The organism is Streptomyces sp. NPDC033177, from assembly GCF_055577715.1.
The window spans coordinates 226,153-282,661 of sequence record NZ_JBVIPS010000002.1; the positions used below are offsets into that span (position 1 = coordinate 226,153).

Here is a 56,509-nt window from a genome sequence, read left to right on the forward strand (position 1 = left end):
GCGCCGAACCGTCGACGTCCGTGAAGCCGTACTCCTTGGCGAGACCGCCGCTGGAGAGCGACTCGCCGTTCCAGCGGGCCACTTCGGGGTCGGCGGCCAGCGCGACCAGGGCCCGGCCCACGAAAGTCGGGGTCTCGGAGATCGCGAAGTGCGGGTTCTGCGCGCGGCCGTCGAGCCAGTTCTCCTCGGTCACCTTGAAGTGCGTGTCGAGCATCGCCTCGGAGCGCAGCCAGCCGGGGGTCAGACAAAGCGCCGTGCACCCGTACTCCTTGAGCTCCTCGGCCAGACCCTTCGTCATCCGCAGCGGGGCCGACTTGGCGAGGTCGTAGTAGAAGGGCTTGCGGTAGTTGGGGCCGTTGTACTCCTCGGTCCCGTCGGTGACCTCGACGATCAGGCCGCCGGGGTTCTTGATGAGCAGCGGCAGCGCGTACCGGCTGGTGACGATGTGGGTCTCGATGCCGAGGCGCATCAGGCGCAGCCCCTTGTCGAGGTCGTGCTCCCACATCTTCTTGTCCCACTCGACGTGGACGTCACCGCCCCAGATGTCGTTGACCAGGATGTCCAGGCGGCCCTGCTCACGGTCGATCCGGTCGACGAGCGCCTCGACCTGCTCGGGCTCCAGGTGATCGGTGGGTACGGCGATGCCGGTGCCCGGTCCGCCCGCCTCCCGGCCCGCCGCGGTGATCAGCTCCGCGGTCTCCTCGATGGTCTCCTTGGTGCGCCCGACCTCGCTGGTGTGCGCCCGGGTCGTACGGCCCGTCGCGTACACGGTGGCTCCGGCGCGGCCGAGCTCCACGGCCATGGCCCGGCCCGCGCCGCGGGTGGCACCGGCGACGAGGGCGATCTTTCCGGTCAGGGGGTGCGCGGGTGCGTGCGTGGTGTTCATCTCTTCGCTCTCCATGACGTCGAGGCTGCCATCCAATGCCGACACCTGCTGTCGGGTTTTCCATGGGCATGTGCACGCATAACGAGACAGTCGCATCCGCCGCACTCCGCGTGCGTACCCACCCCTCAGGACCGATGCTTGTCCCGTGATGGACGAGACGGAGTTCTGGGAGATCGTGGACCGTACCCGCGTGGCCGCCGAGGGCGACCCCGAGGACCACGCCGACCTGCTCACCGAGAAGCTCCTCGAACTCGAGCCGGACATGGTGCTCGACTTCGCCCGTCACTTCGAGGCGCGCTACAACCGTGCCTACCGCTGGGATCTGCGGGGCGCTTCCTGGGTCCTCCTCGGTGGTGCGAGCGATGACGCCTTCGACTACTTCCGCTGCTGGCTGATCGGTCAGGGGCGCGAGGTCTTCGAGGGAGCCCTGCACGACCCGGACTCGCTCGCGGATCTCCTCGACGACTTCGACGAGGACATCGACGGCGACGGCGAGGAGCTCGGCTACGCGGCGGACGAGGCCTACGAGCAGCTCACCGGCGTGGTCACCCCCGATCTCGGCATCGCCCCCGCCCCCACGGAGCCGCAGGGAACACCGCTCGACTTCGAGAACGAGGCGGCGATGGCCCAGCGCTACCCGAGGCTGTGGGAACGCTTCGCCGAGGTCGACTGAGCCGGAACCCCGCACCTGCCCCGCCCTGACTGGCCCGTACCGCCTCTCACCGGCCCTGAAGCTCACCGGCCCTGAAGCTGTGCGGCCTTCTCCCTGATCGCGGGGAGCGCGGCCGTCAGCGCCGCACCCGGGCAGGAGGTGGTGTAGCCATCGCGGTGCCCGGACACCGCGCCGAACGCCTCGACCGCCCCCGCCGGATACCTGCTGAGGCTGTTCGTGGAGACCAGCCGCACCGTGGCGCGCGGGTCCACGTCCGAGAGACCGAGCTTCCAGGCGATCAGCCCCGCCATGGCGTCGGTCATGGCCTTGGGAACAGGCGTCCCCTCCGTGAACGTCCCGATCGCCGCGATCCCCACCGACCCCTTGTTGTAACCCTGCGTGTGCGCCCCTACGACGGCCCTCTCGATGCCGCCCGCACGCCCTTCGTAGACGGTCCCGCACCGGTCGACGAGGAAGTTGTAGCCGATGTCGTCCCACTGTCTCCCCTCGGTCTGACCGGTGTGCAGATAGCGGATGGTGCGCGCGGCGTCGCCGCAGTCGTAGCTGTTCGGGGTGTCCGTGTGGTGGATGAACACCGCCTGGACCCGGCCTGCGTACCGGGCGGGCGGCGTCTCACCCGTCGGATCGGCCAGCCAGTCGGCGCGCGGCACCACGCGTGGCCGCGCCGCGGGATGGCCCCCCTCCCGCCGCACCGGAGCCGCGGCCGCCGGCATCACCGAGTGCCGCCCGGTCACGCCCGCCCGCTCCCCGAGCCCGGCGAACGCCACCGCACCGTCACCCGCCCGCACCGACGCCCCTGACACCCCCGGCCCCACGAACCACGCACACAACAGCAGGAGTGCAACGGCCGCGGCTCCGGGCACACAGCCCAGCACCACACGCACCACCTTCGGCACGCGCGCCGCGGACGACCCACGGAAGACACGCATGCTCCGACTGTCCGGCCCACCCCCTCCACCCGCGATCCGCGCTCGGCCAATCGGGTGAACCGGGAAGGGGGCTCAGAAGTGGGTGCCGCCGTCCACCCGGACCTCGGTGCCGGTGATGAACTTGCCGTCCCGCGAGCCGAGCAGCGCGACGACCGATGCCACCGACTCCGGCCCCGCGAAGCCCTGACCGATGGCCGGCGCGAGCTTCACGAACAGGCTCATGTCGGCGTCCTCGGGCAGACCGGGGCCCACGCTCTGCCTGCTGGCACCGCTGCCGTCGGTCATGCCGCTGGATATGGAGCCGGGCTGGACGGAGTTGAAGCGAATTCCCCGCTTGCCGTACTCACTGGCCAGCGCGTGTGTCATGGACTGGATGCCGCCCTTGCTCGCCGCATACGCCGCCATGTACGGGTGGGCGAACACCGCCGAGGTGGAGCTGAAGTTGATGACGGCGGCGTCCTCGCCCGACAGGAGCGCCGGGATCGCCTCGCGGATCACCAGGAACGTGCCCACCAGGTTGATCCGGATGACCTGGTCGAAGGAATCAAGGCTGGTCTCGTGCGTGTGCGAGGAGCGGAGCACGCCCGCCGCGTTCACCAGCACGTCCAGGCCGCCGAGCGCGGCGACCGCGGCGGCGACGCCTTCGCGCACCGAGGTCTCGTCCGCGATGTCGACCACGAGGGTGGTGAGGCGGTCAGCCGCTGCGCCCGCCTTCTCGGCGGTGTCCTTCAGGCCCGCCTCGCTGACATCGGCGGCCACGACCCTGCCGCCTTCCTCCAGGATCCGCAGGACGGAGGCCTGCCCGATCCCCGAGCCACCGCCGGTGATGAGTGCACGACGGCCTGCGTAACGGTTCATGAGATGCCTCCGATCAACTACGGGCTCCCGGGTCCTTCCATGGATCCGGCTTTCCCGATCTGATTTCAATGTACGCCTAGCTGGCACGTTTTGCCATGCCGACAATTCATGTATCAGGGTGAGGTTCGCGCGTAGGCTGCGGGGGTGAGCATCCACCCGTCGCAGTCACCGCAGCCCCCGCCGTCGGCCCAGCCGTCGCTGACCGAGCGCCGCAAGGCCGCCACGCAGCTCGACATCGCCCGCGCGGCGGCCGAGCTCTTCGCCGAGCGCGGCCCGGACGGCACCACGGCCGAGGAGATCGCGGGCCGGGCAGGAGTGGCGCTGCGCACCTTCTACCGGTACTTCCGCAACAAACAGGACGCGGTCGGCCCGCTCCTCGCGGGCGGCGCCGATGAGTGGCGGGCCCATCTGGCGGCCCTCGACCCGGCCGCCGGCGTGCCGACGGCCCTGGAGCAATCGATCGCGGACGCGCTGACCGCGGCGGACGACCACGCGGCCGAGGCCCTGGAGTGGACCCGCGGCCTGCTGCGCGCCGCGCAGGACGACCCGGCGCTGCGCGCCGTCTGGTACCGCGTGAACCAGGAGTCCGAGGAGCAGCTCGTGCCCGTACTGGCGCGGCTGGCCGGGGACGACGCCGACGAGCTGGACGTACGCCTGGCCGCCGCGGCCGCCACCGACGCCATCCGCCTGGCCCTGGAGACCTGGGCCGCGGGGGACGCACCGGCCGAGGGGCCCGGCTCCCCCGCCGTCCTCGCGGTGCGCTGCCTGCGCGAACTGACCGGCGGGCTGCGGCTCCTGGCCGCACGGCAGGCGGACGCCTAGACCCGGGCCCTGAAGCGGCTTCCCGGTCGGAAGGGCCCTAGGGCTTACGGCTCCGGGACCACCCGCGGGCTCGGCCGCCCGTCCGGCCCGAGGTCCATGGAGAACGCCAGCAGGGCCACGTCGTCCCCGACCCCGCCGGAGAACCGCACCAGGTCCTTCCAGACCGCGGACGTCATCGCCGCCGGGTCGTCCCGCAGGTCGGCGCAGAGCACCGGAAGGCGTTCGGTCAGCGGATAGAAGGCGCCGGACCCGTCGCGCGCCTCGGTCACCCCGTCGGTCACCACGAGCAGCCGGTCGCCGGGCCGCAGGCCCACGGTCACCTCTTCGGGCGGGGCGACTCCCGCGATCCCCAGGCCCAGCGGAGCGCCCGGCGCCACGGCGAGCTCCTCGACGGACCCGCCCCGCAGCAGCAGCGGGGGCGGGTGGCCGCAGGAGACGACCCGCAGCTCGGCCGCGTCGCCCCGGAACTCCAGGAGCACGGCGGTGGCGAAGAGTTCGGCGTGCTCGGCCTCCTCGGAGTCGACCACGAGCCGCCGGTCGAGCCGGCCGGCGACCCCCTCCAGGTCGGGCTGGTCGAGCACCGCCTCCCGGAAGGCGCCGAGCAGCGCGGCGACCGTGCCGACGGCCGCGAGGCCGTGCCCCTGCACATCCCCCACCAGCGCCCGTACGCCGCTGGGCCCCTTGCGCACGTCGAAGAGGTCACCGCCGACCAGCGTGCCGCCCTGGGCCGCGCGGTAGAGGCCCGCGCAGCGCACCGGGCCCACGCGCTCCGGCAGCGGCGGCAGGACGGCGAACTGGGCGGCTTCGGCGACGGTGCGCACGGTGACGAGCTGGGTGTCGCGGCGGCTGCGTACCCAGGCGAACACGATGCTCAGCAGCGCCACGAAGGCCACCGTCAGCACATCGCTGTCCCCGGGGCGGCCGAGCCCGAAGCCCGGCAGGTAGAGCAGCAGCACCACGGTGCCGCCGAAGAGGGCCGTGACAAAGGCGCCGTACGACAGCGCGGCCAGCGGCGGCACGGCGGCGAGCAGGAAGCTGAGGTCGACCGTCTCCGGGGTGGAGAGCTGGATGACGCAGGTCACGACCAGGAGCACGGGCGGAGGCCAGCGCACCCAGGTGGGCGGTGGCGCGCCGCGCAGCCAGCCGGGCTCGTCCCGGTCCCGCCGGCTGGCAGCAGCGACCCTGAACATCGGTTCGCTCCTTCCGGTCGGCCATTCCACGCTCCTACGCGCGCGTGCCCGCCGCACGCCGGGCCGGTCCGTCGGGTGGCAGCCCCCGGGGGAGTCTCAGAGCACGCGCCCCATCAGCACGTCGTCCACGTACACGCCGTCGAGGAAGAACTCACCCGGAAGCACCCCCTCGATCACGAAGCCCTCGGAGGCGTAGAGCGTCCGGGCCGGGATGTTGTGGCCGAGCACTCGCAGCGTGATGCGCCGCGCGCCCTGGCGCCGGGCCTCCTCCACCGCGGCCCTGACCAGACGGCGGCCCACTCCCTTGCCGCGCACCTCGTCCGCGACGGCGAAGCCCAGGATCTGGCGCACGTGGGCGTTGGCCAGGACGGAGGTGGGATATCCGAGCCGTATGTAGCCGACGACCACGCCGTCCAGCTCGGCGACCAAGTGGTCGTGCGGCCCGAAGCGTTCACTGAAGAACGGCGGGTACGGAAGCTGCGGAGCAGGCTGTACCGCGTGCAGGGTGGACCAGGTGACGCGGTCGATGCGGCCGAGGGCTTCTTCGTCGTCCGGCAGAGCGGTACGTATGAGCGTGTCCTGCATGAGCGTCACTGTACGACGACTGCCTGACGCCTCTTGGGGTGTTTCCGGGGCAGGATGAGTTCATGGCACCCACCGATCCCGAGCAGTCGTCCCCTTCGTCGCGGCGGTCCCGTATCGCCGTGGCCGGTGCGTCCGGCCTCATCGGAACGGCGCTGACACGCGCCCTCGCCGACGACGGCCACGAGGTGGTGCGGCTGGTGCGCCGGGAGCCTCGCACGAAGCAGGAGGTGCGCTGGGACCCCAAGAAGGGATACGTGGACACGGCGGGGCTCGCGGGCTGCGACGCGCTGGTCAACCTGGCGGGAGCCGGGATCGGTGACCGCCGCTGGACGGACGCCTACAAGCAGGAGCTGCGCGACAGCAGGGTGCTCGGCACCGCGGCACTCGCCGAGGCGGCAGCCGCCCTCGACGAGCCGCCCCGGGTGTTCCTGTGCGCGAGTGCGATCGGCTACTACGGAGACACCGGTCAGCGGGCGGTGGACGAAAGTGCCCCCTCCGGAGAGGGCTTCCTGCCGTCCCTGTGCGTGGAGTGGGAGGGCGCGGCCGCCGCGGCGCACACGGCGGGCATCCGCACGGTCTTCGCGCGCAACGGCCTGGTGGTGGCGCGCGAGGGCGGGGCCTGGCAGCGAATGTTCCCGCTCTTCAAGGCGGGGCTCGGCGGGCGGCTCGGCGACGGCAGGCAGTACTGGAGCTACATCTCGCTGCACGACGCGGTGGCCGCGCTGCGGCACCTGATCGACACGGAGACCCTGGCGGGTCCGGTCAATCTGACCGCGCCCGACCCGCTGACCAACCGCGAGGTGACGGCCGCGATGGGACGGGTGCTGCACCGGCCCACGCTCTTCGCGGCGCCCGCGCCCGCGCTGCGCGTCGTGCTCGGCGAGATGGCCGGTGACGTCCTCGGCAGCCAGCGGGTGCTGCCGACCCGGCTCCTGGAGTCGGGCTTCTCGTTCGCGTTCCCGGGCATCGAGGAGACGCTCCGCGCGGCGCTGCGGTAAAGGGCCTGCCCCACCACAGGCTTCACCCGGCCATCGCGCTACCGCCGCGCGCCCGGCGTGCGACCGTGCCCGGTCGATGCGCGACTGCCCTCGACCGTGCGTACTCCTACCCTCGTGCGGAACTCGGTGATTCCGAAGCCCTGTTGAGGGCATGACGTCCCCAGCAGCCGCGCAACCTCGGGGAGGGGCACGTGCTAGAGCCTGCGGACCATGCGGATGTCGTCATCGTGGGAGCTGGGGTCGCGGGGCTGTCGGCCGCCCGCCAGCTGACCAGTGCTGGTGTAACGACCGTCGTCCTGGAAGCCGCCCCTTACGTCGGCGGGCGCATGTCGACGGAGAAGGTCGACGGGTTCCGGCTCGACAGGATCGGGCAGTTGCTCACCACGTCCTACCCCGAGTTGCGACACACGCCGGGGCTCGACGCCCTCGTACTGCGGCCCTTCGTGCCCGGCGTCCTCGTGCACAGCGACGGCCGGCACCACCGCGCCGTCGAGCCCACGAGCCCCCGGCGCGCAAGGGGCGCACTCACCGCCGCACGCGCCCTCGCAAGCGCCCCCAGGGGTCCGCGCATCGCACGGACCACGCCCCGCGCCGCCCCCCTCGGCGGTGCGCTCGACCAGGCCCGGCTCGGCGCCGCACTCGCCAGGCTCGCGGCGACCGACCCGAAGCGTCTGCTCACCCGCCCCGAACTCCCCGCCTCGCAGGCTCTCTTCGCCCGGGGCCTGCCCGCGCGCACCGTCACCGGCTTCCTGCGCCCGCTGCTCTCCGCGCTCCTCTGCGACCCGGACCTGACGACATCGAGCCGCTGCGCCGACCTCGCCCTGCACTCCTTCGCACGCGGCCGCCTGTGCCTGCCCGAGGGCGGCGCAGAGGTGCTGCCCGAGCTCCTGGCGGCCGCGCTGCCACCGGGGACGGTCCGCACCGGCGTACGTGTCACGGGCGTCTCCACGACCTCCGTCACCACCGCCGAACACGGTGAGGTGCGCTGCCGCGCGGTCCTGTTGGCCACCGACGCCCGGGCCGCCGCCGCCCTGCTGCCCGGCCTGCGCGTGCCGTCCTTCCACCAGGTGACGGTGCTGCACCACGCGGCGCCCGAGCCGCCGCTCGCCGAGCCCGCGCTGCTGCTCGACGCCGACCGTTCGGGCCCGGTCGCGCACACGGCCGTCGTCAGCCACGTCGACCCCTCGCGCGCGCCCGCCGGCAGGTCGCTCGTCTCCTCGACGGTCCTCGGCCCGCCGCCGGACGAGCGCGCCGTCCTCGCCCATCTCGCCGAGCTGTACGGCACGTCGACCGCCCGCTGGGAAACCCTCGCCGTCCACCACACCCGCGAGGCGGTGCCCGCGATGCCGCCGCCACACGATCTGCGCCGCCCGGTGCGGCTGCTCTCGGGGCTCTACGTGTGCGGCGACCACCGGGACACCAGCACGGTGCAGGGCGCCCTGCACTCGGGCCGCCGCGCGGCGCGGGCCGCACTCGTGGACCTCGGCGTGGACCCCGCCCAAGACACGGGACACCTACCCATGGCGGCCTGACAGCCATCCGACCTCTGCGTCATCCCTGGAAGCCCTCGCGTTCCCACGCGGGGGCTTCCCCCTTTCCCGGACGCCCTCCCCCCGTACACCCCACCGAACCTCACCCACCCCTGCAACTTCCCTTGCCACACCGGAACCCCACGGCTACGGTCCCACCGGATCGCCAAGCCGCGGGAGGACCCACGTGCGTCGCACCATCCCGGTGATATCACTCATCCTCGGCCTATTCATGGGAGGTCTATCGTTGCCGACCGCCACAGCAGCCACCGCAGGGATCGCAGAGACCGCAGAAACCGACGTGCCCTCCGTGGTCCCCCGCCCCACCGACTGGACCGCGCTCGACGGCCGTACGAAGCTCACCGAACGCACCCGCATCCTGATCGACCCGCGCGCCGGATCCACCACCGCGCTCCCCTCGGGCCGCGCCGAATTCCCGGGCCCCGCACACCAGTCCGTACGCAAGCTCGCCGACCAGCTCCGTACGGAGATCAAGCAGGTCACCGGCATCACGCCCCGGATCGCTTACACAGGCCGACCGGCCGCCGGTGACATCACGCTCGGCCTCACCGCCAAGGGGAACCTCGGAGCCGAGGGCTACGGCTTCGACAGCGCGGGCCCGATCCGCATCAAGGCCGCGTCCACCCACGGCCTCTACTACGGCACCCGCACGCTCCTCCAGCTCCTGCGCTCCACGGCCGACGACCACCGCGCCGTCCCCCGCGCCCGCTCCACCGACCGCCCCGCGCAGGCCATCCGCATGGTCCACCTCGACGCGGGACGCAAGTACTGGAAGATCTCCTACCTGGAGAACCTGATCCGCAGGATGGGCGACCAGAAGCTCAACACCCTCTTCCTGCACCTCTCCGAGTCCGAGGGGTTCCGCCTCCACAGCCCGAAGTTCCCGGGTCTCGCCGACCCCGACCACAGCTACAGCCGCGCCGACATCGAACACCTGAAGGCCTTCGCGGCCCGCCACCACGTCCAGTTGATGCCCGGCCTCGAACTCCCCGGCCACGCCACCGTGATCAGTGAGGCCTTCGGCATCGGCTTCGGGTCCGGCGCCGGCGCGTGCACCGGCGCCCACACGCACTCACACCTCACGCCCGACTGGATCATCGACATGACCAGCGACAAGGCGGTCGCGAAGTCCAAGGAGATCGTGGACGAGTTCGCGGGCTGGTTCGACGCCCCGCTGTTCTCGATCGGCGCCGAGGAGGTCCCCGGACAGCTCGCCCAGTGCCCGCGCGTGAAGAATCACCTGGCCCAGAGCCCGGACGTGGACACGCTCGGCGACCTTCTGAACCGCTACATCAACACCCTTGACGACGTCGTCACTTCGCACGGCAAGCGCACGGCCGTGTACAACGGCTCCGAGCATCTCGACGCGCCCCGGCAGCAGGTGCACGCCCCGGTCGTCTTCCTCACCTGGGAGGGCACGGACGCCGAGCCCGCGATCCCAGGCCACGACGAGATCGCCATCGGCCCGTTCTACGACACCCCGAACAACTACCACCACCTGTATCCGGACGAGCCCTGGATGTACGACAGCTGGGCGCCGAACACCGACCCCGACATGCTCGGCTCCGGCGTCACCAACTGGGCCGACTACAACTTCTGGGCCGACGACGGCTACTTCGAGCAGAGCATGGCGGGCGCCCGCGCGATCCTCGCCGACCGCGCCTGGAACAAGTCCGCGACGCCGGACACACTCGCCGGCTTCCGGGCCCGCGCCGCCCGCATAGGCGACCCCCCGGGCACCACGCCCGCGCCGGTACCGCCGAGGGTGGAGGGCCGGCCGAGCCACCACTGGACGTTCGACGACGCCACCTACCCCAGCGGCTGGACCTACGCGGGCAGCCCCGGCAACACGATCCTCGCCGAGGACGCGGCGGGCTCCCTCCCCGGCACCTCGTACATCATCAACAACCCCACCCCCGTGCAGGGCGTGCGCGGCCAGGCCTGGCGCTTCGACTCCGACCGCGACGGCGTCGGCTTCGGCGGTCTCGACGTAGCCGAGCCGTGGACCGTGTCCGTGCAGGTCCGCCCGACGGCCCGGACCGGGGACCAGGTCCTTCTCAGCTCGAAGGCGGGCGCACTGAAGCTGATGCAGCACGGCACCGGAAAGGTCGGCTTCACGCGGTACGGCGCGGCCGACTTCAGCTTCGACCACACGCTGCCGCTCGACCGCTGGACGCGGCTGACGTGGGTGACGACTCCGGGACACACCACCCTGTACGCCGACGGGCAGCGGGTCGGGTCCGTCGACGCGTCGATCCCGCTGCCGCTGCGCTCCATCGGGACGGAGAAGGCGAGCCTGCGGGGCGACCTCGACCAACTCACCACGTGGGATGAGGCGTTGTCCGCCAAGGATGTCGCGCGCCTGCGCTGAGCCCCGGTCCCGCACATGTGTAAGGGGCGGGCCCTCGCAGGCCCGCCCCTTACACATCGCCCCCGGAGGTCAGCCCAGCGCCGACACCCGGTCGCGATACCCGCGTACCGCCGCAGCGTCGCGGTACGGCTCCAGCCGCCGCTCGAAGTCGCGTACGTACTCGACGGCCCGCACCGAGCGCATCTCGCCCGCCGCCTGCGCCGCCTCCGCTCCCAGCTGGCAGGCCTGCTCCAGCTCGCCCAGGGCAAGGCGCGAGGAAGCGAGCACGACCCGGCAGAACAGGCGGCTGCGGGCGTACCCAGGAGCGCGCAGTTGGAGCGAGCGCTCCGCGTGCTGGGCTGCCACGCGGTACTGCTGGAGGTCCCGGTGGCAGTGCCCGAACTCATCCGCGAGCTGCGCCTCGTCGAAGAACCGCGCCCAGTAGGGGACCTCGTCGCCCGGCCGCGACGTCTCCAGGGCGCGCTCGGCCCGCACCATCGACGCCGTGCACGCCCGCACCTCGCCGAGCACCCCGTGGCCACGCGCCTCGACCGAGTGCAGCAGGGCCTGCACGACGGGCGGCGCCGATGACCCGACGCCCTGCTGGGCCACCCGCGCCAGTTGTACGGCCTCTCTGCCGTGCCCGAGGTAGACGGCCTGGCGGCTCATGGTGACCAGGACGTACGAGCCGTACGCGCGGTCGCCCGCCGCCTGTGAGAGGCGCAGCGCCTGGACGTAGTAGCGCTGGGCGAGGCCGTGCGCCGCGATGTCGTACGAGGTCCAGCCCGCGAGGCGGGTGAGGTCGGCGGCGGCCGCGAAGAGCCGCCGCCCGGCCTGTTCGCCGTACGTGCCGCGCAGCATCGGCTCGGCCTCGTGCTCCAGGTAGCGCACGAGCGCCTGCCGGGCGTGCCCGCCGCCGTACGCGTGGTCGAGCGCCCTGAAGAGTTCGCCGACGGAGCGCAGGGCCGAGATGTCGCCGCTGGTCACCTTGGCCCCGGCGCCACGCTCGGGCTCCTTGCGCTGGCGCGGTATGGCGGGCCGGCCCTGGGTGGGGACGCGGGTGGCGCTCGGCGCGTAGTCGCCTCGGCTCACCCGGTCGTCGGCGCGGCCGATCAGCCAGTCCCGGCTGGGGACGACGAGGCCCGCCGGGGTGAACGCGATCTTCCGCAGTTCGGCATGGCTTCCGGAGTCCTTGCGCCAGAGTCCGCCGACGATGTCGATCGCTTCTTCAGGGCTCGCCGCGAACTCAAGACCGGCGTACACCGGCGCACAGGCGTCGAGCCCGAGATCCTGCGCTGAGAGCCGGCGTCCTAACCGCCGGGTGAAGACCTCGGCGATCAGGGCGGGGGTGGTGCCGCGCGGCTGCTGCCCGCGCAGCCAGCGGGTCACCGAGGTCTTGTCGTACCGCAGGTCGAGACCGTGCTCGAGGCCCAGCTGATCGACGCGGCGCGCGAGCCCCGCATTGGAGAACCCGGCTTCTGAGATGAGCGCGGCTAGCTGGCGGTTTGGGGTGCGCTGCGGAGGTCGTTCCGTCATCAGCTGTGCGGTCTCCTGCCTTTCGGGCGTGGCCGTGAGCAGCCCTTATGGCTCTGTGAACGGCGTGAATGTAGCGGCCCCCACTGCCCTCATCGCGACCTTCGACCCGCATTCATCCGATCGTGTGAGGATTGACCGGACGACTGACGAGAATCCGCTGCCCGTACAGTGGCTGGGGGCGCGATATGTGCACGGTGCAGGTTCTAGGGAGGCACTTGCCGTGAGTGAGTTTCGGTTCGTCCGTCTTGGCTTCGGCCCGGATTCGGTCGAGTACCAAGAGGCCTGGGACGAGCAGCGCCGCGTGCACGCCGCCCGCTTCGCCGACGAACTGCCCGACACGTGTCTGCTGCTCGAGCACCTGCCGGTCTACACCGCGGGCCGCCGCACGCAGGACAGCGAGCGCCCGCTGGACGGCACCCCCGTCATCGACGTGGACCGCGGCGGCAAGATCACCTGGCACGGCCCCGGACAGCTCGTGGGCTACCCGATCCAGAAGCTGCCGCGCCCGGTGGACGTCGTAGCACACGTGCGCCGTCTGGAAGAGGCGCTTATCCGTACGTGTGCGGAGTTCGGCCTGGAGACGTCCCGCGTGGAGGGGCGCAGTGGCGTATGGGTCCTCGGTGACCCCGTGGACGAGCGTCCGGCGCTGGGCGGCCTGACGCTGGACCTCGACCCCCGGACGCAGGACGACGAGTTCGACGCCCGGTTCAACGGCCCGGAGTACGCCCCCTCCAACGCGGGCCAGCGCCGCGAGGACCGCAAGATCGCGGCCATCGGCATCCGGGTCGCCAAGGGCGTGACGATGCACGGCTTCGCGCTGAACGTGAACCCGGACAACACCTGGTTCGACAAGATCATCCCGTGTGGCATCCGCGATGCGGGCGTGACGTCCCTCTCGTACGAGCTGGGCCGCGAGGTCACGATCGCCGAGATCCTGCCCGTCGCCGAGAAGCACCTGCGGGACGTCCTGGAGAACGCGGAGCTCAAGCCGCGGACCGTGGAGAAGACCGCCGGGCAGACCGCCGGAGAGACCGCCGGGCAGACGGTTGAGAGCCCGGAAACCGAGAAGGCGACCGCCTAGAAAGCCGGTACGGCCAGGCCTGCCGGGAGCCTCGGGGAATGCACCCCGTCGGCCGGAGGTTGGCCGGACGTCAGCCCAATGACATCACGGGCGTACCCTGGTGTGCGCCGAAGAATCGAAGCTACAGGGAGCCGATGTGTCCGCAGTCGCACCGGACGGACGCAAGATGCTGCGCCTCGAGGTCCGGAACGCCCAGACCCCGATCGAGCGCAAGCCCGAGTGGATCAAGACCCGGGCGAAAATGGGCCCCGAGTACACGAAGATGCAGAACCTCGTGAAGAGCGAGGGCTTGCACACGGTCTGCCAGGAGGCGGGCTGTCCCAACATCTACGAGTGCTGGGAAGACCGTGAGGCCACCTTCCTCATCGGCGGCGACCAGTGCACCCGGCGCTGCGACTTCTGCCAGATCGACACGGGCAAGCCGCAGGCCCTCGACCGCGACGAGCCGCGCCGCGTCGGTGAGTCCGTCGTCACGATGGACCTGAACTACGCCACGATCACCGGCGTCGCCCGCGACGACCTGGACGACGGCGGCGCCTGGCTGTACGCGGAGACCGTGCGGCAGATCCACGCGATGACGGCGGAGCGCGCCGAGGGCAAGACCAAGGTCGAGCTGCTCATCCCCGACTTCAACGCCGACCCCGACCAGCTGGCCGAGGTGTTCTCCTCGCGCCCCGAGGTCCTCGGGCACAACGTGGAGACGGTGCCGCGCATCTTCAAGCGGATCCGCCCCGGCTTCCGCTTCGAGCGCTCGCTCGAGGTCATCACCCGCGCCCGTGAGGCCGGCCTGGTCACCAAGTCGAACCTCATCCTGGGCATGGGCGAGGAGCGCGAGGAGATCAGCGAGGCGCTGCACGCGCTGCACGACGCGGGCTGCGAGCTCATCACGATCACGCAGTACCTCCGTCCGACGCCGCGTCACCACCCCGTGGAGCGCTGGGCCAAGCCGCAGGAGTTCGTGGAGCTGAAGGAGGAGGCCGAGGAGATCGGCTTCTCCGGTGTCATGTCAGGACCGCTGGTCCGCTCCTCGTACCGCGCGGGGCGCCTCTACCAGATGGCGATCGAGAAGCGCGGGGCGTACGTGGCCTCGCAGGCGGTGTGAGCCCCGCACCCCCTCAGGCGGCAGCCGACTGTGTGAATCGGCGCACAAGCGACTACTGACGAGTAGTGGCCGAGATGACGCGGCTGTCACGGTCCCCGCAGGTGAGGGGACCGTAGCGGCCGCGTCAGTGTTTTGCGGCCCGGCGTCAAGGCTTCATCCGTGTTTGACCGGTCGGTCACGCCCTGGTAACACCAATCAGTGACCCTGGAATCACCCCACGTACAGCCCTACCCATAGCCGCCCAGGAGGGCCCCACCATGCAGGCCGCGCCCGTACGCGCCACCGCCATCCCGTCCGTCACCGACGCACTGCGTGCCGTCGAGTCGATTCTCATGAGCAGCGGTCAGCGCACCGCTCGCCGCAACGCCTGGACGTCCGTGCTCGACGACCGGCGCCGCGCCAAGGACCGGGCCGAGGCGCTGCGTGTGCTCGAAGAGGCGATGACAACCCGCACGTCGTAGTCACCTCCAGGGACACGTAGACTTCACGGCATGGCGAGGAAGGAAACCGCGGCGGACGCCGCGAACCCCGGGCGACTCAAGCAGATCGCTCAGACCTACAAGATGACCCGCAGGGCCGATCCGCGGATCGGTCTCATCATCGCGGCTGTGGGAATCGTCACCTTTGGTGTCTTCCTCGGAATCGGCTTCTTGATCGGTCACCCGATCTATCTCGGCATTCTCGGCTTCGTGCTCGCCTTCCTCGCGATGGCGATCGTCTTCGGGCGCAGGGCCGAGCGTGCGGCCTTCGGGCAGATGGAGGGCCAGCCCGGTGCGGCGGCCGCGGTGCTCGACAAGATCGGCCGCGGCTGGACGACGACTCCGGCGGTGGCGATGAACCGCAGCCAGGACGTCGTGCACCGCACGGTCGGCAAGGCGGGCATCGTGCTCGTCGCCGAGGGCAACCCGAACCGCGTGAAGAGCCTGCTGGCCGCCGAGAAGAGGCGGATGGCGCGGGTCGTCTCGGACGTCCCGGTCCACGACGTCATCGTCGGCACCGGCGAGGGCCAGGTCCCGCTGAAGAAGCTGCGTACGACGCTTCTGAAGCTGCCCCGCGTTCTCCAGGGCCCGCAGGTCACGGCGACGAACGACCGGCTGCGCGCGATGGGCGACCTGATGAGCAACATGCCGTTGCCGAAGGGGCCGATGCCGAAGGGTGCGGGACGCGGTCGCCCGCCGAAAATGCCGCGAGGCTGAGCGAACCTTCCAGCGCCGGCGAACTCCTACATGGACGAAGGCCCCGGAACCGATCGGTTCCGGGGCCTTCGTCGTACGTGCGTCGGAGATCTCAGATACGCACCTGGACGGCGCGGCCGAGGCGGTCGTGGAGGCCGCGGCCGTCGCGGTCCCAGATCAGGGCCGGGACGGCGACGCAGAGCAGCAGGCTGCGGATGAGGACGCGGGTGACGCCGAGCCGGCCGCCGCCCTCGGCGATGACGCGCAGCCTGAAGAGGGCCTTGCCGGGGGTGCAGCCGACCGTGCCGACCGTCAGGACGGTCATGACGAAGAAGATGCCGAGGGCCCAGTTGCCCATCGCCTGCTGGTCACCGCGAGCGAACAGGCCGTATGCGATGAGCATGCACAGCGCCCAGTCGACGACGACGGCGCCCATGCGCCGTCCGGGCCGCGCGATCGATCCCGGCCCCTCCTCCGGCAGGCCGAGCTGCTCGCCGCGGTACCCGAAGTCGACGCCCGCTTCCTCTGCCGCCGCACGAGGGCCGGAGAGCCACGATCCGATTGCTTGCCTGTTGTCCACCCGTCCACGGTACTGCGCCCGATTTCGTACGAGGACGGGCGGGGTAGGGCGAATGACACCTGACGCGAACCCGCCTCGGTTAACTTCCGCGAAACAAATGGGTCATGCTTGAGAAATCCCCCGTCCCTATGGTCGGGTCCCAGCGTGTGCCACCGCACTGGCCGCACAACGAGCTGCAACCCCGTCCCCGCCTGGGGGTCGGGAGTAGGAGGAGTTGGATGTTCCAGAACGCCGACGACGCAAAGAAGTTCATCGCGGACGAGGACGTGAAGTTCGTAGATGTCCGGTTCTGCGACCTGCCCGGAGTGATGCAGCACTTCACGATCCCGGCAGCGGCGTTCGACCCGAACGAGGAGCTGGCGTTCGACGGATCGTCGATCCGCGGCTTCCAGGCCATCCACGAGTCCGACATGGCGCTGCGCGCGGACCTGTCGACCGCCCGGGTCGACCCCTTCCGCCGCGACAAGACCATCAACATCAACTTCTTCATCCACGACCCGATCACGGGCGAGCAGTACAGCCGTGACCCGCGGAACATCGCCAAGAAGGCCGAGGCCTACCTCGCGTCGACCGGCATCGCGGACACCGCGTACTTCGGTCCCGAGGCCGAGTTCTACGTCTTCGACAACGTCCGCTTCCAGACGTCGGCGAACGAGAGCTTCTACCACATCGACTCCGAGGCCGGCGCCTGGAACACCGGTGCGGTCGAGAACAACCGTGGCTACAAGGTCCGCTACAAGGGCGGCTACTTCCCGGCCCCGCCGGTGGACCACTTCGCCGACCTGCGTGCCGAGATCTCCCTGGAGCTGGACAAGAACGGCCTCCAGGTCGAGCGCCAGCACCACGAGGTCGGCACCGCAGGACAGGCGGAGATCAACTACAAGTTCAACACGCTGCTCGCCGCGGCCGACGACCTGATGCTCTTCAAGTACATCGTGAAGAACGTCGCCTGGCGCAACCAGAAGACCGCGACCTTCATGCCGAAGCCGATCTTCGGTGACAACGGCTCGGGCATGCACGTCCACCAGTCGCTGTGGGCCAACGGCGACCCGCTGTTCTACGACGAGCAGGGTTACGCGGGCCTGTCGGACACCGCCCGTTACTACATCGGCGGCATCCTCAAGCACGCCCCGTCGCTGCTCGCCTTCACGAACCCGACGGTGAACTCGTACCACCGCCTGGTCCCGGGCTTCGAGGCGCCGGTCAACATGGTGTACTCGCAGCGCAACCGCTCGGCTGCCATGCGTATCCCGATCACGGGCTCGAACCCGAAGGCCAAGCGTGTCGAGTTCCGCGCGCCTGACCCGTCCTCGAACCCGTACCTGGCGTTCTCGGCGCTCCTGATGGCCGGCCTGGACGGCGTCAAGAACAAGATCGAGCCGCCGGAGCCGATCGACAAGGACCTGTACGAGCTGGCTCCCGAGGAGCACGCGAACGTCGCCCAGGTCCCGACCTCCCTCCCGGCGGTCCTCGACGCCCTCGAGGCGGACCACGAGTACCTCCTGGCCGGCGGTGTCTTCACCCCCGACCTGATCGAGACGTGGATCGACTACAAGCGGACGAACGAGATCGCCCCGATCCAGCTGCGCCCGCACCCGCACGAGTTCGAGCTGTATTTCGACATCTAGAACGGCCGGGGCCGCGTGAGCCCCACGCCGCGTCAGCATGGACGGTGGGCCGTCTCCCGGAACGGGGAGGCGGCCCGCTGTGCTGTCCGTTCGGTCGTTCTCGCGCTGACACGGGCTAGTGTCACTCCCGTCCCCCTCCTCCCCTGCCTAGGTGAACACCCCACATGAACGAAAAAGTGACCTTCCCGAGCGTCGTCGGCCCCGCGCTGGCCGGGGTGATCGACCTGCCGGAGGGCGAGGTCCGGGGCTGGGGGCTCTTCGCGCATGGATTCACCCTGGGCAAGGAGTCGCCGGCCGCCGCGCGCGTCAGCAAGCAGCTGGCGCGCGAGGGGATCGGCACGCTGCGCTTCGACAATCTCGGGATCGGGGACTCCGAGGGCGACTGGGGGGACGGTTCCTTCACGGTCAAGGTGCAGGACACCGTCCGTGCCGCGGCTTTCATGGCGGAGCGAGGGACTCCGGTGGATCTGCTGGTGGGGCACTCGTGGGGAGGCGCCGCCGCCATCGCGGCCGCGAGCGAGATCGCAGGCCTCCGCGCGCTTGCCACGATCGCGGCGCCCGTCGACCCCAGTCATGTCGAGCGGCAGTACGACTCCGTCCTGGATCGCGTCCTCAGTGACGGCGCGCACGAGTGGTTCGTCGGCGGGAGGACTCTGGTCCTCAAGCGCGCCTTCGTCGAGGACGTGCGCCGGGCTCACCTGCGCGACCGGATCAGCGAGGTGGACGTTCCGCTCCTCGTGGCGCACTCACCCACCGACTCCACCGTCGACATCTCCAATGCCGCGGAGATCTTCCAGGAGGCACGGCACCCGCGCAGCTTCATCTCGCTCGAAGGCGCGGACCATCTGCTGACCGCGCGAGGGCAGGCGCAACGGGCCGCTCACATCATCAGCGCCTGGGCCGACCAGTACCTCGACGAGCCGCGGCCCTAGGGCAGCCAGGGTCCGTGTAATTCGGGCGACCGGGGCGGGTGCCGCACTCTACGATCGCCGTCTCGGTGGGCGGGGCGAGTGGAGGCGGGGGCACGATGAGCTGGTTCGACGGGGGCAGGGAGGCCGAGCTTCGGCGGGTTGTCCGCGGGGCTCCCTTGCGGGAAGTGCTGGATGTTTCGGAGCCCTCCGCCTGGATCGCGTTCGATGTCGACGTGCGCGGAACGTATACGCGGTGGGACGGGTTGGAACCCGGTGAGACTCGGACCGCCCTCGATCTGTGCGCCGGCGACGGCCGGGTGCGCGAGGCCGCGTTGCGGCGGGTCGCGGCGTATCCGGTGCTCCTGCCGCTGGTCGTCATTCGCTGTGCCGACTGGGCCGCTCCCGTACGGGAGAAGGCGCGCGGCTTGGTGCGTGAGGCGCTGCCCCGGCTCGGTGCCGGGGAGCTGGCCGCGCTCGCGCCCGTGTTGCTGCGGGTGGGGCGCCGGGACCGAGTGGCCCTGCTGGAGGATGCCGACCTCAAGCTCCGGCTCCTCAAGCTCCGGCTCCGGGCCGAGCAGATCGTCCGGGGGTGCTGACACCAGCGGCTGAGGGCTCAGGGCCGCAGGAAGCGGATCGTCGGGTGGGTTTCCGTCGGGTGGTGGGTGACCTCCGCCCGGACCCCGTACACCTTCGCGATCAGTTCCTCCGTGATCACCTCGGACGGTGTGCCCGACGCGTGGGCCACTCCCTCGCACAGGACCAGTACGTGGTCGCAGAACATGGCCGCCAGGTTGAGGTCGTGGAGGGCGATCACGCTGGTCAGGGGGAGGTCCGAGACCAGGGCCAGGAGGTCGAGTTGGTGGTGGATGTCCAGGTGGTTGGTCGGTTCGTCCAGGAGGAGTTCCCTGGGGGTCTGGGCCAACGCCCGTGCTATCTGGACGCGTTGGCGTTCGCCGCCGGAGAGTGTGTGCCAAGACTGGGTTGCCCGGTCGGACAGAGCCGTGCGGGCCAGGGCCTCCCGTACCGCCTCGTCGTCCTGGGCTGTTGGGGCGGACCAGGCCCTGCGGTGCGGGATGCGGCCCAGGCGTACGACCTCCTCCACCGACAGCTCGACCTGCGTCGTGGCGTCCTGGTCCACCACCGCCACCCTGCGTGCCACCGTGCGGCGGCCCACGTCCCGCAGCGGATCGCCGTCCAGCGTGGCCACTCCTGCCGTCGGGGCGAGGACGCCCGCCAGGATGCGCAGGAGGGTGGACTTGCCCGAGCCGTTCGGGCCGAGGAGTCCGACCGTGGCTCCGGGGGGCGGGGCCAGGGTCACTCCGTCGACGATGAGCCGGCCGCCTGCCTCCCGGGTCACTCGGTCAGCCCGCAGGCCTGAGTCGGTGTGCGGGCTCATGTCGTCTTCCTCGTGCGGTAGAGGACCAGGACGAACGCCGGGACGCCGATCAGGGACGTCACCACCCCCACGGGGACCTCCTGGGGGTCGAGGACCGTGCGCGCCAGCGTGTCCACCCACACCAGGAACACCGCGCCCGCGAGCGCCGTGACCGGGAGCAGGCGTGCGTGCCCGGAGCCGACCAGGGCGCGGGCCGCGTGCGGCAGGACCAGGCCCACGAACCCGATGGCTCCCGCGCTGCTGACCAGGGCCGCCGTCAGCAGGGCCGTCACGGAGAGCAGCAGCAGGCGGACCCGGGTCACGTGGACGCCGAGTGCCGCCGCCGCGTCCTGGCCGAACGCGAACGCGTCCAGGGTGCGGGCCTGCGTCAGGCAGACGGCGAGGGCCACGAGGAGCACCGCCGCGCACAGCGAGACGTCCGTCCAGCCCACCCCGCTCAACGAGCCGAGCAGCCAGAACAGGACACTCCGCGTCGTCTCCGCGTCGCCCGACGTCAGGATCACGAACGAGGTGAGCGAGGAGAAGAGCTGCATCGCCGCGACCCCGGAGAGCACCACCCGGTCGGCGCTCCCGCCCAGGCTGTGGCTGAGCAGCAGTACGAGCGCGAAGGAGACGACGGCTCCGACGAAGGCGCCCGCCGACACCGACACCGCTCCCCCGCCGACCCCCAGGACGACGATCGCGACCGCGCCCGTGGAGGCCCCCGAGGAGACGCCGAGCACGAAGGGGTCGGCGAGCGGGTTGCGCAGGAGGGACTGGAGGACGGTTCCGCAGACCGCGAGGCCAGCGCCGCAGACCGCCGCGAGGAGCGTGCGCGGCATGCGCAGGTTCCAGACGATGCCGTCCCGGATGGGCGTCAGCCTCGCCTCCCCCCAGCCGAGGTGCGCCGCGACCGCCGACCACACGTCGGGTACGGAGATGTCCGCGGGGCCGATGGTGACGGCCACCGCGACGGAGAAGGCGAGGGCGGCGAGGCCCGCCGTCCAGAGCAGGGCGGAACGTATGCCGCCCGTGGCGGCCTTCCTCACTTGTCGAGCCTCACTTGTCGAGGCCGAACTCGCGCAATGCGGCGGCGACTTGTTCGATGCCGTCCACCGTGCGGATCGTCGGGTTCATGGCCTGGCCGCTCAGCAGCACGTACCGCTTCTTCTTCACGGCGGTCAGGTTCTTGGTGACCGGGTTGGACTCCAGGAACTCGATCTTCTTCTTCGCGCTCTCGGCCGTCTGCGACTTGCGGGTGAGGTCGCCGATGACCAGGACGTCCGGGTCGCGGTCGGCCACCGTCTCCCAGTTGATCTGGGGCCACTCGTCGCGGGTGTCGTCGAAGACGTTCTGCACGCCGAGTTCGCGGGTGATGATGCCCGGCGCCCCGCAGCAGCCGGCGATGTAGGGCGCGTCGGAGTTGGCGAACCAGTAGAGGAGCGACGTGCCGGACGCCTTGGTGTCCTTGATGGTCTCCGTGGCTTTCGCCACCCGGCCCTTGAGGTCCGCGATCAGGCGTTCGCCGCGCTTCTCGACCCCGAACGCCTTGGCCAGGTCCCGCACTTCGCCGTAGACGGTGTCCATGGTGAGGGTCTTTACGCGGCTGCCGTCGCCGTCGCCGCTGTTGTCCTTGCCCGCGCAGTCGGAGGGCGAGACGTACGCGGGTACGCCGAGTTCGGCGAACTTGGCGCGGTCGGCGACGCCGCCCTTGCTGACCGTCGCCACGAAGGAGGCGGTGACGAAGTCCGGTTCCTTGGCGAGGACCTTCTCGAAGGAGGGGTAGCTGTCGGCGAGCCGGTCGACCTTGGCGTTGTCCTTCTCCAGGCCGTTGAGCACCGGGTCCGTCCAGGTTCCGGTGCCGGCCATGCGGTCCGCGAGGCCGAGGGAGAGCAGGATCTCCGTGGAGCCCTGGTCGAGGGAGACCGCTCGCTGCGGTGGCGCCTTGATCTCCGCCTTCTTGCCGCAGGAGGTGAGGGTCAGCGGGTAGCCGGCGGCCTTGTCGTCCGTGGTGGAGGTGGCCGTGGAGCCGCCTCCGCAGGAGGTCAGGGTGACGGCCAGGGCCGTGGCGAGAAGAACAGACGTACGTACACGACGGGCAATGGAGGACACGAGATCCCTTGAGTCTCACGGCTCATACGCGGAGCCTGGCCTGCTTCGTCACCTCCGCCGCCCGGTGTGCGGACGAAGGTGCCAGCAGGTCTTCGGACTCGGGGATCGGCCGGGCGGGGCGCCTTCCCAGGCGTCCGTGGACGCCCAGTGGCCGTGGCCCCGCCCGTTCCCCCTCACCGCTGCGCGTCAGTTCCGGATTCGCACCGGATTCCCTGGCCCTGGTGTGGGTTGACTGGCGTGCGCAAGCTATCACGCGAGGTCAGGACGGCTGCTGGGGCCTCGGTGCGCCGCGGTAGGTGCCGAAGGACCACTTGTTGCCCTCGGGGTCGGCGATCGCGAACTCCCGGCTGCCGTACGGCTGGTCCTCGATCTCGCGGATGATCTCGACGCCCGCGGCGCTGAGCCGCTGGTAAAGGTCGTCCACGCGGTCTGTGACTACGTACGCGCCGAAGGTGCCGGGCTTCAGGCACCAGTCCTGGGACTTCTCGTCGTACGAGCCGAGCATGATGGCGCCGCCCTCGGGCCAGTCGAGCTCGGCGTGCGCCACGCTGTCGCCGTCCTGGTAGACGGCGGTGCGCAGGAAGCCGACCGTGCCGACCAGGAAGTCGATCAGGGCGGGGGCGTCGTGCGCCTGGAGGGTCGGCCAGACGCTGGGAGCGCGGCCGCCGGATGCGGGAGCAGTAGCGGACTGTGGCTGCTGGTTCTGCTTCTCGGTCGTGTTCATGAGTCCTACTCTTCGCCCCCGCCATAGCTCCCGGCTTGGATATTCCGGCACTCTTCGGCCAGCCAGGCGGTGGGGCTCGCGCCGGTGTACTGCCGGAAGTCCCGCACCAGGTGGGAATGGTCGTAGTAACCGCAGTCTGCGGCGACACGGGCCAGGTCGGGGGCCGCGCCCGCCGCGACGGGGCGTACGACGGCGTTCCGTGCGCGCTGGAAGCGCATCAGGCGCCCTGCCTGCTTGGGGCTCAGGCCCGTCTCGGCGCGGAAGAGGGTGGTGAGGCGGCGTTCGCTGAGCGCGACGTGCCGGGAGAGCCCGCGCAGGGTGCCCACGCCCTGGTGCCGGGCCAGCCAGGCCCACGCCTCGCCGACCTCGGGCCGTACGGAGCCACCGGAGGTGTCCGTGGCCGCGCGTTGCCTCAAGTAGGCGGACAGGGAGGCGAACCGCTCCTCCCAGCTGCCCTGCTCGCACAGCAGCTCCCGCAGCTCGGCGGCGCGGCGCCCCATCACCTCCGCGCCGGGCGTCACCAGCTCACCGGCGAGTTCCGCCGCCGGTACGCCGAACAGGGCGCGGGCGGCCAGCGGGTGCACGGCGAGCTGGATGCCCGCCTCGTGCTCGGGCCGTACGACGTATGCCGGGGACTGGTGGAGGCCGCCGAGGACGATGTCCGTGCGGAGGGCGTCGCGGGTGCCGGCCTGCTCGGGGGTGGCGCCGGTGACGACGGGACCGTCCAGCGAGAAGATCAGCGTCAGGTACGGGGACGGCAGGCCGCGGTGCAGGCCGGGGTGCTCGCCCTCCGTGCGGTAGCCGACGGCGGACACCACCATGCCGTCGAGGCGCGGGGCGGCCCGCACAAACTCCCGGGAGACGGTCTCCATGTCTTCCAGTATGCGATGGGGGCCGCTCCGGAGCAGGCCCGAAAGCGCGCCGGGCGTCCGTCTCCCCTACCCCCGTACGGAGGTCCCATGCCCGTTCCGTCCGGTGATGTCGATCATGGGAATCCGTGGTGTGACCTCATACGATGACCCGCCGCTCCGGACGGGGCGCAGACCGCTCTCAGGGGGCACCGAACCATGGCATCAAAGGCAAAGGGCAAGCTGGCCGTCATCGGCACGGCGGGCGCGCTCACCGCGGCCGTTCTCGCGGGGACGGCGCTCTGGCCGAGCAAGGACGCGACGGCCGCGGACGCCTCCGCGAAGACGGCGAGGACGGCGAAGGCCGCCACGTCCGAGCTGAAGCACTGGCCGAAGCCGGTCGCGAAGAAGCTGGGCAAGCTCATCGCGAAGAACGAGGACAAGGGCGCGTACGCCGTCTTCGACGCGGACAACACGACGTACCGCAACGACCTGGAGGAGTCCCTCCTGCCCTTCCTGGAGATGAAGGGGGTGCTGACCCGCAAGTCGATGGACCCGTCGCTGAAGCTCATCCCGTTCAAGGACACGGCGAAGCACAAGGAGAGCCTCTACAGCTACTACAACCGGCTCTGCGAGGTCGACGACCAGGTCTGCTACCCGTGGGTCGCGCAGATCTTCTCCGGCTTCACGCTGAAGGAGCTCAAGGGGTACGTCGACGAACTCCTCGCCCGTGACGAGCCGATCCCCGCCGAGTACTACGAGGACGGGAAGCTGACGAAGACCGAGGTGAAGCCGCCCGAGTTCTTCACCGGCATGCAGGAGCTGCACAAGTCGCTGCGCAGGCACGGCATCGAGGTCTACGTCGTCAGCGCGGCCAGCGAGGATCTGGTGCGCATGGTCCTCTCCGACCCCCGCTACGGCTACGACGTGAAGCCCGAGAACGTCATCGGCGTCGGCCTGCAGCTCAAGAACCGCAAGACCGGCGAGATCACCAGCTCCCGCAAGGAGATCGCGGAGGGCCGCTTCGACCAGAAGAAGCTCGCGGGGCATGAGCTGACGCCGAACTTGTGGGCGCCCCTGACCTGGTACCAGGGCAAGCCCGCGGCCATCAACACGTACATCGACGAGTGGAAGAAGCCCGTCCTGGTGGCGGGCGACACCCCCAAGAGCGACGGTCCGATGCTGTTTCACTCGGCGGACGTGACGCACGGCGGTGCACGGGTCTGGGTCAACCGCAAGGACTCGTACATGAAGGAACTCGACGGGATGAAGCGCGAGAACGCCGACCGGCAGCGGGAGCTCGGCCAGAAGGTCACCGCGGACAAGCGGTGGCTGACGGTGGTCCCGGACGAGATCCGCTAGTCGGCCCCGCTGTCGGCCCCACTGTCGGCCTTCACCAGGCCCGAGGAGATCGCCTCGGTCAGCGCCGCGTGGTCGCGGGCGTTCTGCGCGGTGTAGAGCAGCGCGAAGTCCGCTATCGCGCGGTCGAAGGTGTCGGCGCCGCCAAGGTAGGCGGCGATGGCGATGCGGTCGCCGGAGCGGGCGTGGGCGCGGGCCAGGGCCGTGCCGCAGAGGCGGGCGTAGGAGCTCAGTTCCGCGGGGGACATGGACTCGACGTCCGCGGAGCCCTTCATGTCGCGCAGCTGGCGCCAGTAGAAGGCACGGCCCTGGGGGCCCGTCATCCAGCCGAGGAAGATGTCGCCGGCCGCCTGGAGGAGGCGCTGGCCCGCGACCACCCGGTGGCCTGGGTGGATGTACGGGCCCGCCGGGAGGTGTTCCTCGACGACCGAGCGGACCGCTTCCTTGATCTGGAGGAAGAGCGGGTCACCGGCGTCGCGCCCGGCGAGGAGCACGATGTAGCAGCGGGTGCCGACGCTGCCCACTCCGACGACTTTCCGCGCGGCGTCCACGAAGTGGTAGCGGTCCAGGAGGAGTCGGCGTTCCTCGGAGAGCGTGGAGCGGTAGTCGCCGAAGATCTTGCGGAGCGCGGCGAGGTCCGGGGCGCTCGCGGGTTCGATGAGCGGTGGGTCGTGGATGATGCGGCGGACGCCGGGAGCTCCGTCGACCTTCTCGGTCAGCTTGCCGAGCGCCTGCAGGTTCGTGCGGCGGCGGGCGCGGTCCATGGCGGTCGCGGCGCGCTTGCGGTGCCCTGCGGAGCGGATGAGCGGCAACAGGTCGTGTGCGTCGGTCCGTTCGTACCAGACCGCGAGTTCGCCGAGCCCGGCCAGACGCCTCATGGCGGTGCGGTACGCCGCCACCGCCGCGAGGCAGGCCGCGCGTGCCGCGCCCCGCGGGTGGCCGTTGTCGCGGGAGGCCACGGCGATGCTCGCGGCCAGGCGTTTGACGTCCCACTCGAAGGGGCCGGGGCAGGTCTCGTCGAAGTCGTTCAGGTCGAAGAGCAGGGCGCGCTCCGGCGAGGCGAACAGGCCGAAGTTCAACAGGTGTGCGTCGCCGCAGAGTTGGACCTTGAGCCCGGTGTCCCACTGGACGGCGAGGTCTCCCGCCATGACGGCGGCGGCGCCCCGCAGGAAGGAGAACGGGGAGGCCGCCATGCGGGCGTACCGGATGGGCAGCAGGTCCTGGACGCGGTCCGCGCCCTGCCGCTCCAGGACGGCCACCGGGTCGGCGCGGTCGGCGGAGGGTATCCACGCCCCGTGCGAGGAGCGCGAGGCACGCTTGCGGGCTGCCTTGCCCTGGCGCGCACGCTCTTGCGGAGTGGTCATCGCCCCTCGCCCCTCTCCGTCGGCGGCACCCGGCAACAGCCTCCCCTCAGGAGCAGCCAATGCCGCCTCCGGCGGGTACGCATGCCGGGTACGCCGAACGGGTGACCGCGCCCGTGGTGTGCCGGTGGTGCCGGGACCTCAGCTTCCGCCCGCCACCGCCCATGCCGCCACCCTCTTGGCCAGCGCTTCTCCGGCCCGCGTCCACACGAAGTGGTCGAGGCGGGCGCCCGCCTCGGCCACGGAGTACCGCAGGCGGGTGACGCGGGCCGCGGGCACCTTGCCGACGAGGTGGTCGAGGGCGGCCACGGGTGCCCAGGTGTCGCCCTCGACGGAGACCGCGAGGACGGGCAGCGTGAGGGTGCGCAGGGCCGCCTCGTAGTCGTGCGGGGAGCCGGGGGACGAGTAGCGGCCCGTACGCCCCTGACGTGCCCAGTCACGCATGACGCCCTTGGGCTGGTTGCCGCCGAAGCCGAGCCGGGCTCCCGGCCACCGGCCGAGCAGCGTCGACGTGGCCGCGGTGAGCAGTTCACCGATGAGCAGCAGGGGTCCGCGCAGGGGGCCGTACGCCCGGAACCAGACGGAGCCCGAGGCGACGAGGGCGACTCCGTCGACGCCGGGCCCGATCCCCAACGCGGCGTGCACCAGTCCCAGTTGCCCGCCCATGCTGTGGCCGAGGAGGTACAGCGGTGACTCCGGGCCCAGTTCGGCGCGTATCGCTTCGAGGACCGCGACGAGGTCCTGCTCCACGATCGTGCCGTATCCGTGGTCGAGGGCGCCGGAGTCCGTCACGCGCGGGGTGCTCTCCCCCTGCCCCCGCATGTCGACGGTCAGGGCGGTGAGGCCCTCGGCGTTCAACTGGCGTGCGAACGCGCGGTAGTAGCGGGCGGGGGTGCCCATGGCGGGCAGGATCAGGACGGCCGGCGCGGGGCGGGTCGATGCCTCGCTCCCGCGCAGGCCGCGGACGGGAAACCGTGCCCCGTCCGGGAGTTGGGCGGTGACGAGCAGCGGCAGCTCGTCCGCGGGCTCCTGCTGGGCGGGGGCGGATTCCGGCTGAGTCATGCGGACAGCATGAACCACGCCCACGGGCGGCGGCCCTTGGGCCCCCGCCCGTACGCCCGCGCGCGCGTCCGTTCAGCGGCTGTACCGCATCAGGGCGCGCACCATGTGGCAGGTGATGTCCGACGGCGGGTGGATTCCCACGTCCTCCGCCATGCTCCGGATCCTGGTGTTGTTCGCTTGGTTCGCCAGATAGACGCCGGAGTCGAGCAGGGCTATCGCCAGGCGCATGGCCTTCAGGCGCCGGTTGTGCGTGATGTACCACTCGCGCGGCCGTCCGGCCGGGAGCGGTCGCTTCTCCAGTGGTGCGTACGTCGGGTCGATGAACACGGGCCGGGAAGCGTTGCGCTTCGACTTAGATGTGAGTGCGGCAGCGGGCACAGGCATCCTCCTGTCGCGATCAGGAACCCCCGTCGGGAACCCTCGAACATTGCTTCAATTCTACTGCCCGGCACTGACAATCGCCGCTGGCCAGACGGCCTTTGGGACCGTGTGACGGGTGGGTCGTGGGTGGGGCGCGGGTAGCGTGTGGGGCATGGAGATCTGGATCAATCCCGCCTGCTCGAAGTGCCGTGGCGCGCTGGCGCTGCTCGATGCGGAGGGCGCCGACTACACCGTTCGCCGCTACCTGGACGACGTCCCCACCGAGGACGAGATCCGCGCCGTCCTGGAGCGGCTCGGACTTGAGCCGTGGGACATCACGCGCACCCAGGAGGACGCCGCCAAGGAGCTGAACCTGAAGGACCGCGAGGCCTGGCCGCGTGACGCTTCGGGCCGCGACCGCTGGATCACGGCGCTCGCCGAACACCCCAAGCTCATCCAGCGGCCCATCATCACCGCCGACGACGGCACCGCGGTGGTGGGACGGACGGAGGAGGCGGTACGGGACGCGCTGTCCCGGTAGCCGCGACGGCCTGCCGCGGGGCGGCAGATGACGGCCGACCGATGCGCCACCTTCGGCATTTCGTTACATACACCCCCATACGGTTGGACACTCCCTGAAAGGAGTGCAACCGTGCGAAAGCTGACGTCCGGAGGTGTGTACGGGACCATCCTGGCGAGCGCTCTCGTCGCGGCCCTGCACTCGGAGAAGCAGGCCTACACCCCCTTCTACGACGCGGCCTGGATCATGGTCACCGCGGGCACGGCCGCCCTCGCGCACGGCTACGCGCATCACATGTCCACGCACCGGCCCGGGTCGGGTATACACCGGTGGCGGCAGCTGGTGCGGGAGCTCCTGGACGAGTGGCCGGTGATCGTCGCCTGCTGGCCCACCGTGTCGCTGCTCGTCCTCGCCGGAACCTTCGGCTGGCCAGAGGCGCCCGTCACGTACTCCGCACTTCTCCTGAACGCGGCGCTCCTGCTCGGCTGGGGCACCTTCGCAGCGCGTCGGGCGGGCTACCGGCGCCGCTCGGCCGTGCTGCTCGGCATGGCGGACGCGACGATCGGACTGTTGATCGCGGCGGCCAACGCCGTCATCAAGTGAGAGCCCTGGATCAATGAGTGCCCTGGCGTGAAGTGGGCCACATCCACCGCAGGTAACACGGGGTTCACATTCGAGCAATGGACGGGAAATCGCGCGTTGGCAGGCTGCGCGACATCACCACGGCACCGCAGCACCCGCACGTTCTGCGCCGTACCGAGCATTTAAAGGATGGCCCCGTGACCTTCAAGGCTGAGTACATCTGGATCGACGGCACCGAGCCGACCGCCAAGCTCCGTTCGAAGACGAAGATCATGACGGACGGCGCCGAGCTCCCGAACTGGGGCTTCGACGGATCCAGCACGAACCAGGCCAAGGGTCACGCATCCGACCGCGTGCTCAAGCCCGTCTTCACCTGCCCGGACCCGATCCGCGGCGGCGACGACGTACTCGTGCTGTGCGAGGTCCTCAACACGGACATGACGCCGCACGAGTCCAACACCCGTGCCGCGCTCGTCGAGATCGAGGAGCGGTTCGGCTCGCAGGCGCCCATCTTCGGCATCGAGCAGGAGTACACCTTCTTCGAGGGCGACCGCCCGCTCGGCTTCCCCGTCGGCGGCTTCCCCGCCGCGCAGGGCGGCTACTACTGCGGTGTCGGCGCCGACGAGATCTTCGGCCGTGACATCGTCGAGGCTCACCTGGAGAACTGCCTCAAGGCGGGCCTCGGGATCTCCGGCATCAACGCCGAGGTCATGCCCGGCCAGTGGGAGTTCCAGGTCGGCCCGCTCGCGCCGCTCGAGGTCTCCGACCAGCTGTGGATCGCCCGTTGGCTGCTCTACCGCACCGCCGAGGACTTCAAGGTGTCGGCCACGCTCGACCCGAAGCCGGTGAAGGGCGACTGGAACGGCGCGGGCGCGCACACCAACTTCTCGACGAAGGCGATGCGCGAGGGCTACGACGCGATCATCACCGCCGCCGAGTCCCTCGGTGAGGGCTCCAAGCCGATGGACCACGTCAAGAACTACGGCGCGGGCATCGACGACCGCCTCACCGGCCTGCACGAGACCGCACCATGGAACGAGTACAGCTACGGCGTCTCGGACCGTGGCGCCTCGGTCCGCATCCCGTGGCAGGTCGAGGTGGAGCAGAAGGGCTACATCGAGGACCGCCGCCCGAACGCGAACGTCGACCCGTACGTCGTCACGCGTCTGATCGTCGACACGTGCTGCACCGCCCTGGAGAAGGCCGGCCAGGTCTGATCGCGGTGTCCGCACGTGCCTCGCACGTTCCCGAAGGGGGCGTCCGCCGTACCGGTGGGCGCCCCCTTCGGCATGGCAGCGTGCGAGAGGGAGCGACCCCGGCCCCCCTCATCTGCTTCAATGGACTCATGGGCAGCCACGGGAACAACGCGACGGGTCGTGATCACGACCTGGAGCCGTTCTGGCCTTCCCGTCAGCATCACGACTTCGACCGGGTGTGTTGCCGCGCGATGAACGCGCAGGCCCTCTAACGCCGTTCACCCGGCCTTCGCCTGACGCGCACGACGTACGTACGTCCTCGACGACTGACGACTCCTTCGCGCGAAAGAGCTGACTTCCATGGCGAACTCCCGTTCCTTCCCGGCCTCCACCGCTTCGACCGCCACCCTCACGCCTACGGCCCCGCCGCAGGCCGGCCCCGGCCGCGGGCGGCTGCGCGCCGTCGCCCCGGACGAGGTGGCGCAGATCACCGAGTTCCTGCCGCCGGGCGCGACCTGGCTGCCCGCGCCCCAGCACACGTTGCCCACGCTGCCGGGACAGCCGCCGATGATCGGCTACCTGGTCCTCGTACCGGCGGGGCAGGAGCCGGTGGCCGCTGCCACCGCCACTACCACCGTCGCGCCCGAGCCCCCGCAGACGTCCGGCGGGCCCGTGTGGATCGACGCCGTGCAGCGTGCGGCGCGGGTCGACGACCGTCCGCTCGACCTCACGTACCTGGAGTTCGAGCTGCTCGCGCATCTCGTCGCCCATCCCCACCGGGTGCACACGCGCGACCAGTTGGTCACCACGGTGTGGGGCTACGGGCACGTGGGCGACGGGCGGACCGTGGACGTCCACATCGCGCGGCTACGGCGCAAGCTGGGTGCCGAGCACCGCAGGACGATCCAGACCGTGCGCCGGGTCGGCTACAAGTACGCACCTCCGGCATCCCGCTGACCTCCTGTTTCTCGGGGTGGGCCGGTCTCTGCCGCCAGCAGAAACCGGTTCCCCCGACGGCTGGGAGCGGGCAGAGTCTGCGGCATGAGACTTCTGATGCTGGGCGGTACGCAGTTCGTGGGACGGGGTGTCGTCGAGGCGGCGCTCGCGCGCGGCTGGGAGGTGACGGTCTTCCACCGCGGGCGGCACGAGGCGCCCGCCGGCGCGGTGTCGCTGCTCGGTGACCGTACGGCGGAGGGCGGCCTCGACGCGCTCGCCGCCTCCGACGGGGAGTGGGACGTCGTCGTCGACACCTGGTCGGGGGCGCCGCGTGCCGTGCGGGAGACGGCGCGGTTGCTCGCGGGGCGGGCCGGGCGCTATGTGTATGTGTCGAGCGCGTCCGTGTACCGGTATCCGGGAGTGGCGGGTTCGGACGAGAGCTACCCACTGGTCGAGGGGGACCCCGACGCGGACTCGGTGGCGTACGCGGAGGACAAGCGGGGCGCCGAGCTCGCTGTCGTCGCGGAGTTCGGGGCGGAGCGCACGGTGCTCGCCCGCGCCGGGCTGATCCTCGGTCCGTACGAGAACGTCGGGCGGCTGCCGTGGTGGCTGAACCGGGTCGCGCGGGGCGGGCCCGTACTGGCGCCGGGGCCACGGGAGTTGGACCTTCAGTACATCGACGTGCGGGACCTCGCGGAGTGGGTTCTGGACGCCGCCTCCGCGGGTCTCCACGGCCCGTACAACATCATCTCCCCCATCGCGCACACCACGACGGAGGAGTTCCTGGAGGCGTGCGTGGCCGTGGCGGGCGCGCCTGACGTGGAGCTGCGCTGGACCGACCCCGCGGTGATCGCCGAGCACGGCATCGAGCCGTGGTCGCAGCTTCCGGTGTGGCTCCCGCCGGGCGAGCTGCACGACACCATGCACCGCACGTCGACCGAGAAGGCGGTGGCCGCGGGGCTGCGGGCGCGGCCCGTGGCCCAGACGGTCGCGGACACCTGGGCCTGGATCCAGTCCCTGGGCGGGGTGGCCCCGCAGCTCCCCGAACGCGGGGCGAAGGGCGTCGACCCCGAGGTGGAGGCGAAGGCGCTGGGGCTGTAGCAAGAAAACGGGGCGGTGGCCTGACCGGTGGATCCGGCCAGGCCACCGCCCCTTCAGGGGTGCGGGGAACCGCGCGACAAGCCCCCACCGGCCCGCAGCTGCATCACGGCACTTCCCGGCGGAGCAGCTACACCGTGGCCGACGGAACCGGCCGGGCGGCAGGCTTCTCAGGTGCCACAGGCTCCTCCCCGTGCGAGATCCTCGGCAGCCACGACAGGTACCGCGGCGTGTGCCAGTTCCGCTCGCCGAGGAGCGTCATCAGGGACGGCAGGAGCACCATCCGCACGACCGTCGCGTCCAGCAGGACCGCCACGCCGAGGCCCACGCCCATCTGCTGCATGTCCTGCATGGACAGGGTGCCGAAGACCGCGAAGACCGCCACCATGATCACGGCCGCGCCGGTCACCGCGCCCGCGGTCCGCGTGATGCCCTCACGGATGGCCGCGCGGTTGTCCAGGCCCCGTTCCCGCGCCTCGCTGATCCGCGAGACCACGAACACGTGGTAGTCCATCGACAGGCCGAAGAGGACCACGAGGACGAACAGCGGCATCCAGTTCTCGATCGCCCCCACCTGCTCCGAGCCGATCAGCTCCGCACCCCAGCCGTGCTGGAAGACCGCGGTCATCACGCCGTAGGCGGCACCCACCGAGATCAGGTTGAGGCCGATGGACGTCACCGCGATGACCACCGAGCGGAAGCTGAAGAGCATCAGCAGGAACGTCACCGCCGCGATGAAGGCGAACACCGGCACGATGCCCTTGCTCAGCTGATCGCTGAAGTCCTCGGAGTCGGCGAGGTCACCGCCGACGTACGCCTCCGCGTCCAGGCCGTCGAAGGCGGCGGGGACCACGTCGTCCCGCAGCTCGCCCAGCGCCTCCTTGGACTTCGCGTCACTGCCGTCACCGGGCAGCGGTACGTCGATCTCGGCCACGCCCGCGTTCTTGTGGACGGTGAGTTCGGCGCCCTTGCCCGCGTCCCGCACCACCGCGGCCAGCGCGTCCCGCATCTCCTTCGACCCGATGTCGTCCGCCTTGACGACGATCTGGGCCGGCGCGGGGCCGCCCGGGAACTCCTGGGTGATCTCCCGGAAGGAGACCGAGAGCGGCGCGTCCGAACCGAACTGCTTCTCCAGGCCCAGCTGTTCGGTCTTCATGCCGAGCGCGGGAGCGGCCAGGGCGAGCAGCAGGACCGCCGAACCGACGGCGAAGAACTTCGGCTTGGCCAGGACCGGCCGAAGGAGCTTGCCCGCGATGCCGCCGCTGGCGTGCGCGCCCTTCTTGTTCCTGCGGTTCAGGAACGGGATGCGCCCCGCGTTGATCCGGTCGCCGAGCGCGGAGAGCAGCGCGGGAAGCACCGTCACCGAGCCCAGCATCGCCACGCACACCACCAGGATCGTGGCGACCGCGAAGCCCTTGAAGAGCAGCAGTCCGGACAGGAACATGCCGGCCATCGCGACCATCACCGTCAGGCCCGAGACGAGCACGGCCCGCCCGCTGGTGGCCGCCGCGATCCGCAGCGCGGTCTCGGCGTCATGTCCCGCGGCGCGCTCGTCCCGCTCGCGCCGCAGGTAGAACAGGCAGTAGTCGACGCCGACGGCGAGCCCCATCAGGAACATCACCGAGTACGTCGTCTCGAACAGGTGCAGCTGGTGGCTGGCGAGCGAGAGCAGGCCGAAGGCCGCCACGCACGCGGTCAGCGCGAGCCCGACCGGAAGCAGCGCGGCGACCACCGCGCCGAAGGCGACCAGGAGAATGCCGAGGGCCAGCGGCACCGCGGTGAACTCGGCCCTGGTGAGGTCGTCCGCGAGCAGGTCGCTGAGCTGCTTCTCGGAGCTGGCGTCGCCGAACTGGTAGACGGAGACGCCCTGTTGGGCTCCGTCGTCCTTGGCCTTCTGCACCGCGTCGAGCACGGTCTTTATGCGGTCGGCCGCGTCGTCGGGCGCGCCCTTCATCTCGAAGCGGAGCAGCGCGTCCTTGCCGTCCTCGGAGGGCAGCGGCGCCTGCATCTCGCGTGTATCGCCGGTCGCGGTCAGCGCCTTGGAGAGGTCGCTCGCCGCGTCCCGCCAGCCGTCCGCCGTCTTCGCACTGACCATGACGAGCTCGCCCGCGGGCTCCTCGACGCCCGCGTCCTTGAGGATCGTCGCGGCCCGGCCCGATTCGCCGACCCCCATCTCGTCGTCGGAGGCGGTGACCATGCCCGAGGCCCCGCCGATGGTCGTGGCGAGCACGACGAACAGCAGCCAGCCGAAGATGGCCGTCTTGCGGTGGTGTGCGCTCCACACCCCAAGTCGTGCCGCGAGGTTTGGCCTCATGGCGTTTCGCCCCCATAAGTAAGCAGTGGATAAGCCGGTTGTTGACGAGGACAACGCTAGAAATCCGGGGCCCGCCCACCCAGCCGCCGAAGCCCCCACTGTCCGAAGCACAGGGCGAGGTCAGGGGGTGTCCTCAGGTACACCCCCGGCCCGGGTGCCGGACCCCATGACCGGCGCGCGGTCCAGCCGCGAGAATGTGTTCATGCCACTGGGAGAGATGGGGAACAGAAAATGACGAGGGTCCGTGAATCCGTGGTCGCGGGAGCCCGGGGGTTCTTCCTGTCGGTGATCATGCTCGCCGGATCGATCACACTCTTCGTGCTTGCGGTCCTGTCCATCGCCTTCATCCCGCTGGGGATCGGGGTCTTCACGACTCCCGTGGTGCTCATGGGCGTACGCAAGTGGGCCGACCTGCGCCGGGCCCAGGCCGACGCCTGGTCGGGTGTACGGATCCCGCGCCCCTACCGTGCCTTTCCCCCGGATCTGCGCACCGGCGTCACCGGCCAGGTGGAGCGCACGTCTCTGCTCCTGAAGGACCCGGCGACCTGGCGTGACCTCCAGTGGCTGCTCGTCGACATGACCGCCGGCTACGTGACGGTGATCTTCGCGCCGGCGCTGTTGCTCTACCCGCTGTACGGCTACGTCCTGGCACTGGGCGTCTGGCGGCCGATCTACAACGCGGGCGGCGGCGACTGGTACGGCTTCATCCACGTCACCTCGCAGGCCGACGCCAACATGGCGGCCCTGCTCGGCACCGCGCTGGCCGTGGTCGGAATCTTCACCAGCCCCGCCATCCTCCGCGCCCACTTCCTCCTGGCCCGCACCCTCCTCGCGCCCACCACCTCCATGCGGGAGCGTGAACTGGCCCAGCGCGTCGACCGGTTGACTGAGACCCGGCACGACGCCGTGGACACCTCCGCCGCCGAACTGCGCCGCATCGAGCGGGACCTGCACGACGGGGCGCAGGCCCGCCTGGTCGCGATGGGCATGGACCTCGGCACCATCGAGGCGATGGTCGAGAAGAACCCGGCGAAGGCCAAGGAAATGATCGCCAAGGCGCGGCAGAACTCCGGTGAGGCGCTGACCGAGCTGCGTGACCTGGTCCGCGGCATCCACCCGCCGGTGCTCGCCGAGCGTGGCCTCGGTGACGCGGTGAAGGCCCTCGCGCTGCGCCTTCCGGTGGAGACGGACGTGGACGTGGAGCTGTTCGGCCGGGCCGAGGAGCCGGTGGAGTCGGCGGCGTACTTCGCGGTGAGCGAGGCCCTGACCAACGCCATCAAGCACTCGGGGGCGGACCGCATCTGGGTGGACGTCCACCACGCGCAGGGCATGCTGCGCGTCGCGGTCACCGACAACGGCAAGGGCGGCGCGTCCATCGGCACGGGGTCCGGGCTGAGCGGGATCGAACGCCGACTCGGTACATTCGACGGCGTACTGGCCGTCAGCAGTCCCGCGGGCGGCCCGACGATGGTGACCATGGAGATCCCTTGCGAGTTGTCCTAGCCGAAGATCTCTTCCTGCTGCGTGACGGCCTGGTGCGGATGCTGGAGGCATTCGGCTTCGAGATCGCCGCCGCGGTCGAGACCGGGCCCGAACTCACCAAGGCTCTGGCCGAGTTGCAGCCGGACGTCGCCGTCGTGGACGTCCGGCTTCCGCCGTCCCACACGGACGAGGGACTGCAGTGCGCGCTCGCCGCGCGCAAGGCACGGCCGGGGCTTCCCGTGCTCGTGCTCTCCCAGCACGTGGAGCAGCTGTACGCGCGCGAGCTGCTCGCCGACGGGAACGGCGGGGTCGGCTATCTCCTGAAGGACCGGGTCTTCGACGCCGACCAGTTCATCGACGCCGTACACCGGGTCGCGTCGGGGGGCACCGCGATGGACCCGCAGGTGATCCAGCAGCTCCTGTCCCGTCGGTCGGCGGACCAGCCGCTCGGCAAGCTGACGCCGCGCGAGCGTGAGGTGCTCGAACTCATGGCGCAGGGACGGTCCAACGCGGCGATCGCCGCGGAGCTCGTCGTGACGGAACGGGCGATCGCCAAACACACGTCCAACATCTTCGGAAAGCTGGACCTTTCGGTGTCGGACGACGACAACCGGCGGGTTCTCGCCGTACTCGCCTATCTGGATCAAGGGCGCTGAGCGGAACACCGAAGATCGCCCAGGAGATTGCCGGGTGAATTCCGCGCAGGATTGAACGGGGCCGACTCCTGTTGCGTACGTAGTCCCATGGGACGCACTCCACGACGCACATCACGAAAACGATCAAAACTCGCCGGGCGCGCGATCGCCGCCTCGGCTGCGCTCATCCTGGGTGGCGGCGGAATGGTCGCGGTGAATGTCTACGCGAACGCCGGCGAGAGCAATGGCTCGCCGTCCGCCTCCACCCGGTCCGGCGAGCAGGGCGGCGGACCGGGGGTGGGGATGGCGACCATCAGCTGCCCGGACGTGGGCACCCAGCTCTCGGACGTACCGGACGGGGCCCGCGAGGACGTGGACCGGCGGCTCGCGGAGCTGGACACCCAGATCACCGCCGCGTACGAGAAGTTCGCCGCCGCCGAGAACACCGAGCAGGCCGAGGCCGTGCTCGAACCCCTTGAGGAGCAGCGGCGGCCGACCATCGAAGGCATCGGGTCCTCGATCGACCAGGCGGGCGGGCAGCCTCCGCAGGGGATCGACGGCATGGCGCCGTGCACCATGCGGGCGGACGACTCGGCGAGGCAACAGCAGCCTCCGCAGGACGGCGGGGGCGACGGGCAGGAGCAGCCTCCGCAGGACGGTAACGGTGACAACGGGCAGGAGCAGCCGCCCGGTGACGGCGGCGACCAGGAGCAGCCGCCCGGCCAGAACGGCAACGGCCCCGAGGCCGCCGACTTCGTCGACATCAACTCCGTCCAGCCCAACGTCAACCGGCCCGGCAAACAGCGCGGCGCGTCACGCGGCACCTTCACCACGAAATGCGGGACGAACGAGAACGGCAAGTTCAATCCGGACAATGTCATCGCCGCGCCCGGCGTGAGCAATGGCGCCCACCACATGCACGATTACGTCGGCAACCAGGCCACGGACGCTTTCTCGGGTGACGACGATCTCGCGAACGGCGACACCACCTGCCGCAACCAAGGGGACAAGTCGACCTATTACTGGCCGGTCCTGAGGCTGCAGAACGGGCAGGACGAGAACGACGCCGACGCGGACGGCGGCGGAAAGGACCAGAACGTCGGCGAGATCCAGACCCCGACGTCGGTCACGCTGAAATTCGCCGGAAATCCGACGGACAAGGTCGTCGCGATGCCGCGCTTCCTGCGCATCATCACCGGTGACGCCAAATCGCTGACCAACGGAGACGCGAACGCCAACGCGTCGTGGAGCTGCACCGGGTTCGAGGACCGGCAGCTGAAGGACAAGTACCCGATCTGCCCCGAGGGCAGCCAGGTCGTCCGGACGTTCAACTTCCAGAGCTGCTGGGACGGCCAGAACACCGACAGCGCCAACCACCGCACGCACGTGGCCTTCGCCGACGAGCAGACCGGCGCGTGCCCGCAGGGCTTCAAGGCCATCCCGCAGCTGGTGCAGCGCATTGTGTACGACGTGCCGCCGGGTCCGGGATTCGCCGTCGACTCGTTCCCCGAGCAGTTGCACAAGCCGATCACCGATCACGGCGACTTCATCAACGTCTTCGACGAGAGGCTGATGAACCGCATGGCCAAATGCATCAACAGCGGTCAGCGCTGCAAGTGACCCGCCCTCGGCGGTACTGAGCCGAGCCCCTCGGCTCAGTACCGCGGGCCGACCCCCGTACCCCCACGCCCCCATACCGCTGCGCGGTCAGCCCGTGTGGTGACCGGAGTGGCCCGAGTGCCCCGGGCCTGAGTCCTCGTGATCCCCACCACCGCTACTCCCCGAGTGGTGCGAGGACTTCTCCACGGTCCCACCGAGCCGGCCGCGCAGCCGCATGACCACTTTCTCGTCGCCGACCGCGATCCACTTCTTGCCGACGAGGTACGTACCGCCGTAATCGGTCGCCTCGTCGAACCATTCGGCCTGGCCACGGGCATTTGTAAAGGTTACTAGGACGTAGCGGCGGGCACCTTTGTCACAGGTGGCCTGCCGCAGTTCTGCGGCGTCCGTCTGGATGTCGGGCTTACAGCGCGCCTTGGCCGCAAGCTGCTCCAGGCTGCCGCTCGCCGTGTCCGGTGGCGCGTCGTCGCCGTCAGAGCCGCACGCCACGAGCACCATCAGCAGTCCCGCTCCCATCCCCACAGCCATGCCCGACCACATGCGCCCTCGCATGCCCCCACTCGCGCCCGCAAGCGTCTTTCGCGCTGCCTTCATCGCCCCACCAGTCCCTTCGGGCGAGGTGAACTCGCCATGTCCGTATGCACCGTTGAGCGCAGGGCGCCGCACGGATACCGTGCGCCGCACCATTCGACCCAGGGGGTACACATGACCGATCCGTCCCGACGTTCCGTGCTCGGCACCGCCGGGGCCATCGGCCTCGGTGCCGCCGTCGGCGGGGTGGCGGTTCCGTCCCACGCCGCCGAGGGGCCCGTCCGGGCCCCTGCTGTCGCCCTCGATACGGATTCCGCGCGCTCAGCACTCAACAGACTCCTGCCGCATCACGCGGAACAGTTCCGTCTCAGACTCGTCCCCGCGAAGGGCGGCACGGACCGTTTCCGCGTTTCGGGCACGACCGGGCGCATCGATGTGTCCGGCACGACGCCCGCCGTGCTGCTCACCGGGGTCCACTGGTATCTGAAGTACGTCTGCGGCGCCCATGTCGCCTGGAACGGCAGCCAGTTGGACCTGCCGCGCAAACTCCCCGCGCCCGTCCGCCCCTTGGAGCGGTCCACCGGCCTCGCGCACCGGTTCGCCCTGAACGACACGAACGACGGGTACACCGCGCCCTACGCCGACTGGGCGTACTGGGAGCGGATGATCGACATCCTCGCCCTGCACGGCTGCAACGAGGTCCTGGTGATCGCGGGGGCGGAGGCCGTCTACCACCGGGTTCTCCAGGACTTCGGCTACAGCGAAGCGGAAGCGCGCGCGTGGCTGCCCGCGCCTTCGCACCAGGCGTGGTGGCTGCTGCAGAACCTGTCCGGGTACGGAGGGCCGCTGTCGCCCGAGGTCATCGCCGACCGGGCCGAGCTGGGGCGCAAGATCGTGGACCGGCTGCGCTCGCTGGGGATGGCGCCGGTGCTCCCCGGCTACTACGGCCACGTCCCCGACGGCTTCGTCGCGCGCAACGGCGGAGACGCGCGGGTGATTCCCCAGGGCATCTGGCATGGGTTCAAGCGGCCCGACTGGCTCGACCCCCGGACCGCGTCCTTCGGGAAGGTCGCCGCTTCCTTCTACCGGCACCAGGAGCAGCTCTTCGGGGCCGCCGACAACTTCAAGATGGACCTCCTCCACGAGGGCGGCACCCCGGGGGACGTCCCCGTGCCGGACGCGGCACGCGGCGTGGAGGCGGCCCTGCGCAAGGCCCGTCCGGGCGCGACCTGGGTGATCCTCGGCTGGGAGGCCAACCCGCTGCCCGAGTTGCTCGACGCGATCGACCGGCGCCGCATGCTGATCGTGGACGGCGTCTCCGACCGGTTCACCGGCGTCACCGACCGCGAGAAGGACTGGGGTGGCACGCCGTACGCGTTCGGCACCATCCCGAACTTCGGGGGCCGCACGACGATCGGGGCCCGCGCCCACATCTGGAACGAGAAGTTCTTCGCGTGGCGGGACAAGGGCGGCAGCGCGCTCGTGGGCACGGCGTTCATGCCGGAGGCGACGGACCGGGACCCGGCCGCCTTCGAGCTCTTCTCCGAACTGGCCTGGTCCAAGGACAAACTCGACCTGAAGTCCTGGTTCGACGGCTACGCGGGCTTCCGCTACGGCGGCCGCGACTCCGACGCCCGGCGCGCGTGGCGGGCCCTGCACGACACCGCCTACCGGCACACCGCCGTCGAGCGCAGCGACCCGCACGACTCGCTGTTCGCGGCCCGCCCCGACCTGGCGGCGAACCGCGCCGCCGAGTACGCGCCGCGCGCGCTGACCTACGACCCGGGCCGCTTCGACGCGGCGTTCGCCGGGCTGCTCGGGGTCCGTGGCGGGCTGCGGGGCAGTGCCGCCTACCGCCATGACCTGGTGGACGTGGCCCGGCAGGCGCTCGCTCACCGGAGCCGGCAGCTGCTGCCGCAGCTGCGCTCCGCGTACCGGCGTGAGGACGCGGCCACCTTCCGTGCGCTGTCGACGCTGTGGCTGCGGCTGATGCGGCTCTCGGACGAGCTGACGGCCACCAACTCGGCGTTCCTCCTTGGCCCTTGGGTCGAGTCGGCGCGCAGGATGGGCACGTCCGAGACGGAGCGGGCGGAGTTCGAACGGACCGCCAAGGTGCTGATCACGGTGTGGGGCGACCGGGCGACGTCCGACGGCGGGAAGCTGCACGAGTACGGGAACCGCGAATGGTCCGGGCTCATGGCCGACTTCTACGTGCCCCGCTGGCAGAAGTGGCTCGACGAGCTGGCCGACGCGCTGGCCGCGGGGCGCGAGCCGCGGGCGGTGGACTGGTTCGCGGTGGAGGAGCCGTGGACCCGGGAGCGCAAGGACTATCCCCTGCGGGCGCACGGCGACCCGTACCGGACCGCTTCACGGGTCCGGGACGTGCTGGCACGGGCGCCCTACCAGGGGTCCCTGGAGGTCGTCGCCGACCCGCCGTCGCTGCCGCCCGGCGGCCACGCACGTGTCGAGGCGGTCTTCCGCAACGTCAACGGACTGCGGGCCACCGGCCGTGTCGACTTCCGGCTGACCGGGATCGACGCGGAGCCTTCCGGCCCGGTGTCGCTGCCCCGGGTCGCTCCCGCGGGCACGGGCACGGTGGCGTGGCGGGTGAGCGCGCCGGGAACACCGCTCGACCGTCCGCTGCGACCGCTTCCGTACGAGATCGCCGTTCGGTACGGCCCCGCGGGAGAGCGGAGGGTGGAGGCGGTCCACGAGGGTGTGCTGTTCGAGGCGGGCCCGGTGGGGGCGGGCTGGAAGAAGTACACCAACAACGCCGCGGTATTCGGTGAGCTGGACGGCCGGTACGCGATCAACGGCGGGGGCGCGGACCTGTGGAAGGGCACGACGGAGTTCGGCACGCTGTACCGGGAGGGGGCGCTGCGCGACGGCGTTTCGGTGACGGTCCGGGTCGACACCCAGGCGGTGACGGGCCCCTGGGCCAGGGCGGGCCTGATCGCCCGCAACGAGATGGGGGTCGCGGGGTCCCGGGGCTTCGTCGACCTCGCGGTCACGCCGTCGAACGGGGTGGTCCTGTCGTACGACACGAACGGCGACGGAACCGTGGACACGTACAAGCGCATCACGGGCATCAAGGCGCCGGTGCTGTTGCGCCTGGCGCGGGCGGGCGACGCGGTGACGGGCTCGTGCTCGACGGACGGCGGTAGCACGTGGCAGGAGGTGGCGAGTGTGCCGCTGCCGGGGGCCGCGGCGGCGCAGGACGTGGGGCTGTTCATGAGCGCGACCAACGGGGGTGACGGGGCGCGAGGGACGGTGGAGTTCAGCGAGTGGGGGGTCGACTGAGGCGAGTGACCCCGGCCGCCGGAGGGAGTGCGGCACAAATTCCTCCCGGCGTCCGGCACCCCGTGCAAAGGTGTGGCCATGGATATCGCGTGGGAGCAGCGGGTGGCCGAGGCGTGGGCCTCGATCGAGGAGTACGACGACCGGGGCGAGGAGTTCCGGAAGATCATCGACGCCTTGGTGGATGAGCTGCCGGAGGGCAGCCCCGTCGCCCCCTTCGAGCGGGCCTGCGCCTTCGACTCCACCGGCCACTCGGACCGCGCCGTTCCCTTGTACCGGGAGGCCCTGGAGAAGGGCCTGGACGGTTACCGGCGACGCCGCACCGTCATCCAACTCAGCAGCTCCCTGCGGAACATCGGACGGGCCGAGGAGGGCGTGGCGCTGCTCGAAGCCGAACTCGACGCGCCAAGCGACGAGTTGGATGACGCCGTGCGCGCCACCCTCGCCCTCTGCCTCGCCAGCCTCGGGCGTGAACGGGAAGGCCTGGCGCTGGTGCTCGGCGCCCTCGCGCCCCACCTCCCGCGCTACCAGCGGTCAATGGGCAACTATGCTCGAAAGCTCACGGAGAGGTGACCATCCGACGATTCGCTCGTTTTGCTGAACGTGTCGTCGAATGTGAAGTCCCCCTCCCCGCCCCAGGATCTCTCCGGCGTCGTCGATGTCGAGCAGGCCGAGGCCGCCCTCGTCGAGCACTACCCGCGTCTGGTGCGGCTCGCCTATCTGGTCCTGCCGCCCAGCCTCGGGCGCAATCGGCGGGTCCTGACCGCCCACGCCCTGACCCAGCGCGCGCTGCCCCGCAGGCCGGCTGACCCCGAGGTCATCCCGGAACAGCGCTCGGGCGACGGACGGGGCGGCGACCCCGGGTACGCGTACGTGCGGCTGCGGATTGTCGCCGCCGCGCTCGACGCGGGGCTTCCGCTGCGCCGCAGGGCCTGGCCCAAGCGCGCGCAGCTGCCGCCGCTGCTGCCGCAGGTCTGGGGCCTGCGGCTCTTCCCGCGGTCGGGCGGCGCCGACGAACTCGCCCTGGACCAGCGCCTCTCGGCACTCTCCGGCCCCGCGCGGGCCGCGTACGTCCTGCGCGGCCTTGAGCGCCTCCCCGACGCCGACGTACGCAAGGTGCTCGCCGCCGCCGGAGTCGACGAGCCGGCACCGGCGCTCGCCGAGGCCGACGGCGTGGACGCGGCGTACGAACTGCTCAGGTCACCCGAGTTCGACCCCTGCTCGCTGCAGGCGCGGCCCACCGACCTGATGCGCCGCAGGCAGCACATGAAGGCCGCCGGTGTCGCGCTGGCGGCCGCCCTGGTCTGCGGCGCGCTGCTCGGACTTCCGGGCGACGGATGGGGTCCTGACGGGGCCGCCGCGCCCGCGTACGCGCGGAACCCGGCGGGCCAGGCCGCCCTGGACCCGGACCAGGTGACGAAGGTCGCGGCCAGTGCGTGGAAGAAGTCCGCGCGCGCCGACTTCTCCGTGTGGCCCGCCAGGGGCGCGCTCGTCGACGACGACGCCCTGCTGCGGCGCGCCCTGGCCGTCTGGGCACGCCCCGGAGAATCGGTGCAGGTCTCCGCCACGCCCGGCACGGCCGCCGGCGCACCTCCCGGCCCCGCCCAGCTGCTCTTCGCCGGCGAGGTCGACGCGGCCCGGGTCGTGCTCCTCTACGACGGACTGCGCATCGTGCGCTACGCCGAGCCCAAGGACGGCACCAGCGGAGCCGCGCTCGACCTCGCCCGCGTGGACGGCGCGACCAGCGCCGAGTCCGGAGCCCTGGTGGCGAGCCGCGTCGACGGCAACGTCCGTTATCTGACCGCGCCTTGGGTGACCGGTGTCGGCGTACGCGACCTGCTGAAGCCGCAACGGAACGCCGACGCCCTGAAGCGGGACGGCGAGGGTGTCACGGAGCCGTTCGCCAGCCCGGCGCAGGCCCGCGCGTGCACTTCCTGGAACGCCCTGCAGCTGCGGGACGACGCCGGGGTGAATCGACTCTCCTCCGACCTCGGCGAGCTCGTCCCCGCCCACCTCACCGCGGGCCGCCCGCAGGCCCCGCGCGAGGCCACGGCCGCGAACTGGTCGTCGGCCGCCTGCTCCCTCGCAGACGCGCGCTCGAACGGCGTGCGGTCCGTGAACTCCTGGCAGTACGCACGCCAGGCGCTGCCCGAGGCGAACGGCGCCGCGGCCTGGCTCTGCACCCGCGCGGACACCTGGCGGGGCGAAGGAGGCCGGGCCCTCGCGCAGTTCCAGGCGGCGGGGACGGCCGCGGTCGCGGCGAAGGCGGAGGACTCCGCGGCGTGCGGGGCGCGGCAGCCTTCGGTGCTCGCGGGCGTGCGGTGGAAGTCGCAGGGCGGGAACTGGTATCTGCTGGGGGCCGGCAGCAGGGACGTCGTCTCGGTCCAGGCTTCCGGCGGGTCCCGGACCCCCGGCAACACCGTGGCCGCACCCACGAAGCGGGGCGCTCGCGCCGGGCTCACCGGGCGGCTCGCGGACGGCTCGAAGGTGTCGACGCTGCGTTGATCCTTCAGGCGGACGGGATCCGGCCCCGCAGATCCTTCTCCAGGAGCAGCACGCCGTACGTGCTCCCGTCCGCCGCCACCTTCCCCGGCAGCTCCCCCGCCACGACATAGCCCGCCGCCTCGTAGTACTCCCGCAGCCGCGGGTTGGACGACACACAGTCCAGGCGGCAGCGGTCCCGGCCTGCCTCGGCAATCCGGCGTTCCGCGCGGGCCAGCATCGCGCGGCCCGTGCCCGCGGGGGCGCCGCGCCGTGTCATCAGGCGGTGCACGTAGCCCGCGACGGGCGGCTGTTCACCCCAGGCGGGCACGTCCGCCCACCACACCTCGTAGGCCCCGGTGACCATCTCGCCGTCGTACGCGAGCCAGACCTCGTCCGATGCGATGCGCCCGCGGAAATGCTCCGCGCCCTTCTCGCCCGGCTTCCACTGGTCGATCCCCCGGGCCCGCATCCAGTGCGCTGCACCGTCATAGAGGGCGACGAGGGTGGGGATGTCGTTCTCGTCGGCCAGGCGGTGGGTCAACTGCCCTGCTCCTGCGGGACAAGGCCGATCAGGCGGGTGATCAGCGTGGCGAACGGGCCGTCCGGTGGCTCCTCGGTGAGGATGCGGCGCAGGATCGCGGCCATCTCCTCGTCGTACGCGGCGCTCACGGCGGCGAGCGCGGCGAAGTCGTGCACCAGTTGCAGCTCCAGCTCGGCGCGCGGTATGCGGCGGCCGTCGAGCCAGATGAGTGCCGTGGACTCGGCGAGGGAGATCCAGGAGCGGATCACCAGCTCGAGCCTGGCGGGAGGGTCCGTGACGCCGAGGTGCGCGAGGATCTGGACGTACGCCGCCTGCCGCACCGAGTCGATGAGCGCGTTGGTGGTGGACGAGCCGACGGCGGGACCGCCCCGCATCAGTGCGGAGAATCCGGGCCCGTGGCCGTCCACGAAGTCCAGGAAGCGGCCCATCACCCGCAGCAGGCGCGCGCCGAGCGGGCCTTCCATCGGCTCCACGAAGCGGTCGGCGAGGTCATCGGCCGCCCGCTGCAACGCCGCTTCGTACAGGCTGAGTTTGCCCGGGAAGTAGTGGTAGACGAGCGGACGCGAGATGCCCGCGGCCGCCGCTATCTCGTCGATGGACACGTCGTCGGGCGAGCGGTGGCTGAACAGGTCGAGCGCGACCCCGATCAACTGCTGCCGCCGCTCCTCGACACCCATTCTGCGGCGCACCCCGGTAGTCATGCGAACACCTTACCGAGCAGATCCAGCCGTCCAAGGGGTCGGTCCACCCCGACCGTTCACATCTCGCACCCCATGTCTCACATGTCGAGCACGATCCGGTCGCCGCCCGCCCTCGACACGCAGATCAGCATCGAGTCGGCGCGCTCGGCGTCCGTGAGCAGTTCGTCCCGGTGGTCGATCTCCCCTTCGAGGACCCGCTGTTGGCAGGTTCCGCAGAAGCCCTGCTCGCAGGAGTACGCGGTGTTGGGCAGCTCGGCGCGCACCGCGGTCAGGACCGTGGAGTCGGCGGCCACGGTGAGGGTCCGCCGGCTTCGGCGCAGTTCCACCTCGAAGGCGGCGTTGCCCTCCGTGGAGCTGTGCGGCGTAAAACGCTCCAGGTGCAGCTCGGCACCGTCCGGCAGCGTCGCGGCCACCGCCTCCATCAGGCCCTCGGGGCCGCAGACGTGCACCGCGGTGGCGGGCGCCAGGTCCGCGAGGAAGGCGGACAGGTCCGGTCGGCCGCCCTCGTCCTCCGCAACGACCGTGACCCGGCCCGGCGTGGCGCCGGCCAGTTTCGCCACGTCCTCCAGGAACGGCATCGAGGCCCGGGAGCGGCCCCCGTACAGCAGCCGCCACGCGCGGCCCGCGGCCTCGACCTCGCGCAGCATGGGGAGGATCGGGGTGATGCCGATGCCGCCCGCCACGAAGACGTACGCCTCGGCGTCGGCGAGCGGGAAGCGGTTGCGCGGGCCGCGCACCTCGACCTCCGTACCCTCCCGCAGCTGCTCGTGCACCTCGCGCGAACCGCCGCGGCCGCCCTGCTCCTCGTCGATGAGGCGGGTCGCGACGGTGTACGAGGAGGTGTCCTCGGGGTCGCCGCACAGCGAGTACTGGCGGACGAGCCCCGAGGGCAGGACCAGGTCCAGGTGGGCGCCCGGCTTCCAGGCGGGCAAGGGGCCGCCTTCCAGGCGCAGTTGTACGACGCCGTCGGCGACCGTCTCGTGCCGGGTGACGACCAGGCGCAGCGCGCGGGAGCGCGGGCGGCCCGAGACCGGCTCCTCCAGGGCGGGCAGCGGCCACAGCGGGGAGGCGTCGATGCGGCGCCGCATGGCCCGCTTGGCGAGCAGGGCGGCGCCCGTGACGAGCAGGACGGTGCTGATGCGGGGCATGTCAGCGCGCTCCCTTCGGCGCGGGCAGCGATTCCGTCGCGGCTTCGGCGGCGGTGGCGGCCGGGGACGAGGCGAGATAGGCGACGGCCTGGGCGGTGCTGCCCTCGTGGGAGGGGTGGTAGGCGCGGCTCAGGTAGCGGGGGATGGAGCGGATCATGTCCGGCGTCGTGGGCAGCGTGCCCTGCTTGCCGCCCTGGTAGAAGTCCTTGAACGAGGCCTTGCCGCCGATGAGGGTCGGGTCGTTCTCCATGAAGAAGCGCGCGCCGCGCTGCCAGAGGAAGACCAGGGCGGTGAAGGCGGTGGCCCAGGTGCGGGCGCGGCGACGGTAGCTGCCGTCGACGTGCATGAAGAGCTCGAAGGCGACCGAGCGGTGCTCGACCTCTTCGGCGCCGTGCCAGCGCAGCAGGTCCAGCATGGTCGGGTCGGCGCCCCTGCGGTCCAGCTCGTCCGCGTTCAGGACCCAGTTGCCGAGGAAGGCGGTGTAGTGCTCGATGGCGGCGATCATCGCGACGCGCTCCATCAGCCACCACTTGCGGGCCTTGCCGGGCGGCAGCGTCCGGTCGCCGAGCATCTTCTCGAAGAGCCAGTCGACCTGGGCGGTGTAGGGCGTGGGGTCCAGGCCCTGCTCCTTGAGGTGCGGCAGGACCTCGTCGTGGGCCTGGGCGTGCATGGCCTCCTGGCCGATGAAGCCGATCACGTCCTCGCGCAGCCGGTCGTCCCTGATGTACGGCAGGACCTGCTTGTAGACGTGGACGAACCAGCGTTCGCCCGCCGGGAGAAGCAGATGCAGCACGTTGATCGTGTGCGTGGCGAAGGGGTCGCCCGGCACCCAGTGCAGCGGGGTGTCCTCCCAGGAGAAGGAGACCTTGCGTGCCTTGAGCGGTATGTGCTCGGCCGCTTGGGGCCGCGGCTCCCGGCTCTGCGTATTAGACATGGCGTCAATGTACTGACGGGTAGGCGTGCGGGTACAGATCCTTGCGGCGGTCAATTCGGACGGTCGGTCCGGCGGTTCGCCTCGGGACGGTGCGCGGCGCGCGGTCAGTTCGTCCTGCGCAGCGCGAGGAGCGCGATGTCGTCCTCGCGTTCGCGGCCGAAGCACGTGAGGAGCGTGTCGCACAGGTCGGCGACGCCCCGCGGCGCGCCCGCCGCCGCGATCCGCAACTGCTCCATCGACACGGCGAGATCCATGCCCCGCGTCTCGATGAGCCCGTCCGTGACCATCAGCAGGCGCTCGCTCCTTCGCAGGATCAGCTCGCTCGGCTCCGGCCGGTCGAGGCCGAGGCCGAGCAGCGGCCCCCGCACGTCGACGTACCCGGCCGTGCCCTCGTCCCGCACCACGAGCGGCGGGATGTGCCCCGCGTTGGCGATCCGGACGCGTCCGGTGGCCGGTTCGATCAGGCTCAGGCACATGGTGGCCGTCACGCCCGGGTGGTAGTGCTGCAGCATCCGGTCGAGGCGTCCGGCGAGCACGCCGGGGTCGGGGTCCTCGACGCAGTAGGCGCGCAGCGCGTGCCGGATCTCGACCATCACGGTGGCCGCCTCGAGCGAGTGTCCGACGACGTCACCGATGCCGGTCAGGACGCCGCCTGGCGTCGGGAGCGCCGCGTAGAAGTCGCCGCCGATCTCCGCCTGGCGCGAGGCGGGTTCATAGCGGACGACGACATCCGTGCCGGGCAGCTCCGGCAGCTTCGACGGCAGGAAGCTGCGCTGCAGGGTCAGCGCGACGTGGCGCTCCTCCTCGTACATCACCAGGGGTTCCGCGGCCAGCGCGGTGGCGTGGGCGAGCCGTTCGACGAGGTGCTCCGTCTCGTCGGAGAGCCCTTCGCGGTACGCGGGCGTCGCGAGGCACACCAGCGTGCGCCCCTCGCTCAGCCGGGCCAGGACGAGCGAGGCCTCCTCCGGCGCCCCGTCGCCCCACTGCCCGACGCCTCCCACCGAGCGGAAGAAACCCGCGGGCCACAGCGGCGCCGGCACGACCGTGTGCCGCACGCCCGTACGCCCCGACATGACACGCCGCATCAGCCGGGCCACCGCCTCGTGCGCCCCGGGGTCCGGCAGCAGAGCGGCGGCTCTGCGCCGGGAGAGCCCCCGGTGGATCTCCCCGTCCCCGCCGAGCACGAACACCGTCGCGGGAGTCTCGGTCAGCCGCTCCGTGCCGGTGGCCGCCGCGTCCGCCAGCTCGCCCAGGCAGCGGGCGGACTGCACGGACAGGATCGTCCCGGCGAGCAGCGCGAGGCGTCCGGCCCGGAGTTGGGCGTCGCTGCGAGAGCGGGCCCCGCGCGCGGCGGCCCGTACGACCGCCTGGATCTCCTCGGGTTCGGCGGGCACCGTCAGATAGGACTCGCCGCCCGCGTCGAGCCCCCGGCACCGGTCGGCCGGCGGGCGGGCCGCCGCCGAGAAGTGCACGACGGGCAGGCTCGCGATGGGCGGCAGCTGCTTGATGCGGCGGCACAGTTCGTAGCCGCTCATGTCGGGCAGGCCCACGTCGACGAGCGCGACGTCCGGCAGATCCCCGGCCCGCATCCGCACGTCGAGTTCGATCAGCGCCTCGCTCGCGCTCGCGGCGAGCAGCACACGGTGGCCGTCCCTGCGCAGGACGGCGCTCAGCGCGTACCTGCTGGCGGGTGCGTCGTCGACCACCAGGACCGTGCTGACTGTGTTCACTGCCTTGCCCTTGACGCTCACGCGGGACAGCCCCTCGGCGCAAAACGGCGCAGGCCGATGCCTGCCCCATCAAGTTAGCGCGCTGCCGCACGCGCCGGGAGAAGATAGCGGCAGTACGACCCGGACCGGTGGAGGTGGGCGAACCGGCCGCACGCGCGGCGTGCCTGACAGTAGAATTTCTGGCTTCGGCCTGCGGGAAGGGCGTGCCGGCGTTCTTGCCTCCCTTCGCGACGCCCGGCAGCGGGCGGGGTGGCGTCCACCGCGCGTCCCGCGTCGTACGGAGACTGATGGCGGGAGGGGTCGCACGCGTCCTCAGCCGTTCGCGGTAGCGGTCCTGCGCCTTTTCGACGGGGCGATCCGCGCGCCGCCCGGACAGCGCACCCCCGGTGAGGAGGACATCCTCGTGACCTTCGCCTTCCGCGCGGCGTTCAACAAAGCGCCGCCCGCCCCCTTACCCCCGAGGACTTCATGACCCAGCACGTCACCGCCGCCCTTCCCGCAGACGCCTCGGCCGACGGCACCGCGCGCCACGAGTGGTGGCGCGACGCCGTCATCTACCAGGTGTACCCGCGCAGCTTCGCCGACGGGAACGGCGACGGCATGGGCGACCTGCCGGGCGTCACGGCCCGCCTCCCCCACCTGCACCGGCTCGGCGTGGACGCCGTCTGGCTCTCCCCCTTCTACGCCTCGCCGCAGGCCGACGCGGGGTACGACGTCGCCGACTACCGCGCGGTGGACCCCATGTTCGGGGCCCTGCCGGACGCCGACCTCCTCGTCAGGGAAGCGCACGCGCTCGGGCTGCGGGTGATCGTCGACCTGGTGCCCAACCACTGCTCGGACCAGCACGAGTGGTTCAGGCAGGCGCTGCGCGAGGGCAGCGGGTCGGCACTGCGCGAGCGTTTCCACTTCAGGCCCGGGAAGGGCGACGAGGGGCAACTGCCGCCCAACGACTGGGAGTCCGTGTTCGGCGGGCCCGCCTGGACGCGGGTCGCGGACGGCGAGTGGTACCTCCACCTCTTCGCGCCCGAGCAGCCCGACTTCAACTGGGACCACCCCGCGGTGCGCGAGGAGTTCCGCTCCATCCTGCGCTACTGGCTCGACCTCGGCATCGACGGTTTCCGCATCGACGTGGCGCACGGCCTGGTCAAGGCCGAGGGCCTGCCCGACATCGGCCACGAGCAGCAGGTGAAACTCCTGGGCAAGCAGACCGTCCCCTACTTCGACCAGGACGGCGTGCACGAGATCTACCGCGACTGGCGGCGCATTCTCGACGAGTACGCGGAAATCGGGTCTGGGCCCGAAGGGCATTCCCTGGAAGGGCGGGGGCGGGCGACGGGCGAACGGATCGCCGTCGCCGAGGCGTGGACGCCGACGGTGGAGCGCAGCGCGCGGTACCTGCGCCCGGGTGAGCTGCACCAGGCGTTCAACTTCGAGTATCTGACGACTGGTTGGGACGCGGACGCGCTGCGTTCCGTCATCGACCGCTCCCTCGTCGCGATGAACGCCGTGGGGGCGCCCGCCACCTGGGTGCTGTCCAACCACGACGTCGTACGCCACTCCACCCGCCTCGCGGACGGTGACGCGGCGCGGGGCCTGCGCCGGGCGCGGGCCGCCACGCTCCTGATGCTGGCCCTGCCCGGCTCGGCGTACATCTACCAGGGCGAGGAGCTGGGCCTGCCCGAGGTGACCGAACTGCCGGACGAGGTGCGCCAGGACCCGGCGTTCTTCCGCAGCACGGGGCAGGACGGCACGCGCGACGGCTGCCGGGTGCCGCTGCCCTGGTCAGGCGAGCGGGCGCCGTTCGGCTTCGGTCCCGTCGAGGGCGGCCCGAGCTGGCTGCCCCAGCCCGCGAGCTGGAAGGACCTCTCGGTCGAGGCGCAGGAGGGCGACCCCGCGTCGACCCTGGAGTTCTACCGCCGGGCGCTCGCCGCGCGCCGCGAACACCCGGCGCTCGGCGCGGGCCTCGACGTGGAGTGGCTCGAAGCCCCCGAGGGCGTCCTTTCCTTCCGCCGTACGTCCGCGCGCGGTTCGGTGGTCTGCACGGTGAACCTCACGGACGGCCCCGTCACCGTCCCCACCCCCGGCACCCTGCTCCTGTCGAGCGCGGACACGGACCCCGGCGCCGACGCGACGATCCTGCCCGCGGATTCAACGGTCTGGTGGGCAGCCTGAGATGTGACCGGTACAGTCCAATCCTGTGACCGCGCGACTGGCCGACATCGCAGCGCAGGCGGGGGTCAGCGAGGCGACGGTCAGCCGGGTGCTCAACGGCAAGCCCGGCGTCGCCGGGGCCACCCGTCAGTCAGTGCTTGCCGCACTCGACGTGCTGGGCTACGAACGCCCGGTGCGGCTTCGCCAACGCAGCGCCGGCCTCATCGGGCTGATCACGCCGGAGCTGGAGAACCCGATATTCCCCGCGCTCGCCCAGGTCATCGGCCAGGCCCTGACCCGGCAGGGTTACACGCCCGTGCTCGCCACCCAGACGCCGGGCGGCTCCACGGAGGACGAGCTGACGGAGATGCTCGTGGACCGCGGCGTCTCCGGCATCATCTTCGTCTCGGGCCTGCACGCGGACACCTCCGCCGACATGCAGCGCTACGAGCAGCTGCGCGCGCAGGGCGTGCCGTTCGTGCTCGTGGACGGCTTCTCCCCCAAGGTGCAGGCTCCCTTCATCTCGCCGGACGACCGGGCGGCGATGCGCCTCGCGGTCACCCACCTCGTCTCCCTGGGTCATACACGCATCGGGCTGGCCCTCGGCCCCAAGCGGTTCGTGCCCGTACAGCGGAAGATCGAGGGCTTCGTACGCACGGTGCAGGACCAGCTGGCACTGACCCCCGAGGAGATCGAGACGGAGCTGGTCCAGCACTCGCTGTACACGCTGGAGGGCGGCCAGGCCGCGGCGTCCGCCCTCCTCGACCGCGGCTGTACGGCCGTGGTGTGCGCGAGCGACATGATGGCCCTGGGAGCGATACGCACGGCACGGCAGCGCGGCTTCGAGGTCCCGGACGACATATCGGTGGTGGGATTCGACGACTCCCCGCTGATCGCGTTCACCGACCCGCCCCTGACCACGGTGCGCAAGCCCGTCCCGTCGATGGGGCAGGCCGCGGTCCGTACACTCCTGGAGGAGATCGGCGGCACTCCCGCTCCACACAGCGAATTCGTCTTCATGCCGGAGCTGGTGGTTCGAGGTTCAACCGCTTCGGCCCCTCGGGGACGCACTCGTCCGTAGGGCGTAGAGAATGCGGCCCGAACCAGACCTTGGGATGATCGGTCGGAGGGTGGGTATCTGGCAGACTCTGTGCCTATGGGTGAGATGACTGTGACGACACTGGAAGGCCAGCAGCGGCCCACCACATCACCCATCGCGGGCGAGCAGGAGGACCGCAATGGGCGGACTTTCCTGCGCCGTCTTCGCACTCCGCGGCGCCCCCGGCTCTGGTTCGAGATCCTGCTGATCGCGGTGAGTTACTGGACGTACTCCCTGATCCGCAACGCGGTGCCGGAACAGAAGTCCCAGGCCCTGCGCAACGCCGACTGGATCTGGCGGGCGGAGCAGCACCTCGGGATCGCCGTGGAGCAGAGCGTCAACCACGCGGTGAACTCCGCGACATGGCTCATCGTCGGCATGAACTACTACTACGCGACGCTGCACTTCGTGGTGACGCTCGGTGTCCTCGTCTGGCTGTTCCGCAGCCATCCGGGACGCTACGCGGCCACGCGCACGGTGCTCTTCGCGACCACGGCAGTGGCCCTGCTCGGTTACTACCTGTATCCCCTGGCTCCCCCGCGCCTGATGAACGGCCAGGACTTCATCGACACGGTGCTCGTCCATCAGACCTGGGGCTCGATGGCCTCCGGCGACCTCAAGCACATGTCGAACCAGTACGCGGCAATGCCGTCGATGCACATCGGCTGGTCCCTGTGGTGCGGCCTGACGATCTTCGCCCTGGCCTCGGCGCCGTGGGCGAAGATCCTCGGCCTGCTCTACCCCACGGCGACCCTGATCGTGATCGTGGCCACCGCGAACCACTTCTGGCTGGACGCGGTGGGCGGCATGATCTGCCTGGCGTTCGGCATCGCGGTGGCCTGGGCGTGGTACGGGGCGATGCCGCACAGGCTGCCGCGTGAGGTGGCACCGCGGGAACCCTCGCCGCTCCTGCCGGCCAAGATCAGGGCCCGTTTCAAGTCCTGATCCGGGGTTTCCACAGTTTGTGGCACCTCAGCCCAGCGGAACCCCTACGCCCCGTAGAACCTCTCCTCCATCACGGCCCGTGCCCTGCGGGTGGTCCTTCGGTAGTCGTCGAGCATGTCTCCCACATGGCCGGGGTCGTACCCCAGGTACCGGCCGACCGCCGCCAGCTCCCGCCCGTCCGAGGGGAACGTGTCCCCGGCCCGGCCGCGCACCAGCATCACCGCGTTGCGCACCCGGGCGGCCAGGACCCACGCCTCATCCAGGATCGCCGCCTCCTCGGTCGGGATCAGCTCGGCCGCGCAGGCCGCGGCGAGGGCCTCGCGGGTGCGGGTCGTGCGCAGGCCCGGTTCGACCCAGCCGTGGGTCAGCTGCATGAGCTGGACGGTCCACTCGACGTCGGAGAGCCCGCCGCGGCCCAGCTTCGTGTGCAGGGTGGGGTCGGCGCCGCGCGGCATGCGTTCCGCCTCCATGCGGGCCTTCAGACGGCGGATCTCGCGTACGGCGTCGTCACCGAGGCCCTCCGCGGGATAGCGCAGCGGGTCCACGAGCTCGATGAAGGCCCGGCCAAGATCGGCGTCGCCCGCGACCGGCTCGGCCCGCAGCAGCGCCTGTGACTCCCAGACCAGTGACCAGCGGCGGTAGTAGGCCTCGTACGAGGCGAGGGTCCGCACCAGGGGGCCGCTCTTGCCCTCCGGGCGCAGATCCGCGTCGATCAGCAACGGCGGGTCGGAGCTGGGAAGTTGGAGCAGTCTGCGCATCTCGGAGACCACCTGCGAGGCCGCCTTCGCCGCCTCGTGGTCGCTGACGCCCTCGCGCGGCTCGTGGACGAACAGGACGTCGGCGTCCGAGCCGTAGCCCAGTTCGTGGCCGCCGAAGCGGCCCATGCCGATCACGGCGAAACGCACCGGCAGCGTGTCGCCCCAGCCCTCGCGGACCACCGCACGCAAGGTCCCCGCGATCGTGGCAGCCGTGAGGTCGGAGACCCCGTCGCCCACCCGGTCCAGAAGGGCGCCGGGATCCGCCGCCACGGGGCTCTCCTCCGTGCCGTACGAGCCGATGATGTCCGCCGCCGTCGTACGGAACAGTTCGCGGCGCCGGACGCCGCGCGCCGCCGTCACGGCCTGCTCGGCGCCGTCCGCGCGGCCCACCGCGGCCAGGACCTCCTGCTCCAGGTGGGCGTGGTCGCGCGGTTCGAGGCCGCGCTGGTCGCCGAGCAGGGCCACCGCTTCGGGGGCGCGCATCAGCAGGTCGGGGGCCAGGCGGCCCGCGGACAGGACGCGGGCCAGGTTCTCGGCCGCCGCTCCCTCGTCGCGCAGGAGCCGCAGGTACCAGGGGGTCTTGCCGAGCGCGTCGGACACCTTGCGGAAGTTCAGGAGGCCGGCGTCAGGATCCGCCGAGTCCGCGAACCAGCCGAGGAGCACGGGGAGCAGGGTGCGCTGGATGGCCGCCTTGCGGGTGACGCCCGATGCCAGGGCCTCCAGGTGGCGCAGGGCGGCGGCGGGGTCGTGGTAGCCGAGGGCCACCAGACGTTCGCGGGCGGCTTCCGTACTCAACCTGGTCTCTACGGGGGCGAGTTGCGCCACGGCGTCCAGGAGCGGGCGGTAGAAGAGCTTCTCGTGCAGGCGGCGTACGACTGAAGTGTGCCGTTTCCAGGCGCGGTTCAGCTCGGTGATCGGCTCCGTGCGCATGCCCAGGGAGCGGCCGATGCGCCGCAGGTCCGCGTCGTCCTCCGGGATCAGATGGGTGCGCCGCAGCTTGAAGAGCTGGATGCGGTGCTCAAGGGACCGCAGGAAGCGGTAGGCGTCGTCGAGCTGGACCGCGTCCACCCGCCCCACGTAGCCGCCGGCCGCGAGTGCCTCCAGGGCCACCAGGGTCGAGCCGCTGCGGATCGAGGTGTCGCCGCGGCCGTGCACCAACTGCAGGAGCTGTACGGCGAATTCGACGTCTCGCAGTCCGCCGGGGCCCAGCTTCAGCTCGCGGTCGACCTCGCCCGCCGGGATGTTCTCCACGACCCGGCGGCGCATCTTCTGCACGTCGGGCACGAAGTTGTCGCGCTCGGCCGCGTGCCAGACCAGGGGCGCGAGGGTCTCGACGTACTCCGCGCCGAGAGCCAGGTCACCGGCCACCGGACGGGCCTTGAGCAGCGCCTGGAACTCCCAGGTCTTGGCCCAGCGCTGGTAGTAGGCGAGGTGGCTGCTGAGGGTGCGCACGAGGGGGCCGTTGCGGCCCTCCGGGCGGAGGTTGGCGTCGACCGGCCAGATGGTGCCCTCGACCGTGGTCTCCGAGCAGATCCGCATCATGTGCGAGGCGAGCCGGGTGGCGGCCTGCAGCGCCTTGGCCTCGTCGGCGGCGTCCACGCCCCCTGGGCTTTCTGCGGGCTCACCGACGAAGATGACGTCGACGTCCGACACGTAATTCAGCTCGTGGCCACCGCACTTGCCCATCGCGATGACCGCGAGCCTGCACAGGGCGGCGTCCGCGGGGGCCGCCTGCTCGGCCATGGAGAGCGC

The 56,509-nt window shown here is 71.1% G+C and carries 50 protein-coding genes and 1 riboswitch (2 of these 51 running past the window's edge); of the genes, 27 read left to right on the forward strand and 23 right to left on the reverse strand.

What is annotated here, in order from left to right:
* Window positions 1-901: the 5' portion of an SDR family oxidoreductase gene (locus tag ACZ5U5_RS07065; protein WP_469017462.1), read on the reverse strand. It extends 71 nt beyond the left edge of the window; 901 of the gene's 972 nt are visible here — the first part of the coding sequence; its start codon is at window positions 899-901; the stop codon falls past the left edge of the window.
* Between the two features lie 133 nt (window positions 902-1,034).
* On the opposite strand from ACZ5U5_RS07065, the gene ACZ5U5_RS07070 reads away from it, so the two are divergent.
* Complete coding sequence (locus tag ACZ5U5_RS07070) at window positions 1,035-1,559, forward strand: DUF4240 domain-containing protein (protein WP_469019311.1); 525 nt, start codon at window positions 1,035-1,037, stop codon at window positions 1,557-1,559.
* A gap of 62 nt (window positions 1,560-1,621) precedes the next feature.
* Here ACZ5U5_RS07070 and ACZ5U5_RS07075 read toward each other — a convergent pair whose 3' ends face one another.
* Window positions 1,622-2,488, reverse strand: a complete 867-nt coding sequence (locus ACZ5U5_RS07075) for a peptidoglycan recognition protein family protein (RefSeq protein ID WP_469017465.1) — start codon at window positions 2,486-2,488, stop codon at window positions 1,622-1,624.
* Window positions 2,489-2,560: 72 nt separating this feature from the next.
* Window positions 2,561-3,346, reverse strand: coding sequence for an SDR family NAD(P)-dependent oxidoreductase (locus ACZ5U5_RS07080; protein ID WP_469017467.1), 786 nt, complete (start codon window positions 3,344-3,346; stop codon window positions 2,561-2,563).
* 144 nt (window positions 3,347-3,490) lie between these two features.
* Here ACZ5U5_RS07080 and ACZ5U5_RS07085 point away from each other — a divergent pair, with 144 nt between their 5' ends.
* Window positions 3,491-4,168 carry a TetR family transcriptional regulator gene (locus ACZ5U5_RS07085; RefSeq protein ID WP_469017470.1) on the forward strand — a complete coding sequence of 226 codons (678 nt, stop codon included), beginning with the start codon at window positions 3,491-3,493 and terminating at the stop codon, window positions 4,166-4,168.
* A 44-nt stretch (window positions 4,169-4,212) separates the two neighbouring features.
* Here ACZ5U5_RS07085 and ACZ5U5_RS07090 read toward each other — a convergent pair whose 3' ends face one another.
* The gene (locus ACZ5U5_RS07090) at window positions 4,213-5,358 is read right to left on the reverse strand and encodes a PP2C family protein-serine/threonine phosphatase (protein WP_469017473.1); all 1,146 of its coding nucleotides are present in this window, start codon (window positions 5,356-5,358) and stop codon (window positions 4,213-4,215) included.
* A gap of 96 nt (window positions 5,359-5,454) precedes the next feature.
* Entirely contained in the window at window positions 5,455-5,943 is a 489-nt protein-coding gene (locus tag ACZ5U5_RS07095) for a GNAT family N-acetyltransferase (RefSeq protein ID WP_469017475.1), read from the reverse strand.
* A 62-nt stretch (window positions 5,944-6,005) separates the two neighbouring features.
* Here ACZ5U5_RS07095 and ACZ5U5_RS07100 point away from each other — a divergent pair, with 62 nt between their 5' ends.
* The 3 genes from ACZ5U5_RS07100 (at window position 6,006) to ACZ5U5_RS07110 (ending at window position 10,862) form a co-directional block, all read left to right on the forward strand.
* Window positions 6,006-6,941, forward strand: a complete 936-nt coding sequence (locus tag ACZ5U5_RS07100) for a TIGR01777 family oxidoreductase (RefSeq protein WP_469017478.1) — start codon at window positions 6,006-6,008, stop codon at window positions 6,939-6,941.
* Between the two features lie 191 nt (window positions 6,942-7,132).
* Window positions 7,133-8,473 (forward strand): NAD(P)/FAD-dependent oxidoreductase, encoded by a 1,341-nt coding sequence (locus ACZ5U5_RS07105; protein ID WP_469017481.1) that lies wholly within the window; start codon window positions 7,133-7,135, stop codon window positions 8,471-8,473.
* Between the two features lie 298 nt (window positions 8,474-8,771).
* Window positions 8,772-10,862 (forward strand): family 20 glycosylhydrolase, encoded by a 2,091-nt coding sequence (locus ACZ5U5_RS07110; RefSeq protein ID WP_469017484.1) that lies wholly within the window; start codon window positions 8,772-8,774, stop codon window positions 10,860-10,862.
* 69 nt (window positions 10,863-10,931) lie between these two features.
* Here the strand turns inward: ACZ5U5_RS07110 and ACZ5U5_RS07115 are convergent, their stop codons facing one another.
* Complete coding sequence (locus ACZ5U5_RS07115) at window positions 10,932-12,377, reverse strand: regulator (protein ID WP_469017486.1); 1,446 nt, start codon at window positions 12,375-12,377, stop codon at window positions 10,932-10,934.
* Between the two features lie 220 nt (window positions 12,378-12,597).
* On the opposite strand from ACZ5U5_RS07115, the gene lipB reads away from it, so the two are divergent.
* The 4 genes from lipB to ACZ5U5_RS07135 all read left to right on the forward strand — a co-directional run bounded on the left by lipB (window position 12,598) and on the right by ACZ5U5_RS07135 (window position 15,756).
* On the forward strand, window positions 12,598-13,458 hold the full coding sequence (lipB, locus tag ACZ5U5_RS07120; RefSeq protein WP_469017489.1) for a lipoyl(octanoyl) transferase LipB: 861 nt from the start codon (window positions 12,598-12,600) through the stop codon (window positions 13,456-13,458).
* A gap of 136 nt (window positions 13,459-13,594) precedes the next feature.
* A complete protein-coding gene (locus ACZ5U5_RS07125) occupies window positions 13,595-14,560 on the forward strand; it encodes a lipoyl synthase (RefSeq protein WP_160504647.1) in 966 nt (321 codons plus the stop codon).
* A gap of 257 nt (window positions 14,561-14,817) precedes the next feature.
* On the forward strand, window positions 14,818-15,021 hold the full coding sequence (locus tag ACZ5U5_RS07130; RefSeq protein ID WP_363208335.1) for an SCO2195 family GlnR-regulated protein: 204 nt from the start codon (window positions 14,818-14,820) through the stop codon (window positions 15,019-15,021).
* Between the two features lie 30 nt (window positions 15,022-15,051).
* Window positions 15,052-15,756, forward strand: a complete 705-nt coding sequence (locus ACZ5U5_RS07135; RefSeq protein WP_469017492.1) for a DUF4191 domain-containing protein — start codon at window positions 15,052-15,054, stop codon at window positions 15,754-15,756.
* 91 nt (window positions 15,757-15,847) lie between these two features.
* On the opposite strand, the gene ACZ5U5_RS07140 is transcribed toward ACZ5U5_RS07135, so the two are convergent.
* Window positions 15,848-16,315 carry an RDD family protein gene (locus ACZ5U5_RS07140; protein WP_469017494.1) on the reverse strand — a complete coding sequence of 156 codons (468 nt, stop codon included), beginning with the start codon at window positions 16,313-16,315 and terminating at the stop codon, window positions 15,848-15,850.
* A gap of 218 nt (window positions 16,316-16,533) precedes the next feature.
* Between ACZ5U5_RS07140 and glnA the strand changes: the two genes are divergently transcribed.
* The 3 genes from glnA (at window position 16,534) to ACZ5U5_RS07155 (ending at window position 19,450) form a co-directional block, all read left to right on the forward strand.
* Window positions 16,534-17,943, forward strand: coding sequence for a type I glutamate--ammonia ligase (gene glnA, locus ACZ5U5_RS07145; protein WP_453395159.1), 1,410 nt, complete (start codon window positions 16,534-16,536; stop codon window positions 17,941-17,943).
* A gap of 164 nt (window positions 17,944-18,107) precedes the next feature.
* Entirely contained in the window at window positions 18,108-18,875 is a 768-nt protein-coding gene (locus ACZ5U5_RS07150) for an alpha/beta hydrolase family protein (RefSeq protein WP_469017497.1), read from the forward strand.
* 164 nt (window positions 18,876-19,039) lie between these two features.
* Window positions 19,040-19,450, forward strand: a complete 411-nt coding sequence (locus tag ACZ5U5_RS07155) for a hypothetical protein (RefSeq protein WP_469017499.1) — start codon at window positions 19,040-19,042, stop codon at window positions 19,448-19,450.
* Between the two features lie 17 nt (window positions 19,451-19,467).
* Here ACZ5U5_RS07155 and ACZ5U5_RS07160 read toward each other — a convergent pair whose 3' ends face one another.
* The 5 genes from ACZ5U5_RS07160 to ACZ5U5_RS07180 form a co-directional block, all read right to left on the reverse strand.
* Window positions 19,468-20,250 (reverse strand): ABC transporter ATP-binding protein, encoded by a 783-nt coding sequence (locus ACZ5U5_RS07160; protein ID WP_469017502.1) that lies wholly within the window; start codon window positions 20,248-20,250, stop codon window positions 19,468-19,470.
* Window positions 20,247-21,278, reverse strand: coding sequence for a FecCD family ABC transporter permease (locus tag ACZ5U5_RS07165; protein ID WP_469017505.1), 1,032 nt, complete (start codon window positions 21,276-21,278; stop codon window positions 20,247-20,249). The genes ACZ5U5_RS07160 and ACZ5U5_RS07165 overlap by 4 nt, the downstream gene beginning before the upstream one ends.
* A 10-nt stretch (window positions 21,279-21,288) precedes the next feature.
* Window positions 21,289-22,341 (reverse strand): ABC transporter substrate-binding protein, encoded by a 1,053-nt coding sequence (locus tag ACZ5U5_RS07170; RefSeq protein ID WP_469017508.1) that lies wholly within the window; start codon window positions 22,339-22,341, stop codon window positions 21,289-21,291.
* A 66-nt stretch (window positions 22,342-22,407) separates the two neighbouring features.
* Window positions 22,408-22,593, reverse strand: a riboswitch (cobalamin riboswitch).
* A gap of 7 nt (window positions 22,594-22,600) precedes the next feature.
* The gene (locus ACZ5U5_RS07175) at window positions 22,601-23,065 is read right to left on the reverse strand and encodes a VOC family protein (protein ID WP_469017511.1); all 465 of its coding nucleotides are present in this window, start codon (window positions 23,063-23,065) and stop codon (window positions 22,601-22,603) included.
* A gap of 5 nt (window positions 23,066-23,070) precedes the next feature.
* Entirely contained in the window at window positions 23,071-23,937 is an 867-nt protein-coding gene (locus ACZ5U5_RS07180) for an AraC family transcriptional regulator (protein ID WP_469017514.1), read from the reverse strand.
* A 195-nt stretch (window positions 23,938-24,132) separates the two neighbouring features.
* Here ACZ5U5_RS07180 and ACZ5U5_RS07185 point away from each other — a divergent pair, with 195 nt between their 5' ends.
* Window positions 24,133-25,275, forward strand: coding sequence for an HAD family hydrolase (locus ACZ5U5_RS07185; RefSeq protein ID WP_469017517.1), 1,143 nt, complete (start codon window positions 24,133-24,135; stop codon window positions 25,273-25,275).
* Here the strand turns inward: ACZ5U5_RS07185 and ACZ5U5_RS07190 are convergent.
* From ACZ5U5_RS07190 to ACZ5U5_RS07200, 3 genes are all read right to left on the reverse strand, one after another.
* A complete protein-coding gene (locus ACZ5U5_RS07190; protein ID WP_469017520.1) occupies window positions 25,272-26,636 on the reverse strand; it encodes a DUF2252 domain-containing protein in 1,365 nt (454 codons plus the stop codon). The genes ACZ5U5_RS07185 and ACZ5U5_RS07190 overlap by 4 nt on opposite strands.
* 138 nt (window positions 26,637-26,774) lie before the next feature.
* Window positions 26,775-27,695 (reverse strand): alpha/beta hydrolase family protein, encoded by a 921-nt coding sequence (locus ACZ5U5_RS07195; RefSeq protein ID WP_469017523.1) that lies wholly within the window; start codon window positions 27,693-27,695, stop codon window positions 26,775-26,777.
* Between the two features lie 72 nt (window positions 27,696-27,767).
* Entirely contained in the window at window positions 27,768-28,073 is a 306-nt protein-coding gene (locus tag ACZ5U5_RS07200) for a hypothetical protein (protein ID WP_361045748.1), read from the reverse strand.
* Between the two features lie 154 nt (window positions 28,074-28,227).
* Here ACZ5U5_RS07200 and ACZ5U5_RS07205 point away from each other — a divergent pair, with 154 nt between their 5' ends.
* The 5 genes from ACZ5U5_RS07205 to ACZ5U5_RS07225 all read left to right on the forward strand — a co-directional run bounded on the left by ACZ5U5_RS07205 (window position 28,228) and on the right by ACZ5U5_RS07225 (window position 32,390).
* Window positions 28,228-28,596, forward strand: coding sequence for an arsenate reductase family protein (locus tag ACZ5U5_RS07205; protein ID WP_469017525.1), 369 nt, complete (start codon window positions 28,228-28,230; stop codon window positions 28,594-28,596).
* A gap of 111 nt (window positions 28,597-28,707) precedes the next feature.
* Window positions 28,708-29,178 carry a hypothetical protein gene (locus tag ACZ5U5_RS07210; protein ID WP_469017528.1) on the forward strand — a complete coding sequence of 157 codons (471 nt, stop codon included), beginning with the start codon at window positions 28,708-28,710 and terminating at the stop codon, window positions 29,176-29,178.
* A gap of 176 nt (window positions 29,179-29,354) precedes the next feature.
* Entirely contained in the window at window positions 29,355-30,374 is a 1,020-nt protein-coding gene (gene glnII / locus ACZ5U5_RS07215) for a glutamine synthetase (RefSeq protein ID WP_469017531.1), read from the forward strand.
* Between the two features lie 339 nt (window positions 30,375-30,713).
* Complete coding sequence (locus tag ACZ5U5_RS07220; RefSeq protein WP_469017534.1) at window positions 30,714-31,310, forward strand: winged helix-turn-helix domain-containing protein; 597 nt, start codon at window positions 30,714-30,716, stop codon at window positions 31,308-31,310.
* An 84-nt stretch (window positions 31,311-31,394) separates the two neighbouring features.
* The gene (locus ACZ5U5_RS07225; protein WP_469017537.1) at window positions 31,395-32,390 is read left to right on the forward strand and encodes an NAD-dependent epimerase/dehydratase family protein; all 996 of its coding nucleotides are present in this window, start codon (window positions 31,395-31,397) and stop codon (window positions 32,388-32,390) included.
* 127 nt (window positions 32,391-32,517) lie between these two features.
* On the opposite strand, the gene ACZ5U5_RS07230 is transcribed toward ACZ5U5_RS07225, so the two are convergent.
* Window positions 32,518-34,701, reverse strand: a complete 2,184-nt coding sequence (locus tag ACZ5U5_RS07230) for an MMPL family transporter (protein ID WP_469017540.1) — start codon at window positions 34,699-34,701, stop codon at window positions 32,518-32,520.
* A gap of 231 nt (window positions 34,702-34,932) precedes the next feature.
* On the opposite strand from ACZ5U5_RS07230, the gene ACZ5U5_RS07235 reads away from it, so the two are divergent.
* The 3 genes from ACZ5U5_RS07235 (at window position 34,933) to ACZ5U5_RS07245 (ending at window position 38,438) form a co-directional block, all read left to right on the forward strand.
* Window positions 34,933-36,204 carry a sensor histidine kinase gene (locus ACZ5U5_RS07235; RefSeq protein WP_469017543.1) on the forward strand — a complete coding sequence of 424 codons (1,272 nt, stop codon included), beginning with the start codon at window positions 34,933-34,935 and terminating at the stop codon, window positions 36,202-36,204.
* Window positions 36,189-36,839, forward strand: coding sequence for a response regulator transcription factor (locus tag ACZ5U5_RS07240; RefSeq protein ID WP_469017546.1), 651 nt, complete (start codon window positions 36,189-36,191; stop codon window positions 36,837-36,839). The genes ACZ5U5_RS07235 and ACZ5U5_RS07240 overlap by 16 nt, the downstream gene beginning before the upstream one ends.
* Window positions 36,840-36,926: 87 nt before the next feature.
* Window positions 36,927-38,438, forward strand: coding sequence for a DUF1996 domain-containing protein (locus ACZ5U5_RS07245; RefSeq protein WP_469017549.1), 1,512 nt, complete (start codon window positions 36,927-36,929; stop codon window positions 38,436-38,438).
* An 87-nt stretch (window positions 38,439-38,525) separates the two neighbouring features.
* On the opposite strand, the gene ACZ5U5_RS07250 is transcribed toward ACZ5U5_RS07245, so the two are convergent.
* Window positions 38,526-38,966 carry a hypothetical protein gene (locus ACZ5U5_RS07250; protein WP_469017551.1) on the reverse strand — a complete coding sequence of 147 codons (441 nt, stop codon included), beginning with the start codon at window positions 38,964-38,966 and terminating at the stop codon, window positions 38,526-38,528.
* Between the two features lie 177 nt (window positions 38,967-39,143).
* On the opposite strand from ACZ5U5_RS07250, the gene ACZ5U5_RS07255 reads away from it, so the two are divergent.
* The 3 genes from ACZ5U5_RS07255 (at window position 39,144) to ACZ5U5_RS07265 (ending at window position 44,771) form a co-directional block, all read left to right on the forward strand.
* The gene (locus ACZ5U5_RS07255) at window positions 39,144-42,269 is read left to right on the forward strand and encodes an alpha-N-acetylglucosaminidase (protein ID WP_469017553.1); all 3,126 of its coding nucleotides are present in this window, start codon (window positions 39,144-39,146) and stop codon (window positions 42,267-42,269) included.
* Window positions 42,270-42,347: 78 nt separating this feature from the next.
* Window positions 42,348-42,839, forward strand: coding sequence for a tetratricopeptide repeat protein (locus ACZ5U5_RS07260; RefSeq protein WP_469017556.1), 492 nt, complete (start codon window positions 42,348-42,350; stop codon window positions 42,837-42,839).
* 21 nt (window positions 42,840-42,860) lie between these two features.
* Window positions 42,861-44,771, forward strand: a complete 1,911-nt coding sequence (locus ACZ5U5_RS07265) for a hypothetical protein (protein ID WP_469017559.1) — start codon at window positions 42,861-42,863, stop codon at window positions 44,769-44,771.
* Window positions 44,772-44,775: 4 nt separating this feature from the next.
* Here the strand turns inward: ACZ5U5_RS07265 and ACZ5U5_RS07270 are convergent, their stop codons facing one another.
* From ACZ5U5_RS07270 to ACZ5U5_RS07290, 5 genes are all read right to left on the reverse strand, one after another.
* On the reverse strand, window positions 44,776-45,291 hold the full coding sequence (locus ACZ5U5_RS07270; RefSeq protein WP_469017561.1) for a GNAT family N-acetyltransferase: 516 nt from the start codon (window positions 45,289-45,291) through the stop codon (window positions 44,776-44,778).
* Window positions 45,288-45,992, reverse strand: a complete 705-nt coding sequence (locus ACZ5U5_RS07275) for a TetR/AcrR family transcriptional regulator (protein ID WP_469017564.1) — start codon at window positions 45,990-45,992, stop codon at window positions 45,288-45,290. Before ACZ5U5_RS07275 ends, ACZ5U5_RS07270 begins: the two co-directional genes overlap by 4 nt.
* 77 nt (window positions 45,993-46,069) lie before the next feature.
* Window positions 46,070-47,140, reverse strand: coding sequence for a PDR/VanB family oxidoreductase (locus ACZ5U5_RS07280; RefSeq protein ID WP_469017566.1), 1,071 nt, complete (start codon window positions 47,138-47,140; stop codon window positions 46,070-46,072).
* Between the two features lies 1 nt (window position 47,141).
* Window positions 47,142-48,074: a metal-dependent hydrolase gene (locus ACZ5U5_RS07285; RefSeq protein WP_469017569.1), complete on the reverse strand. Its 933-nt coding sequence runs from the start codon at window positions 48,072-48,074 to the stop codon at window positions 47,142-47,144.
* Between the two features lie 104 nt (window positions 48,075-48,178).
* Window positions 48,179-49,804: a SpoIIE family protein phosphatase gene (locus tag ACZ5U5_RS07290; RefSeq protein ID WP_469017572.1), complete on the reverse strand. Its 1,626-nt coding sequence runs from the start codon at window positions 49,802-49,804 to the stop codon at window positions 48,179-48,181.
* A gap of 468 nt (window positions 49,805-50,272) precedes the next feature.
* Between ACZ5U5_RS07290 and ACZ5U5_RS07295 the strand changes: the two genes are divergently transcribed.
* From ACZ5U5_RS07295 to ACZ5U5_RS07305, 3 genes are all read left to right on the forward strand, one after another.
* Complete coding sequence (locus ACZ5U5_RS07295; RefSeq protein WP_469017575.1) at window positions 50,273-51,976, forward strand: glycoside hydrolase family 13 protein; 1,704 nt, start codon at window positions 50,273-50,275, stop codon at window positions 51,974-51,976.
* A gap of 25 nt (window positions 51,977-52,001) precedes the next feature.
* Window positions 52,002-53,036 carry a LacI family DNA-binding transcriptional regulator gene (locus ACZ5U5_RS07300; RefSeq protein WP_469017578.1) on the forward strand — a complete coding sequence of 345 codons (1,035 nt, stop codon included), beginning with the start codon at window positions 52,002-52,004 and terminating at the stop codon, window positions 53,034-53,036.
* A gap of 75 nt (window positions 53,037-53,111) precedes the next feature.
* Window positions 53,112-53,999: a phosphatase PAP2 family protein gene (locus ACZ5U5_RS07305; RefSeq protein ID WP_469017581.1), complete on the forward strand. Its 888-nt coding sequence runs from the start codon at window positions 53,112-53,114 to the stop codon at window positions 53,997-53,999.
* Between the two features lie 44 nt (window positions 54,000-54,043).
* Here ACZ5U5_RS07305 and ACZ5U5_RS07310 read toward each other — a convergent pair whose 3' ends face one another.
* Window positions 54,044-56,509, reverse strand: partial view of a bifunctional [glutamine synthetase] adenylyltransferase/[glutamine synthetase]-adenylyl-L-tyrosine phosphorylase gene (locus ACZ5U5_RS07310; RefSeq protein ID WP_469017584.1) — the 3' portion only. It continues 546 nt past the right edge of the window; 2,466 of the gene's 3,012 nt are visible here — the last part of the coding sequence; its start codon lies beyond the right edge, outside the window; its stop codon occupies window positions 54,044-54,046.

Excerpts from the sequence above, each read along its gene's own strand:
- ACZ5U5_RS07070 (WP_469019311.1), top strand. The coding sequence starts at position 1,035 with ATGGACGAGACGGAGTTCTGGGAGATCGTGGACCGTACCCGCGTGGCC.
- ACZ5U5_RS07075 (WP_469017465.1), bottom strand. The coding sequence starts at position 2,488 with ATGCGTGTCTTCCGTGGGTCGTCCGCGGCGCGCGTGCCGAAGGTGGTG.
- ACZ5U5_RS07080 (WP_469017467.1), bottom strand. The coding sequence starts at position 3,346 with ATGAACCGTTACGCAGGCCGTCGTGCACTCATCACCGGCGGTGGCTCG.
- ACZ5U5_RS07090 (WP_469017473.1), bottom strand. The coding sequence starts at position 5,358 with ATGTTCAGGGTCGCTGCTGCCAGCCGGCGGGACCGGGACGAGCCCGGC.
- ACZ5U5_RS07095 (WP_469017475.1), bottom strand. The coding sequence starts at position 5,943 with ATGCAGGACACGCTCATACGTACCGCTCTGCCGGACGACGAAGAAGCC.
- ACZ5U5_RS07100 (WP_469017478.1), top strand. The coding sequence starts at position 6,006 with ATGGCACCCACCGATCCCGAGCAGTCGTCCCCTTCGTCGCGGCGGTCC.
- ACZ5U5_RS07115 (WP_469017486.1), bottom strand. The coding sequence starts at position 12,377 with ATGACGGAACGACCTCCGCAGCGCACCCCAAACCGCCAGCTAGCCGCG.
- ACZ5U5_RS07130 (WP_363208335.1), top strand. The coding sequence starts at position 14,818 with ATGCAGGCCGCGCCCGTACGCGCCACCGCCATCCCGTCCGTCACCGAC.
- ACZ5U5_RS07135 (WP_469017492.1), top strand. The coding sequence starts at position 15,052 with ATGGCGAGGAAGGAAACCGCGGCGGACGCCGCGAACCCCGGGCGACTC.
- glnA (WP_453395159.1), top strand. The coding sequence starts at position 16,534 with ATGTTCCAGAACGCCGACGACGCAAAGAAGTTCATCGCGGACGAGGAC.
- ACZ5U5_RS07150 (WP_469017497.1), top strand. The coding sequence starts at position 18,108 with ATGAACGAAAAAGTGACCTTCCCGAGCGTCGTCGGCCCCGCGCTGGCC.
- ACZ5U5_RS07160 (WP_469017502.1), bottom strand. The coding sequence starts at position 20,250 with ATGAGCCCGCACACCGACTCAGGCCTGCGGGCTGACCGAGTGACCCGG.
- ACZ5U5_RS07175 (WP_469017511.1), bottom strand. The coding sequence starts at position 23,065 with ATGAACACGACCGAGAAGCAGAACCAGCAGCCACAGTCCGCTACTGCT.
- ACZ5U5_RS07180 (WP_469017514.1), bottom strand. The coding sequence starts at position 23,937 with ATGGAGACCGTCTCCCGGGAGTTTGTGCGGGCCGCCCCGCGCCTCGAC.
- ACZ5U5_RS07185 (WP_469017517.1), top strand. The coding sequence starts at position 24,133 with ATGGCATCAAAGGCAAAGGGCAAGCTGGCCGTCATCGGCACGGCGGGC.
- ACZ5U5_RS07190 (WP_469017520.1), bottom strand. The coding sequence starts at position 26,636 with ATGACCACTCCGCAAGAGCGTGCGCGCCAGGGCAAGGCAGCCCGCAAG.
- ACZ5U5_RS07195 (WP_469017523.1), bottom strand. The coding sequence starts at position 27,695 with ATGACTCAGCCGGAATCCGCCCCCGCCCAGCAGGAGCCCGCGGACGAG.
- ACZ5U5_RS07205 (WP_469017525.1), top strand. The coding sequence starts at position 28,228 with ATGGAGATCTGGATCAATCCCGCCTGCTCGAAGTGCCGTGGCGCGCTG.
- ACZ5U5_RS07220 (WP_469017534.1), top strand. The coding sequence starts at position 30,714 with ATGGCGAACTCCCGTTCCTTCCCGGCCTCCACCGCTTCGACCGCCACC.
- ACZ5U5_RS07225 (WP_469017537.1), top strand. The coding sequence starts at position 31,395 with ATGAGACTTCTGATGCTGGGCGGTACGCAGTTCGTGGGACGGGGTGTC.
- ACZ5U5_RS07230 (WP_469017540.1), bottom strand. The coding sequence starts at position 34,701 with ATGAGGCCAAACCTCGCGGCACGACTTGGGGTGTGGAGCGCACACCAC.
- ACZ5U5_RS07235 (WP_469017543.1), top strand. The coding sequence starts at position 34,933 with ATGACGAGGGTCCGTGAATCCGTGGTCGCGGGAGCCCGGGGGTTCTTC.
- ACZ5U5_RS07245 (WP_469017549.1), top strand. The coding sequence starts at position 36,927 with ATGGGACGCACTCCACGACGCACATCACGAAAACGATCAAAACTCGCC.
- ACZ5U5_RS07250 (WP_469017551.1), bottom strand. The coding sequence starts at position 38,966 with ATGGCTGTGGGGATGGGAGCGGGACTGCTGATGGTGCTCGTGGCGTGC.
- ACZ5U5_RS07255 (WP_469017553.1), top strand. The coding sequence starts at position 39,144 with ATGACCGATCCGTCCCGACGTTCCGTGCTCGGCACCGCCGGGGCCATC.
- ACZ5U5_RS07260 (WP_469017556.1), top strand. The coding sequence starts at position 42,348 with ATGGATATCGCGTGGGAGCAGCGGGTGGCCGAGGCGTGGGCCTCGATC.
- ACZ5U5_RS07275 (WP_469017564.1), bottom strand. The coding sequence starts at position 45,992 with ATGACTACCGGGGTGCGCCGCAGAATGGGTGTCGAGGAGCGGCGGCAG.
- ACZ5U5_RS07280 (WP_469017566.1), bottom strand. The coding sequence starts at position 47,140 with ATGCCCCGCATCAGCACCGTCCTGCTCGTCACGGGCGCCGCCCTGCTC.
- ACZ5U5_RS07285 (WP_469017569.1), bottom strand. The coding sequence starts at position 48,074 with ATGTCTAATACGCAGAGCCGGGAGCCGCGGCCCCAAGCGGCCGAGCAC.
- ACZ5U5_RS07295 (WP_469017575.1), top strand. The coding sequence starts at position 50,273 with ATGACCCAGCACGTCACCGCCGCCCTTCCCGCAGACGCCTCGGCCGAC.
- ACZ5U5_RS07305 (WP_469017581.1), top strand. The coding sequence starts at position 53,112 with ATGGGTGAGATGACTGTGACGACACTGGAAGGCCAGCAGCGGCCCACC.